The sequence below is a fragment of the Microbulbifer donghaiensis genome (genome assembly GCF_900129095.1).
Lineage (GTDB): Bacteria > Pseudomonadota > Gammaproteobacteria > Pseudomonadales > Cellvibrionaceae > Microbulbifer > Microbulbifer donghaiensis.
Window position 1 is genome coordinate 329,837 of record NZ_FQVA01000003.1, and the last position, 57,671, is coordinate 387,507.

Annotated in this window: 46 protein-coding genes (2 of these 46 running past the window's edge); 15 read left to right on the forward strand and 31 right to left on the reverse strand. The window is 60.8% G+C overall.

All coding sequences use genetic code 11. The features are described 5' to 3' along the window. From BUC36_RS13450 to BUC36_RS13460, 3 genes are all read right to left on the reverse strand, one after another. Positions 1-1,149: the 5' portion of an N-acetylmuramoyl-L-alanine amidase gene (locus BUC36_RS13450; protein ID WP_073275995.1), read on the reverse strand. 162 nt of this gene lie to the left of the window's left edge; only the first 1,149 of its 1,311 coding nucleotides appear in the window; it begins with the start codon at positions 1,147-1,149; the stop codon falls past the left edge of the window. 64 nt (positions 1,150-1,213) lie between these two features. Beyond that, a complete protein-coding gene (tsaE, locus tag BUC36_RS13455; RefSeq protein ID WP_073275997.1) occupies positions 1,214-1,699 on the reverse strand; it encodes a tRNA (adenosine(37)-N6)-threonylcarbamoyltransferase complex ATPase subunit type 1 TsaE in 486 nt (161 codons plus the stop codon). Next, positions 1,699-3,180: a bifunctional ADP-dependent NAD(P)H-hydrate dehydratase/NAD(P)H-hydrate epimerase gene (locus tag BUC36_RS13460; RefSeq protein ID WP_073275999.1), complete on the reverse strand. Its 1,482-nt coding sequence runs from the start codon at positions 3,178-3,180 to the stop codon at positions 1,699-1,701. Before BUC36_RS13460 ends, tsaE begins: the two co-directional genes overlap by 1 nt. A 148-nt stretch (positions 3,181-3,328) precedes the next feature. Here BUC36_RS13460 and queG point away from each other — a divergent pair, with 148 nt between their 5' ends. Beyond that, entirely contained in the window at positions 3,329-4,447 is a 1,119-nt protein-coding gene (gene queG / locus BUC36_RS13465; RefSeq protein WP_073276001.1) for a tRNA epoxyqueuosine(34) reductase QueG, read from the forward strand. A gap of 21 nt (positions 4,448-4,468) precedes the next feature. On the opposite strand, the gene orn is transcribed toward queG, so the two are convergent. Continuing rightward, the gene (orn, locus tag BUC36_RS13470) at positions 4,469-5,008 is read right to left on the reverse strand and encodes an oligoribonuclease (protein ID WP_073276003.1); all 540 of its coding nucleotides are present in this window, start codon (positions 5,006-5,008) and stop codon (positions 4,469-4,471) included. 187 nt (positions 5,009-5,195) lie between these two features. Here orn and rsgA point away from each other — a divergent pair, with 187 nt between their 5' ends. Genes rsgA through asd form a run of 3 tightly spaced genes read left to right on the forward strand, consistent with a single transcriptional unit; the run spans position 5,196 to position 7,933 of the window. Further along, positions 5,196-6,242 (forward strand): small ribosomal subunit biogenesis GTPase RsgA, encoded by a 1,047-nt coding sequence (rsgA, locus tag BUC36_RS13475; RefSeq protein ID WP_073276005.1) that lies wholly within the window; start codon positions 5,196-5,198, stop codon positions 6,240-6,242. Further along, positions 6,230-7,039, forward strand: a complete 810-nt coding sequence (locus tag BUC36_RS13480) for a sulfurtransferase (RefSeq protein WP_456085482.1) — start codon at positions 6,230-6,232, stop codon at positions 7,037-7,039. Before rsgA ends, BUC36_RS13480 begins: the two co-directional genes overlap by 13 nt. 30 nt (positions 7,040-7,069) lie before the next feature. Continuing rightward, complete coding sequence (gene asd, locus BUC36_RS13485; protein ID WP_073276009.1) at positions 7,070-7,933, forward strand: archaetidylserine decarboxylase; 864 nt, start codon at positions 7,070-7,072, stop codon at positions 7,931-7,933. Between the two features lie 56 nt (positions 7,934-7,989). Here asd and BUC36_RS13490 read toward each other — a convergent pair whose 3' ends face one another. From BUC36_RS13490 to BUC36_RS13540, 11 genes are all read right to left on the reverse strand, one after another. Beyond that, entirely contained in the window at positions 7,990-9,360 is a 1,371-nt protein-coding gene (locus BUC36_RS13490; RefSeq protein ID WP_073276011.1) for a cyclic di-GMP phosphodiesterase, read from the reverse strand. 190 nt (positions 9,361-9,550) lie between these two features. Continuing rightward, on the reverse strand, positions 9,551-10,630 hold the full coding sequence (gene hemE / locus BUC36_RS13495; RefSeq protein ID WP_073276014.1) for a uroporphyrinogen decarboxylase: 1,080 nt from the start codon (positions 10,628-10,630) through the stop codon (positions 9,551-9,553). Positions 10,631-11,009: 379 nt separating this feature from the next. Next, positions 11,010-12,428: an FAD-dependent oxidoreductase gene (locus BUC36_RS13500; RefSeq protein ID WP_073276016.1), complete on the reverse strand. Its 1,419-nt coding sequence runs from the start codon at positions 12,426-12,428 to the stop codon at positions 11,010-11,012. Between the two features lie 21 nt (positions 12,429-12,449). Next, positions 12,450-16,898, reverse strand: coding sequence for a glutamate synthase large subunit (gltB, locus tag BUC36_RS13505; protein ID WP_073276018.1), 4,449 nt, complete (start codon positions 16,896-16,898; stop codon positions 12,450-12,452). Between the two features lie 326 nt (positions 16,899-17,224). After that, positions 17,225-18,310, reverse strand: coding sequence for a 3-dehydroquinate synthase (aroB, locus tag BUC36_RS13510; protein ID WP_073276176.1), 1,086 nt, complete (start codon positions 18,308-18,310; stop codon positions 17,225-17,227). A 96-nt stretch (positions 18,311-18,406) separates the two neighbouring features. Next, positions 18,407-18,931, reverse strand: coding sequence for a shikimate kinase AroK (gene aroK / locus BUC36_RS13515; RefSeq protein ID WP_200797281.1), 525 nt, complete (start codon positions 18,929-18,931; stop codon positions 18,407-18,409). Next, positions 18,931-21,135: a type IV pilus secretin PilQ gene (gene pilQ, locus BUC36_RS13520; RefSeq protein ID WP_073276022.1), complete on the reverse strand. Its 2,205-nt coding sequence runs from the start codon at positions 21,133-21,135 to the stop codon at positions 18,931-18,933. The genes aroK and pilQ overlap by 1 nt, the downstream gene beginning before the upstream one ends. Then, the gene (locus BUC36_RS13525; RefSeq protein ID WP_073276024.1) at positions 21,135-21,665 is read right to left on the reverse strand and encodes a pilus assembly protein PilP; all 531 of its coding nucleotides are present in this window, start codon (positions 21,663-21,665) and stop codon (positions 21,135-21,137) included. Before BUC36_RS13525 ends, pilQ begins: the two co-directional genes overlap by 1 nt. Then, positions 21,662-22,279, reverse strand: a complete 618-nt coding sequence (locus BUC36_RS13530) for a type IV pilus inner membrane component PilO (RefSeq protein WP_073276027.1) — start codon at positions 22,277-22,279, stop codon at positions 21,662-21,664. The genes BUC36_RS13525 and BUC36_RS13530 overlap by 4 nt, the downstream gene beginning before the upstream one ends. Before the next feature lie 12 nt (positions 22,280-22,291). Beyond that, on the reverse strand, positions 22,292-22,870 hold the full coding sequence (locus BUC36_RS13535; RefSeq protein WP_073276029.1) for a PilN domain-containing protein: 579 nt from the start codon (positions 22,868-22,870) through the stop codon (positions 22,292-22,294). A gap of 1 nt (position 22,871) precedes the next feature. Further along, complete coding sequence (locus BUC36_RS13540) at positions 22,872-23,948, reverse strand: pilus assembly protein PilM (protein WP_073276031.1); 1,077 nt, start codon at positions 23,946-23,948, stop codon at positions 22,872-22,874. A gap of 146 nt (positions 23,949-24,094) precedes the next feature. Between BUC36_RS13540 and BUC36_RS13545 the strand changes: the two genes are divergently transcribed. After that, positions 24,095-26,746, forward strand: a complete 2,652-nt coding sequence (locus tag BUC36_RS13545) for a penicillin-binding protein 1A (RefSeq protein ID WP_073276033.1) — start codon at positions 24,095-24,097, stop codon at positions 26,744-26,746. 99 nt (positions 26,747-26,845) lie between these two features. Here BUC36_RS13545 and BUC36_RS13550 read toward each other — a convergent pair whose 3' ends face one another. The 6 genes from BUC36_RS13550 to pilG form a co-directional block, all read right to left on the reverse strand. Further along, the gene (locus BUC36_RS13550) at positions 26,846-27,328 is read right to left on the reverse strand and encodes a chemotaxis protein CheW (protein ID WP_073276035.1); all 483 of its coding nucleotides are present in this window, start codon (positions 27,326-27,328) and stop codon (positions 26,846-26,848) included. 58 nt (positions 27,329-27,386) lie between these two features. Further along, positions 27,387-33,509: an Hpt domain-containing protein gene (locus BUC36_RS13555; RefSeq protein ID WP_073276037.1), complete on the reverse strand. Its 6,123-nt coding sequence runs from the start codon at positions 33,507-33,509 to the stop codon at positions 27,387-27,389. A 146-nt stretch (positions 33,510-33,655) separates the two neighbouring features. After that, positions 33,656-35,800, reverse strand: a complete 2,145-nt coding sequence (locus tag BUC36_RS13560) for a methyl-accepting chemotaxis protein (RefSeq protein WP_073276039.1) — start codon at positions 35,798-35,800, stop codon at positions 33,656-33,658. 159 nt (positions 35,801-35,959) lie between these two features. Beyond that, entirely contained in the window at positions 35,960-36,499 is a 540-nt protein-coding gene (locus tag BUC36_RS13565) for a chemotaxis protein CheW (protein ID WP_073276041.1), read from the reverse strand. Between the two features lie 17 nt (positions 36,500-36,516). Then, positions 36,517-36,879, reverse strand: coding sequence for a twitching motility response regulator PilH (gene pilH / locus BUC36_RS13570; protein WP_073276043.1), 363 nt, complete (start codon positions 36,877-36,879; stop codon positions 36,517-36,519). 256 nt (positions 36,880-37,135) lie between these two features. Continuing rightward, positions 37,136-37,531, reverse strand: a complete 396-nt coding sequence (pilG, locus tag BUC36_RS13575) for a twitching motility response regulator PilG (RefSeq protein ID WP_067084389.1) — start codon at positions 37,529-37,531, stop codon at positions 37,136-37,138. A 362-nt stretch (positions 37,532-37,893) separates the two neighbouring features. Here pilG and gshB point away from each other — a divergent pair, with 362 nt between their 5' ends. From gshB to BUC36_RS13620, 9 genes are all read left to right on the forward strand, one after another. Beyond that, positions 37,894-38,850 carry a glutathione synthase gene (gshB, locus tag BUC36_RS13580; protein ID WP_073276045.1) on the forward strand — a complete coding sequence of 319 codons (957 nt, stop codon included), beginning with the start codon at positions 37,894-37,896 and terminating at the stop codon, positions 38,848-38,850. A 65-nt stretch (positions 38,851-38,915) separates the two neighbouring features. Further along, a complete protein-coding gene (locus BUC36_RS13585) occupies positions 38,916-39,824 on the forward strand; it encodes an energy transducer TonB (protein WP_073276047.1) in 909 nt (302 codons plus the stop codon). A gap of 40 nt (positions 39,825-39,864) precedes the next feature. Further along, complete coding sequence (locus tag BUC36_RS13590) at positions 39,865-40,449, forward strand: YqgE/AlgH family protein (RefSeq protein ID WP_073276049.1); 585 nt, start codon at positions 39,865-39,867, stop codon at positions 40,447-40,449. Positions 40,450-40,456: 7 nt separating this feature from the next. After that, the gene (gene ruvX, locus BUC36_RS13595; RefSeq protein WP_073276051.1) at positions 40,457-40,876 is read left to right on the forward strand and encodes a Holliday junction resolvase RuvX; all 420 of its coding nucleotides are present in this window, start codon (positions 40,457-40,459) and stop codon (positions 40,874-40,876) included. Between the two features lie 70 nt (positions 40,877-40,946). Next, entirely contained in the window at positions 40,947-41,864 is a 918-nt protein-coding gene (gene hemC, locus BUC36_RS13600; protein WP_073276053.1) for a hydroxymethylbilane synthase, read from the forward strand. A 13-nt stretch (positions 41,865-41,877) separates the two neighbouring features. After that, positions 41,878-42,648: a uroporphyrinogen-III synthase gene (locus BUC36_RS13605; RefSeq protein WP_073276055.1), complete on the forward strand. Its 771-nt coding sequence runs from the start codon at positions 41,878-41,880 to the stop codon at positions 42,646-42,648. A gap of 125 nt (positions 42,649-42,773) precedes the next feature. Beyond that, positions 42,774-44,063, forward strand: a complete 1,290-nt coding sequence (locus tag BUC36_RS13610) for a uroporphyrinogen-III C-methyltransferase (protein WP_073276057.1) — start codon at positions 42,774-42,776, stop codon at positions 44,061-44,063. After that, a complete protein-coding gene (locus tag BUC36_RS13615; RefSeq protein WP_073276059.1) occupies positions 44,060-45,310 on the forward strand; it encodes a heme biosynthesis HemY N-terminal domain-containing protein in 1,251 nt (416 codons plus the stop codon). Before BUC36_RS13610 ends, BUC36_RS13615 begins: the two co-directional genes overlap by 4 nt. A gap of 159 nt (positions 45,311-45,469) precedes the next feature. Next, complete coding sequence (locus BUC36_RS13620; RefSeq protein WP_200797276.1) at positions 45,470-46,483, forward strand: alpha/beta fold hydrolase; 1,014 nt, start codon at positions 45,470-45,472, stop codon at positions 46,481-46,483. Between the two features lie 207 nt (positions 46,484-46,690). Here BUC36_RS13620 and BUC36_RS13625 read toward each other — a convergent pair whose 3' ends face one another. Continuing rightward, the gene (locus tag BUC36_RS13625; protein WP_073276063.1) at positions 46,691-48,559 is read right to left on the reverse strand and encodes a serine hydrolase domain-containing protein; all 1,869 of its coding nucleotides are present in this window, start codon (positions 48,557-48,559) and stop codon (positions 46,691-46,693) included. Between the two features lie 140 nt (positions 48,560-48,699). Here BUC36_RS13625 and BUC36_RS13630 point away from each other — a divergent pair, with 140 nt between their 5' ends. Further along, on the forward strand, positions 48,700-50,760 hold the full coding sequence (locus tag BUC36_RS13630) for a winged helix-turn-helix domain-containing protein (RefSeq protein WP_159436023.1): 2,061 nt from the start codon (positions 48,700-48,702) through the stop codon (positions 50,758-50,760). A gap of 6 nt (positions 50,761-50,766) precedes the next feature. On the opposite strand, the gene BUC36_RS13635 is transcribed toward BUC36_RS13630, so the two are convergent. The 9 genes from BUC36_RS13635 to hemW all read right to left on the reverse strand — a co-directional run. Beyond that, positions 50,767-51,096 (reverse strand): hypothetical protein, encoded by a 330-nt coding sequence (locus BUC36_RS13635; RefSeq protein WP_073276067.1) that lies wholly within the window; start codon positions 51,094-51,096, stop codon positions 50,767-50,769. 166 nt (positions 51,097-51,262) lie between these two features. Next, positions 51,263-51,643, reverse strand: coding sequence for a VOC family protein (locus BUC36_RS13640; protein ID WP_073276069.1), 381 nt, complete (start codon positions 51,641-51,643; stop codon positions 51,263-51,265). A gap of 151 nt (positions 51,644-51,794) precedes the next feature. Continuing rightward, complete coding sequence (locus BUC36_RS13645; protein ID WP_200797277.1) at positions 51,795-52,265, reverse strand: GNAT family N-acetyltransferase; 471 nt, start codon at positions 52,263-52,265, stop codon at positions 51,795-51,797. Between the two features lie 15 nt (positions 52,266-52,280). Next, positions 52,281-52,682 carry a hypothetical protein gene (locus tag BUC36_RS13650; RefSeq protein WP_073276071.1) on the reverse strand — a complete coding sequence of 134 codons (402 nt, stop codon included), beginning with the start codon at positions 52,680-52,682 and terminating at the stop codon, positions 52,281-52,283. Between the two features lie 33 nt (positions 52,683-52,715). Next, a complete protein-coding gene (gene ubiD, locus BUC36_RS13655; RefSeq protein ID WP_073276073.1) occupies positions 52,716-54,179 on the reverse strand; it encodes a 4-hydroxy-3-polyprenylbenzoate decarboxylase in 1,464 nt (487 codons plus the stop codon). A gap of 161 nt (positions 54,180-54,340) precedes the next feature. Further along, positions 54,341-54,619: an RNA recognition motif domain-containing protein gene (locus BUC36_RS13660; protein WP_073276075.1), complete on the reverse strand. Its 279-nt coding sequence runs from the start codon at positions 54,617-54,619 to the stop codon at positions 54,341-54,343. 273 nt (positions 54,620-54,892) lie between these two features. Next, entirely contained in the window at positions 54,893-56,152 is a 1,260-nt protein-coding gene (gene rho, locus BUC36_RS13665; RefSeq protein ID WP_073276077.1) for a transcription termination factor Rho, read from the reverse strand. Positions 56,153-56,528: 376 nt separating this feature from the next. Further along, positions 56,529-56,858: a thioredoxin TrxA gene (trxA, locus tag BUC36_RS13670; RefSeq protein WP_073276079.1), complete on the reverse strand. Its 330-nt coding sequence runs from the start codon at positions 56,856-56,858 to the stop codon at positions 56,529-56,531. A 155-nt stretch (positions 56,859-57,013) separates the two neighbouring features. Next, positions 57,014-57,671 carry the 3' portion of a radical SAM family heme chaperone HemW gene (hemW, locus tag BUC36_RS13675; RefSeq protein WP_073276081.1) on the reverse strand. 611 nt of this gene lie beyond the right edge of the window, so the window shows 658 of its 1,269 coding nt (coding positions 612-1,269); its start codon lies off the right edge, out of view; its stop codon occupies positions 57,014-57,016.

Below are 57,671 nucleotides of genomic sequence, written 5' to 3' on the forward strand. Positions count from 1 at the left end.
GGCAGCCAGCCAGCTGCCCGCCGGTGGTCGGCTGGTGAAGTGCGCCACTATACCGTCGCTGATTTTTTGTGCCAGTTTGCGCTGGAACATCGGGTCGCGCAGTCGCCGCGCCTCCTGCGGATTGGTGATAAAACCGGTCTCCACCAGGATCGAGGGCACGTCCGGCGAGCGCAGTACAGAGAAGTTGGCCTGCTCCACACGCTTCTTGTGCAAATGTGTAATGGAGCCGATCTGGGACAGGACGCTGGCGCCCACATCCAGGCTGGCATTCATGGTCGCGGTCATCGACAGATCGAGAAGAACACCGGCGAGGGTATCGTCCTTGTCGTCGAGACTCAGACTGCCCGCACCGCCGATAAGGTCGGATTCATTTTCCCGTTGCGCCAGGAAGCGCGCTGTCTCACTGGTGGCACCGCGCGACGATACCGCGTAGACACCGGCACCGCGGGCGTCCTTGCGGGTGAAGGCGTCGGCATGAATCGACACGAACAGGTCGGCGCGCATCTCGCGTCCCTTGTTCACCCGCCCGCGCAGCGGGATATAGTAGTCACCGCTGCGCACCAGCTTGGCGGCAAAGCCGCGCTCGCCGTCGATGGCCTTTTGCAACTGGCGGGCGATGGCCAAGACCACATCCTTTTCGCGCACGCCGCCGGGACCAGAAGCGCCGGGATCCTCGCCGCCGTGCCCGGCATCAATGGCAATGACGATATCCCGTTCGCGACTGACCTGCTCGAGGGACTTCTCCTCGTTGGCCACGCGGTCGTAGAGATCGATTACCAGGCGATCCGGCAGTTCTTCGTGGCGGCGCAGGGCGAAACTGCGCGGGTTGATCGCCTGCTTCAGGTCGAGCACCACACGCAGATCTTTCTTGTTGTGACTGCCGTGGCGCACGCGCTCAATCGGGGTATTGTCCAGTTCCAGCCCGGCCAGTTCCGCTGCCAGTTTCGTATCGGCGACATCCACCACGACCCGGTGGGGGTCGCTAAGGGTAAACAGCTTGTGCTCCGCCGGCCCGCTGAGATCGAATACCAGGCGGGTATGGTCCGGCGCGCGCCACAAACGCACACCATCCACCTCCACCGCCTGTACCGGCAGAGTCAGCACTAACATGGCCATCGGGCCCAGTAATCGCCGCCAGACTGATTTCATTCTTGTTCTGCCCTGTCGCTTATTGTTTGTCGCCGTTCCCTGCATGCAAATCTAGACAAAATTTCTACAACAGTTTGTACAGCGCATCCAGCACCGCCGCGCCCGGGCGCGAGTGCGCCACCAGCTGCAGCTGTCTGCCGCGATCCAGCACCTCGAGCTCAAGCTCCAGGTCCGGCTCCGGCAAGACGCCAGCGCCGCGCTCCGACCACTCCACCAGGCTCAAGCTGTGGGGAGCGAAATAGTCCCGCACCCCCATAAATTCCAGCTCTTCGGCGTCGCCCAGCCGGTAGAGATCGAAATGGTAAACACGCTGCTCGCCTAAATCATACGGCTCCACCAGGGTGTAGGTCGGACTCTTGACCGCACCTCGATGACCAAATGCTCGCAGCACACCGCGACAGAAAGTCGTCTTGCCGGCCCCCAACTGTCCGTGCAGGAACAGCGTCAATCCACTGTGCATGCCGGCAGCCAGACAGGCGCGGCCGAGGGCCTCGCCTGCGGCAACGGTGGCGTCTTCGTCGACGAGATTGAGTTTCAGTTCGCCTTCCATCAATCCACCAGTCGACGGATCCACGGCAGCATATCCGTAGCCAGCAGTCCGCGCTGGCCGTCTTCCGCGGCGCGATTGCCCGCCTCACCGTGCAGCCACACGGCCAGGCGTGCGGCCTCGAGTGGTGACAGGTGCTGGCCGATCAGTGCGGCAATAATGCCGGTGAGCAGGTCGCCCATGCCACCGGAAGCCATGCCGGGGTTGCCACTGTTGATCAGGTCAACCCCCTGCTCGTGCGCAATCAAGGTGCCGGCACCTTTTAATATCACCACGCCACTGAATTTTTGCTGAACCGCGATGGCCGCTGCGCGCGGATCGGCGAGGACCTCTTCAGTATCGCAATCCAGCAGCCGCGCCGCCTCGCCGACGTGAGGTGTCAGCACCCAGTCGTTCCTTTTTATGCCGGCCAGTACGCGACCTCCGGCGAGAATATTCAGCGCGTCCGCATCCAGCACCAGTGGCGTTTCGGCGCGGCCGGCACGGGCCAATAATTGTTCACCCCAAGGCGCGCGACCGAGCCCGGGACCCACGGCGATTACGTCGGGGCCTTCCAGCAGGGGCTCCAGCTCCTGCCCTGAAATCACCGGATGCACCATGACCTCTGGGCTGCGGGTCAGTGCCGCGGCCAGATGCTCCGGGCGGGTGGCCAGCGAAATCAGGCCGGCACCGGCGCGCGCGGCGGATTGCGCCGCCATCAGGGCCGCGCCGCCATATCCGCTATCGCCGCCGACGATCAGTACATGCCCGAACTGGTTCTTGTAACTATCCGCTGCACGGGGCGGCAGGCGCTTCACACTGGCGGCGTCGTAGCGCTGCACCAGCGGCTCCACCTCGGTATAGATCTGCTCGGGGGCGCCGAGACTCTCGAATACCACGTCGCCGCAGTGTGCGACACCGCGACCGCAGAAAAGTCCCAGTTTGCGCCCGATAAAAGTCACGGTGATATCCGCTTGTACTGCGTGGCTGGCACTGCCGCTGTCGGCGCTCACGCCGGAGGGGATATCCACTGCCAGGACCGGCCCGCTGCCCTTGTTGATACGATCGACCGCGTGACCTACCGGTTCGCGCAGTTCGCCACTAAAACCGGTGCCTAGCAGCGCGTCGACCACGACGGTGTTGCCATCCGCACTGTCCAGCTCGGTCAGCGACGTGACGATATGCACGCCTTCGCGACGCGCGTATTCGCAGGCTTCCAGTGCATCGCCCTTGAGTTCCGCCGGATCGACACAGGCGTAGACGGTAACCGGAATCTGCTTCTGCGCCGCCAGCGCAGCGATCACATAGCCGTCACCCCCATTGTTGCCACCGCCGCAGAACACCTGAATACGCTTGACCTCTGGCCAGCGTTGCAGCAGCTGTGCAAATGCGGCGCGGCCGGCGCGCTTCATCAGCGTAATGGAGGGGATCTTGAGCGCGGCGATGGCGAGCCGGTCGAGTTCACGTACCGTCGCAGCGCTGTACAGGGGTTGAGGCGTGTCCATTCGACTCCCGCGAAAGGTCAAGGATTAGTGATCAAAATTTAATCTGTGGCAAAATAGGCGCTTTCGCGCTGTCGCGTACCGATGACAGCAAAGTATACCGCCCCCGGCGCCCAATTGGCTCGCGCCGGTATCCGAGCCGATAGCATCCATGACTGAAACACTGCTCGCCCAGTTGGCGGCTCAGATCAAAATCTGGGGGCGCGAACTGGGCTTCCAACAGATCGGTATCACCGACTGCCAGCTGGAGGAGCACGGCGAGCGGCTGCGCGCCTGGCTGGACGCCGGCCACAACGCCGACATGGACTGGATGGGTGCCCACGGCGAGAAGCGCTGGCGCCCGGAACTGTTGCAGCCGGGTACGCTGCGCGCAATCAGTGCGCGGCTCGACTACCTGCCGCCGGACACGCAGCCGGTGCGCGTGCTCAAGGACTCCAGCAAGGCCTATGTGTCCCGCTATGCAAATGGGCGCGATTACCACAAACTGATCCGCAAGCGGCTGGCCCAGCTGGCCCAGCGTATCGACGACTTCTGCAACGCCAATGGCCTGGAATCCAGCGGCCGCGCCTTCACCGACAGCGCGCCGGTTATGGAGCGCGCGCTGGCGGAAAAGGCCGGGCTCGGCTGGATCGGCAAAAACTGCATGGTGATCAATTCCGGCGCCGGCTCCTGGTTCTTTCTCGGCGAGATCTACACCAACCTGGCCCTGCCGGCCGATAACAGCACCGAGTCCAACCAGTGTGGCGACTGCAGCGCCTGCCTGAAGGTCTGTCCAACCGATGCCTTTATCGGCCCCTACCAGCTGGATGCGCGCCGCTGCATCTCCTACCTGACCATCGAGAACAAGGGGCCCATCCCCGAGGAGTTCCGCGAGCCGCTGGGCAATCGCGTGTTTGGCTGCGACGACTGCCAGATCATCTGCCCGTGGAACAAGTTCGCCAAACCCACCGCGGAGCGGGATTTTCACCCGCGTCACGGCCTCGACGACGGCGACCTGCTGACACTGTTTGGCTGGGGCGAGGAGGAATTCCTGCGCAAGTCGGAGGGCTCCGCCATCCGGCGCATCGGTTACGAGCGCTGGCAGCGCAATCTGGCGGTTGCACTCGGCAATGCCGAGCCCTGCGCGGAGATTGTCGCCGCGCTGGAAGGCGCCCGGCACCGCGCGACACCACTGGTTGCGGAGCATATCGAGTGGGCGCTGGCGCGCCTGAACAGCGGGCGGCGACGCAAACGCAAAATCAAGCGGCCGACGGCCGGCCCGACAACTTAAGGCCTTCGGGCCGGCGCCCCACTACAAACGGAAAAAATGCTCGCGGTAGTGTTTCAGCTCCTCGATCGAGTCGCGGATATCATCCAGCGCCAGGTGACTGCTCTGCTTTTTTACACCCTCGAGGACATCCGGGCGCCAGCGGCGCGCCAGTTCCTTGACTGAGCTGACGTCCAGGTTGCGGTAGTGGAAGTAGGCTTCCAGCTGCGGCATATATTTCACCAGGAAGCGGCGATCCTGACCGATGGAGTTGCCACACATCGGCGAGGCGCCCTCCGGCACCCAGTGACGCAGGAACTCAATGGTTTCCCGCTCGGCGTCGTGTTCGGAGATAGTGGACTCCCGCACCCGCGCCACCAGGCCCGAGCCGCCGTGCTGCTCGGTATTCCAGTCGTCCATCGCGTTTAGCAGCGCGTCGCTCTGGTGCACCACCATCGCCGGCCCCTCGGCGAGGATATTCAGCTTTGAATCGGTCACGATGGTCGCGATTTCGATGATGCGCTCTTTTTCCGGATCGAGGCCGGTCATTTCCAGATCGATCCAGATCAAATTATTCTGATCCACAAGGCCTCCTTAGTCAGTTCAAGCAAGTTACCCTATTGGACCGGTGTTGCAAGCGGCGATTCCCCGACCGGAATGGTCCGCAGCTACCGCCGGCCTGTGCTCCCGTAATGGATTTTCACCAGCGCCGGCACATGCCTGTGCGGCTTTCTGCGGCTACCATCAACAAAAGCTCTATAATCCCCGCCCCATGAGCAAACGCAAACTGAACCGGCGCCAGCAGTGGCGAATCGAGAAAATCCAGAAAGAGCGCGAGGAGCGCGCGCGCAAGCGTGCCCAATCTGCTGAAGAGAGCGCCGAGCAGGCGCTGGAAGAGGGCCATCTCGGACCGGAACAGACGGGCCTGGTGATCGCCAACTACGGCACCCAGGTACTGATTGAAGGCGAAAGCGACCCCGTACTGCGCCAGCGGTGCCACCTGCGCGCCAATATCGATACGCTGGTGACAGGCGACCGGGTGGCCTGGAATCCGGCGGTGGGTGAAAGTGGCGGCGGTTACGGCGTGGTCGGCGCGCGCCTGCAGCGTCACTCGGAACTGCAGCGCCCGGACCGCTACGGCGATCTCAAAACGGTGGCCGCCAATATCGACCGTATTGTGATCGTCATCGCCCCCTACCCGGAACCCTTCGCCAATGCCATCGACCGCTACCTGGTGGCCGCCGAGAGCACCGGTATCCACCCGGTGCTGCTGCTGAACAAGACAGACCTGATCGACGACCGCAACCGCGCTGCGCTGGAAGAGCTGCTCGCGCCCTACCCCGGGCTCGGCTATCCGATTCTGCGACTGTCCACCAAGACCAGCGAGGGCCTGCCCGAGCTGCTCGATACGCTGGCCCAGGGCACCAGTGTCTTCGTCGGCCAGTCCGGGGTCGGCAAATCATCGCTGGTCAACGCGCTGCTCCCGGGGGCCGGCGCGCGCACCGGCGCGCTGTCGGAAGCCACCCAGAAAGGCACGCACACCACCACTGCGGCGGAACTGTTCCACCTGCCGAGCGGGGGCGATCTGATAGACTCCCCCGGCATCCGCGAATTCGGCCTCTGGCATATGGACGAACAATCCCTGCTGGAGGGCTTTGTGGAATTCCGGCCGTTTATCGGCCACTGCCGCTTTCGCGACTGCCGCCACCAGGGCGAGCCCGGCTGTGCGATCAACGAAGCGCTGGCGCGCGGGGATATCAGCGAAAGGCGTATGCACAGCTTTTTGCACTTGCGCAACAGCCTCGAATCGGAGAATTGAATTTGGACCTGATCATCGAACCGGAAGAACTGGCCGCGCAACTCGAGCACGAGGAACTGCTGGTCGTCGACCTGAGCGCACCACAGAATTACCTGAGCGGGCATATCCCCGGCGCAGTGCACCTGCCGTTTCAGGCGCTGATGGCGGGAACGCCGCCGGCTCCGGGTAAATTACCCAGCGCGGAGCGGCTGACGGAAGTCTTCCGCTCGATCGGCCTGCGGCCGGGACACCATGCGGTTGCCTGCGACGACGAGGGCGGTGGCTGGGCCGGGCGTTTCCTGTGGACGCTGGAAGTCATCGGCCACAAAAACTACAGCTACCTCAACGGGGGCATGCAGGCCTGGCGCGGCGCCGGGCTGCCCCTGTCTAGCGAGCCGGTCGCGACGGCGCCCAGCGATATTGAAGTTCGTATAGACCCTTCGCCGCTAGTGGAGGCCGCGGAAATTCAGCAGCGCCTGCAAGACCCGGATTTCCGCATCTGGGACGCCCGCTCCCCGCAAGAGTACAGCGGCGAGCGGGTTTTGGCGCTGAAAGGCGGGCATATACCGGGTGCGATCAATTGCGAGTGGACCCAAATGATGGATCCGCAGCGGGATCTGCGCATCCGCACCGACGCGCGCGAGTTTCTCGCCAGACTCGGCATCGACAACAGCCAGAAGATCGTCACGCACTGCCAGAGCCACCACCGTTCCGGCTTTACGTGGCTGGTGGGCAGATCCCTGGGCTTCGATATCCGGGCCTACCCGGGCTCCTGGAGTGAGTGGGGCAATCTGCCCGACACGCCGGTCGAACAATAAATAAATCTCACATGGAATAGATGTAACTCTATGCACCCGAAACTATTCGCTGCGCTGCAGCACCTGACTCCCCAGCGGGCCCTGTCCCGCGCCGCCGGCGCCCTGGCGGAGACGCGTATCAAGTCGATCAAGGACCCGTTTACCCGCTGGTTCGTCGACAAATACGACGTGGACATGAACGAAGCGGAGCAGCCCGACTGCACAGCGTTTGCCAGCTTCAACGATTTCTTTACCCGCGCGCTGAAAGAGGGCGCCCGCCCCATCGTCGAGGGCGAAAATACCCTCGCCTGCCCCGCGGATGGTGCCGTCAGTCAGCTGGGCGAGATTCACAACGGGCGGATCTTCCAGGCCAAGGGCCACGATTTCAGCCTGCTGGAGCTGGTGGGCGGCGACCCGCAGATTGCCGCACAGTTTACCGGCGGCAAGTTCGCCACCGTGTATCTGTCGCCGAAGGATTATCACCGGGTGCACATGCCGATCACCGGGACCCTGAAAAGCATGACCTATGTGCCCGGGCAGTTGTTCTCGGTCAACACCGTCACTACTGAATCGGTGCCGCGGCTGTTTTCCCGCAACGAGCGGGTTGTCTGCATCTTCGATACCGCCGCCGGCCCGATGGCGATGATTCTGGTCGGCGCCATGATCGTTGCCAGTATCGAAACCGTCTGGGCGGGGCTGGTGACGCCGCACAAGCGCCGTGTGCGCACCACCCAATATGGCGACAGTACACCGATCCACCTGGAAAAAGGTGCGGAGATGGGGCGCTTCAAGCTCGGCTCCACGGTGATCATGCTGTTCGGTGCAGACAGGGTGCGCTGGCTGGAATCGCTGGGCGCGGAGAGCGCAGTAAAGATGGGAGAGTATTTCGGCGATACGGCACCGACCGAAAGATAGCCTCTGTTAGCGGGGCGGTCGAAAGATCGCCCCCGCAAGGCACACTACAAGAAAAATCAACGCCGCAGCAGGCGCGACAGGAGTCCGGGCATCCGCTGCTGACTGAATAGATAGCTGTCGCGCACGGCGGCCACATCCACTTCAGGATACCGACCCGGTTCAACGTCTTTAACGACTCTCACCTTGGCCTGCGGGCTCAGTTTGCCGCGTTCGATCAGCTTTTGCTTGCTCTCTTCATCTGCCGCCAGGTCGAACAGGCGCGCTTCCGCCAGCGGGCGCTTATCTCCGCCCAGCACCACCATGACTTTTGGCTTCAAGCGCCGCTCGTAGGTCTGCTCAACAACCACGGCCACCTCGCCGGTGGACAGCTCCACCTGGGTACCGGTCGGGTAGAGGCCAATGGCCTGGATAAACTCCACCACCAGTTGCTCTTGAAACGCGACATCGCGCAAATCGTAGAGCTTTGCCACAGCCCGCGACGGCGCCACCGGCTGGCTGGCACCGCGCGGGTTGGTGGCTTCGTCATAGAAGGTCACCATGCCGCAAATACGCGCCAGCACCGGAATCTTGTCGCCACGGAGTCCCATCGGGTAGCCGCTGCCGTCATGCCGCTCACAGTGGCAGCGGACGATATTGACCACCTGCGGGTCCATCTGCGGATCCGCAGCCAGTAGGCGCACGCTGTGGTCGACGAACTTGCGGTATTCCAGTTCATTGCGGGGATCGCGCACGGCCATCTGCAACACCTGGTCGTCGATCATCAGCTTGCCAACATCCTTGAGCAGCGTCGCCACACCCAGCTGCACCAGTTCGTGGCGGCGCAGACCGATGTAGCGACCGAACACAATCGCCCAAATGCTCGCGCGAATGGAATGCGAGTAGGTGTGCTCGTCTTTTTCCCGCACCCGCGCCAGCCAGGCAGAGGCATCTGGGCTGCGCAAGACGCTTTCCACCAGCTCCTCAACCAGGCGGTTGACCTGCCGTATCGGCAGCGAACGCTCGCTCTGGAGCTGCGCCATCACTTCGTCCATGCCCTGCAGCATGCGACCGTGCAGCTTGCTGGCCTTGTCGGCTTCGCGACGCACGGGAATGGGCGGCGGATAGGCTTTGTGGGATACCTGGATTGGGCGACAGGGAATGGCCACCGGCGCGGAGGATGCGCGTTTGCCCTTTGCGGATAGAGTGAGGCCGCCCTGGGAAGAGGCCCGGGATAAGCTGCGCAGCTTTACCCCGGCATCGCCGACGCTTTTGACGACATCGACATAGACATAGCGGCAGTATTTCTGCAGCTGGCGAATCTCTTCCAGATCGCGAATATAAAAGCCCTGCAGCGCAAATGGCGTACGCGTCCAGGGTCGGTCGAGCCTGGACACAAACATGCCGCGCTGTAGGTCTTCTACAAAGACTTTTGCCTGTTCGATCGCCAAAGGATGTGTTGCCGTCGATATTTTGTGTTATTCGAATCGCCCGCCGGCGCCAATACATCAGGCCACAGCAATCGCCGTGCGGGCAAGCGCCCATTTATAGCATGACAGACCGTGTATAGCACCCACTTACTTTGTGACAGGGGTCACAGCAGAGAATCATTTCTGGCACAGCCGCGCAACTTTATGCTCTTCAACGATGATATTTGGGCGATAGCTCCTGCACGGCCTCGATCATCGCACCGGCGTGTTCCGGGTCCACCTTGGGCGTGATGCCGTGGCCGAGATTGAATACGTGTCCTGATCCTGCGCCAAAAGACTCAAGTATAGTCGCCACTTCAGCGCGTATGCGCTCGGGGCTGGCGTAGAGGACTGCGGGATCGAGATTGCCCTGCAGCGCGACCCTGTCGCCGACCCTCGCGCGGGCACTGCCGATATCCGTGGTCCAGTCGAGCCCCAGCGCCGAGGCACCCGAATCCGCCATGGCTTCCAGCCATTGCCCGCCGCCCTTGGTGAACAATATCGCCGGCACCGGGCGGCCGTCCGCCTCTTTGATCAAGCCCTGCAAGATACGGGTCATGTACTGCAGGGAGAATTCCCGGTACGCCGTGTGGCTCAGCGCGCCGCCCCAGGTATCAAAGATCTGCACTGCCTGGGCCCCGGCACGGATCTGCGCGTTCAGGTAATCCGTCACCGAATCGGCGAGTACCGTCAGCAGTTGGTGCATCAGCTCCGGACTGTTGTAGAGCATCTCCTTGCAGCGGGCAAAGTCGCGGCTGGAGCCCCCCTCGACCATATAGGTGGCCAGCGTCCAGGGACTGCCGGAAAAACCGATCAGCGGCACACGCCCGTTCAGCTCGCGGCGGATGGTGCTTACCGCATTCATCACATAGTCGAGATCCCGCTCACTGTTGACGACCTGCAACGCCTCGATATCCGCGGCACTGTGCAGGGGTTTGCGAAACTTGGGACCTTCGCCCTCTTCGAAATACAGCCCCAGGCCCATCGCATCCGGGATTGTCAGAATATCCGAGAACAGAATGGCCGCATCCAACGGATAGCGCTCCAGCGGCTGCAGCGTCACCTCACAGGCCAGCTCGGTGTTGCGACACAGATCCATAAAGCTGCCCGCCTGCGCGCGGCTGGCGCGATATTCGGGCAGATAGCGGCCCGCCTGGCGCATCATCCACACCGGCGTGCGGTCCACAGGCTGGCGCAGCAGGGCGCGCAGGAAGCGGTCGTTTTTCAGTTCGGAGGGCTTGGCTTCGGACATGATCTGTACAACTGGCTGGCTAAAAACGCGGCTATTGTACAGGCGGGCGCTGCCGGAAGACAGGCATGCGCTTCGATCAGAATTCGGGGCGGCTTTGCTGCCGGGCGGACCCTTCACATTGTGCTTTCGTGACCACCGCAGGTCACGGTGGGATCGAATAGAGGAAGACGCGGCAAAACATCAGCCCCGGCGGCAAAAAAGAAGCCGGGACTTATCGCAGGCACACAAGGCGCAGCGGTGGCCGTCCGGCAAATATTTACCGATCAGGTTTTTTGCCGGGCGGCCACCGCTGCGCCTCCCCTCTTACGAAGTGCCGTTCAAGGGCGGGCCTGCGGCCCGCGAACCGAGCCGGGGCTCGACACTCCCAGCGATCCCGGGATCAGACATCGAGGTAGTCGAGGATACCCTCGGCGGCCTGACGCCCCTCCCAGATTGCGGTGACGACCAGATCCGAGCCGCGCACCATATCGCCGCCGGCGAAGACCTTGGCGTTGGAAGTCTGGAACTTGAACTGCTGCTGTTCCGGCGCCACGACGCCGCCCCAGTCCGCCACGTCAATATCGTGCTCCCCAAACCACTCCGCCGGACTGGGGCGGAAGCCGAAGGCCACCAGCACAATATCCGCCGGGATAATCTCTTCGGAACCCGGCACCACCTGCGGGCGGCGGCGGCCGTTTTCATCCGGCTCGCCGAGTTGGGTGGTCACCACCTTCACGCCGCTTACCTTGCCGTCGCCAGTGATTTCCACCGGCTGCCGGTTAAACAGGAAGCGGACACCCTCTTCCTTGGCATTGGCCACTTCGCGGCGCGAGCCCGGCATATTTTCCTCATCCCGGCGGTAGGCGCAGGTCACACTTTTGGCACCGAGACGGATGGAGCTGCGGTTGCAGTCCATCGCGGTATCGCCACCGCCGAGCACTACGACGCGCTTGCCCTCGACGGAAATAAACTCATCCGGATTTTTTTCCCAGCCCATATTGCGATTCACGTTCGCCACCAGGAACGGCAGCGCATCGTGAACACCGGGAAGATCTTCACCGGGGAAGCCGCCTTTCATGTAGTTGTAGGTACCCATGCCCATAAACACGGCGTCGTAGTCATTGAGCAACTGCTCGAAGCTGATGTCCTTGCCGACCTCGGTGTTGAGGCAGAACTCAATGCCCATATCGGTAAAGATTTCGCGACGCTTCTGCATCACCGATTTTTCCAGCTTGAATTCCGGAATACCGAAGGTAATCAGGCCGCCGATCTCCGGGTATTTATCGAAGACCACCGGTTGCACGCCGTTGCGCACCAGTACGTCGGCACAGCCGAGACCCGCGGGGCCGGCGCCGATCACCGCCACCCGTTTATCCGTCTTTTCCACATGGCTGAGATCCGGTCGCCAGCCCAGCGCGAAAGCGGTGTCGGTGATGTACTTTTCCGCATTGCCGATAGTCACGGCGCCGAAGCCGTCATTCAGGGTACAGGCGCCCTCACACAGGCGGTCCTGCGGACACACGCGGCCGCACACTTCCGGCAGTGTGTTGGTCTGGTGACAGAGCTCGGCCGCCGCCATGACGTTGCCGTCGGTGACCAGCTTCAGCCAGTTGGGGATGTAGTTGTGCACCGGACAGCCGGTCTCGCAGTAGGGATTGCCGCAGTCCAGGCAGCGATGCGCCTGGCTGGCCACCTGGCGCTCGCTGAATGGCTGGTAGATCTCCACGAACTCGTTGGTGCGGGTGATGATGTCCTTTTTCGGCGGGTCCATGCGGCCCACGTCGATAAACTGGAAGTCGTTACTCAGTCTCTCTTTCATAAACTTCTCTCCACCCTTCCCTTATTCACCGCGCTTGCGCACATCGGACAGCAGGCCGGCGAGGCTCGCCGCCTTGGGCTTGACCAGCCAGAACTTGCTCAGGTAGTCATCGAAGTTGTCCAGCAACTCCGCGCCCCACTCGCTGCCGGTTTCCGCGGCGTACTCCTCGATCACCTCGCGCAGGTGACTCTGGTAGGGTTCCAGAGACTCACTGCTGATACGGCGCAGCTCGATCAGCTCGTGGTTGCATTTGTCGAAGAAATTGCGCTTCAGGTCCAGCACATAGGCGAAGCCACCGGTCATACCAGCACCGAAGTTGTAGCCGGTACTGCCGAGTACCGCGACTAGACCACCGGTCATATATTCACAGCAGTGATCACCGGCGCCTTCCACCACCGTATAGGCGCCGGAGTTCCGCACGGCGAAGCGCTCACCGGCACGTCCCGCGGCAAACAGCTTGCCACCAGTGGCACCGTAGAGGCAGGTATTGCCAATAATGCTGGTGTCCTGGGAGGCAAAGGCGCTGTTTTGCGGCGGGCGTATCACCAGCTTGCCGCCGGCCATACCCTTGCCGACATAGTCGTTGGCATCGCCCTCCAGGTACATTTCCAGGCCGCCCGCGTTCCAGACGCCAAAGGACTGGCCGGCGACCCCTGTCAGGTGCAGTTTCACCGGCGCATCCACCATGCCCTGGTTGCCGTGGCGCTTGGCGATCTCGCCGGAAAGGCGCGCACCGATGGACCGGTCGCAGTTGGTGACCCGGTAGCTGTAGTCACCGCCGGAAAGATGCTCGATCGCCGGCAGAATCTCCGCCACCATGCGCTCAGCCAGCTCGCCCTTGTCCCAGGGCTCATTCTTCGGCAACTGGCAGGTCTGCGGTTTGCTATCCAGCAGCGCATCAGTGTGCAGCAGCGGCGACAGATCCAGCTTCCTGTGCTTGTCGGTCTCGCCTTCGAGCACACGCAACAGATCCACGCGCCCGACCAGCTCCTCGATGGTGCGCACGCCGAGACGCGCCATCCACTCGCGGGTCTCTTCGGCGACAAAGCGGAAGAAGTTCATCGCCATCTCCGCCGTGCCGATATAGTGCTCGTCACGCAGGTCCTTGTTCTGGGTCGCCACACCGGTGGCGCAGTTGTTCAGGTGGCAGATGCGCAGGTATTTACAGCCCAGCGCCACCATCGGCGCCGTACCAAAACCGAAGCTCTCGGCGCCGAGAATGGCCGCCTTGACCACATCCAGGCCGGTCTTCAGGCCGCCGTCGGTCTGCACCCGCACCTTGTCGCGCAGGTCGTTGGCGCGCAGTGTCTGGTGGGTTTCCGCCAGGCCCAGTTCCCACGGCGAACCGGCATAACGGATCGAGGTGATCGGGCTGGCCGCGGTGCCACCGTCATAACCGGAGATGGTGATCAGATCGGCATAGGCCTTGGCCACACCCGCGGCGATGGTGCCGACACCCGGGCGCGATACCAGCTTCACCGATACCAGCGCGTCCGGGTTGATCTGCTTGAGGTCATAGATCAGCTGCGCCAGGTCCTCGATCGAGTAGATATCGTGGTGCGGAGGCGGCGAGATCAGAGTCACACCGGGCACCGAGTAGCGCAGGCGCGCGATCAGGTCGTTGACCTTGCCACCCGGCAGCTGGCCGCCTTCGCCGGGCTTGGCGCCCTGGGCAATCTTGATCTGCAGCACCTCGGCGTTGACCAGGTAGTGCGGCGTCACGCCAAAGCGGCCCGATGCCACCTGTTTGATTTTGGAGACCTTGTCGGTGCCGAAGCGCGCGGGATCCTCGCCGCCCTCGCCGCTGTTGGAGCGGCCGCCGAGGCGGTTCATGGCCTGGGCCAGGGATTCGTGCGCTTCTGGCGACAGGGCACCGAGCGACATGGCGGCGGAGTCGAAGCGGCGTAGGATATTCTCCGCCGACTCAACCTCCTCCAGCGGAATCGGCTCCAGGCCCTCTTTGAAATCGAGCAGATCGCGCAGTGTCGCCACCGGGCGTCGATTCACCAGCTCGGAGTAATCGCGCCAGGCGGAGTAGTCGCCGGTGCGCGCGGCACGGCGCAGGGTATCCACCACGTCTGGATTAAAGGTGTGGTACTCCTGCCCGTAGACAAACTTGTGCATGCCACCCGGGGAGACCGGCTTGCGCGGCTTCCAGGCGAGATTGGCGCGCGCGGCCATGTCCCGCTGCAGCTCGGCGAAACCGGCGCCTTCGATGCGGCTTGGCGCACCGGGGAAACACAGGTCGACCACTGGCTGCGCCAGGCCGACCAGTTCAAACAGCAGTGCACCGCGGTAGGAGGCAACAGTGGAAATACCCATCTTGGACAGGATTTTCAACAGGCCCTTGATGATGCCGTTGCGGTAATTTTTCTGCGCCTCGGCCGCGTCGAGCAACAGCTCGCCGGTCTCGATCAGGTGGTTGATGATGCTGTAGGAGAAATAAGGGTGCACCGCAGTAGCACCGACACCGATGAGACAGGCCAGCTGGTGGGCATCGCGGGCACTGGCGGTATCTACCACGACGTTGGAGTCGCAACGCAGGCCGGCGTGTACCAGATGGTGGTGCACCGCGCCGGTGGCGAGCAGCGCGTCGATCGGCAGTCGCTCCTCGCGAATATTGCGGTCGGACAGCACCACGATTACGGTGCCGGCGCGCACGGACGCCTCGACATCGGCGCAGAGCTTTTCGATTGCGCTTTTTAGGTCCAGCTGCGCCGGGTCGAAGTTGAGGTCGAAGATCTTCGCCTCAAACCCGGGGCGATCCAGTTCCAGCAGCGCCGTGTACTTCATGTGGGACAGCACCGGCGACGACAGGATCACCCGGTCGGCGTGTTCCGGCGTCTCCTCGAAGACCGATTTCTCCCGTCCGAGACAGGTCTCCAGCGACATCACCACCGTCTCCCGCAGCGGGTCGATCGGCGGATTGGTCACCTGGGCGAACTGCTGGCGGAAGTAGTCGAACAGCGAGCGGTTGTGGCGCGACAGTACCGCCATCGGCGTGTCATCGCCCATCGAACCGACGGCTTCCTGACCGGCCTCGGCCATCGGCCGCACGACCCTGTCGCGCTCTTCGAGCGAGGAGCTGAACAACTTCTGGTAGACCTTGAACTGTTCATAGGAGAAGTTGTTGTCCACCGGTGCCGTCACCAGCGTGGAGCGAATGCGGCGCGCCTTGTCCTTCAGCCAGCGCTTATAGGGCTGGGAGCGCTTGAGCATATTGTCGATGTCGGCGGTGTGATGCAATTTGCCCTCGCGGGTATCCACCGACAGCATCTGACCCGGTCCCAGGCGCCCCTTGGCCACGACATCTTCGGGCGCGTAGTCGTACACGCCGATTTCCGAGGCGACGGTAATGACATCATCCTTGGTGATTACCCAGCGCGACGGACGCAGGCCGTTGCGGTCGAGCGTACAGACGGCATAACGGCCATCGGTCATCACCAAACCGGCGGGACCATCCCACGGCTCCATATGCATGGAAATATATTCATAGAAGGCGCGCAGATCGGCATCCATATCCTCGACGTTCTGCCAGGCCGGCGGTACCAGCATGCGCACGGCGCGGTGCAACTCCATGCCACCGGCAGTCAGCATTTCCAGCATATTGTCGAGGCTGGAGGAGTCCGAGCCCTCGCGATTTACCAGCGGCGCCAGTTCGGCCAATTCCGGAATCAGGTCGGTGGCAAATTTGCTCGTGCGCGCCACCGACCAGTTGCGGTTACCGGTGATAGTGTTGATCTCGCCGTTGTGGGCGAGCAGGCGAAACGGCTGCGCCAGTGGCCAGCGCGGCATGGTGTTGGTAGAGAAGCGCTGGTGGAACACGCAGATGGCGGTTTCCAGGCGCGGATCGGCCAGCTCCGGAAAAAATTTCGGCAGGTCGGAGGGGATCATCAGTCCTTTGTAGGACAACACGCTGGTGGAGAGACTGGCGATATAGACGTCCGCCCCCAGCTGCTGCTCAGCCCTGCGGCGGGCCACGAAAAGACGCGCATTGAACCTGGCCTCACCGAGCGGCTGCTCCGCATCGTTGACGAGGAGGTGTTCGAATCGCGGCAGCGACTCCCGCGCGATCGGGCCGAGGCACTCGGGATTGGTTGGCACCGCGCGCCAGCCGGCCACACGCAGCCCCTGGGCCTGCAGTTCGCGCTCGAGAACCTCGCGCGCAGACTGCGCTGCCGTCTCATCCAGCGGCAGCATGATGGCGCCCACGGCATAGGCATCTGTCAGATCCACGCCGAGCAAGTCGCGGGCTTCGGCGCGCAGAAAGGCGTCAGGTTTCTGCAGCAGCAGGCCGCAACCATCGCCGGTCTTACCGTCGGCGGCGATGCCGCCACGGTGCGTCATACAGGTCAGGGACTCAATGGCCGTCTGCACCAGCTTGTGGCTGGCCTCGCCTTTCAAGTGCGCGATCAGGCCAAATCCGCAGTTGTCCTTGAACTCATCCAACCGATACAGACCGCTACCCATAGAATTCCTCATCGTTATCGTTTGGGGGGGACCCGACACGAGCGCTCTTGCCGTGTTTTGGGGGAGGCCGGAGTCATCGCGATGCGCTGCACACTTCCGTACCCCAGACAAAAAAAGCCCGCATGCGGGGCTTTTTTTTGTTTTTCTTGGACTTGTTATGCCCCTCGAATTTTCCAAGGGGGCGGGCAATACTACTTGTGACGCACTGCAATTGCAAGATTTGACAGATATATCGTCTGCCTACCCGGCAAAAAACCGACTTATCTTCTTGCGGCGAACGTTTTTGTTAATTGATCCTCCGTTTGCTTAGATTGTGATGCAGCGCATCACACGGCACCGCAGTGTCTCAGTGCCTGCTCGATCAGTGCCTTTGGCGTATCGTCGACGACCTGCGCGTCTCCCAGCGCTCTCAGCAAGACCAGCCTCAGGCGGCCATCCACTATTTTCTTGTCAACGGCCATCGCGTCAAGAAACTCTCCTGTCAACATGCCCGCAGGCGCTGCCTGTGGCAATCGCGCCGCCTCCAGCAACACGCGGATACGATCTATCAGCCCGGCATCGATAGCGCCACGCAACCGCGAGAGTTCTGCCGCCATGACCATCCCGGCAGCAACCGCCTCGCCGTGCAGCCAAGCGCCGTATCCCTGTACGGCTTCGATTGCATGGCCGAAAGTGTGGCCGAAATTCAGTATGGCCCGCCGCCCGGACTCCCGTTCATCCTCTGCCACGACGGCGGCCTTGTCGCGACAGCTGCGATCGACCGCATAGGCGAGGGCCTGCGGATCGCGCGCCATGAGTCTTGAGATATTGCCCTCCAGCCAACAAAAGAATGTCTCGTCGCAAATTAGGCCGTACTTGATCACCTCTGCGACTCCCGCCGAAAACTCGCGTTCCGGCAGTGTTGTCAGCGTAGCCATATCGGCCAGGACGACACGCGGCTGGTAGAAGGCGCCAATCATATTTTTGCCAAGGGGGTGATTGACGCCGGTTTTGCCGCCGACAGAAGAATCGACCTGGGCAAGCAAAGTTGTCGGTATCTGCACAAAGTCGACACCCCGCTGGTAGCAGGCCGCGGCAAAACCGGTCATATCGCCGACCACGCCGCCGCCGAGGGCAATCAGCGTGGTGCTGCGGTTGTGGCGACGCTCGAGCAGGAGGTCAAAGATGCGATTGACGGTGTCGAGTGTCTTGAAGGCTTCGCCATCCGGAAGCTCGATGGTGTCAACCTTGTCGAAATCCGCCAACGCTGCGAGCAGCTGCGGCAGATACAGGGGCGCAACCGTTTCGTTGGTCACCACACAGACCTGGCGGCCGCGGATATAGGGAAGGAGATTCTGCGGATCGCCCAGAAGTTGCGACCCGATGACGATGGGATAGCTGCGCTCCCCCAATTCCACATTCAGGCAGTGCACGACGCCCTCCTTGCTGGCCAAACTTGAACTTCAATTGCGCGCATCGATATAACCGACACGAACCGAAGCGCACTTTAGCACACAGTCGCAGGACGGCTATTGAGTGGCGGGGTCCCGAGACAGGCGTTCGACGACCATCTGTGCAGCCTGCTTGGGGGTACAGTGGTCGGTATCGCAGATAATATCCGCGACTTCGCGATAAAGCGGATCGCGCTGCTCCAGCAGCTCGATGATGCGCGCCCCCGGGTCCGCCACATTCAGCAGCGGGCGATTGCTGTTTTTCGAGGTGCGCTCAAGCAATTGATCGGCACTCGCCTGCAGATACACCACCAGACCATATTTCCGCAAGCGCTGGCGATTCTCTTCCAGAAGCACAATGCCACCACCGGTGGCAATCACCTGGGTCGGCCCAAGGCACAGATCCCGCAAGACTTCACTTTCGCGCCGGCGGAAGCCGGCTTCGCCTTCGACGTCAAAAATCCAGGGAATGTCGGCACCGGTGCGGTCTTCGAGGACCTTGTCGGAATCGGCAAAAGGCAGCTGTAACTGCGCCGCCAGCAACTTGCCGATGGTGGACTTGCCGGCCCCCATGGGGCCGACAAGGAAGATGGAGCGACTGATCACTTACCGTAGTAGATCTCTTCATCCATGATGCGCGGGGTGATGAACATCAGCAACTCGCGCTTGTCGTCATTGCGAACGGTATTCTTGAACAGGTTGCCGATGTAGGGGATATCTCCAAGCAGCGGAATCTTGGTCTCACCCTCGATTACCTGACTCTCGAAAATGCCGCCCAACACGATGGTTTCACCGTTGCGCACCAGCACCTTGGTTTGTAGCGCATTGATATTGATCGAGGGAATCTGGCTGCCGGTGGCCAGGTCGGTAAACAGTTCACCGACGCTGTTCTGCTCGATGTTCAACGCCATAATGATGTTGTTGTCCGGCGTGATCTGCGGAACAACATTCAGCTCCAGCACGGCCTCGCGGAAGGTCACCGAGGCTGCACCGGATGAGGTCGCTTCCAGATAAGGAATCTCCACACCGGACTGGATAGTAGCCTCCTGCTTGTCGCCGGTGACCACCTTGGGCTGGGAGACGATTTCCGCCTTGCCCACATCCTCCAGCGCGGAGAGCTCGAGACCCAAGTACAGGTTATCTTTCAGGATGGCATAGGCGACGCTACCGGCCGGGTTGGCAACACCCAGGTCGACCAGCGGCGAATCGTGAAAACTGACCGGCGAAGACACGCTGGGTACAGAGCCATTGCCAATTACCGGGCCACCATCTTGGGTACCGGAGCCAATGCCGATCTTGTCGGGATCGATCTGATGGCTCTCGGTGTAATTCCAGCGAACACCCAGTTCCCGCGCAAAGTCGGTATTGGCATTGACGATACGGGCCTCGATCATCACCTGGCGAATTGGGATATCGATGGCCTCGATCAATTCGCGGAACTGGGCGATCTTCTCCTCGGTATCCGTCAGGATAATGGTATTGGTTCGCTCGTCGACAATGGCACTGCCCCGCGCAGACAGAATGCTGCGCTCGCTCTGATCTTCGCGGCCACCGGCAAAACTGCCCTGGCCGGCACCACCACCGCCCTGACGGCCGGAGAACAGGGTGAACAGCTCACGCGCATCCGCATAGCGCACATGGATATATTCGGTGCGCAGCGGCGCCAGCTCTTCCAGCTGCCTGCGCGTCTCCAGCTCCTGGCGCTCGCGCTCGGCAATTTCAGCCGCCGGCGCCACCATGATCACATTGCCCTCCTGACGCTTATCGAGACCCTTCGCTTTCAGGATCAGCTCCAGCGCCTGGTCCCAGGGCACGCCGTCCAGGCGCAGGGTGATGCGGCCCTGCACGGTATCACTGGCGACGAGGTTCAGGTCGGTGAAGTCGGCAATCAGCTGCAGCACCGAGCGCACTTCAATATCCTGGAAGTTCAGCGACAGTTTTTCACCGCTAAACTGGAACTCTTTTTGCTTTTCGCGCACTTCCGCAACCGACAGAGGTTTTACGCTCAGCACATATTCGTTGTCCGCCTGATAGGCCAGATAGTCGTAGTCCGTTCCGGCTGGGTCCACGGAAATCACGGTGTTGCGGCCATCGTAATCGACAGTAATCGCTTTCACCGGTGTGGCGAAGTCGGTGACATCCAGGCGCTGACGCAACGAGTCAGGCAGCTCGGCACCGAGGAAGGTCAGGAAGATCTTGCCCTTGGTGCGCTCGACATCGATATTTACCGCGGGATCGGTCAGGCTGACAATCACCTTGCCTTCGCCACCCTCGCCGCGACGGAAATCAACGTTGCTGACGGCGACGCTGCCGGCTGCGCGGAACTGCTTTTGCCCGCCCAGATTCAGACCCTTGTCATGGGTCGCTTTCGTCGGCGCTGCGGCTACGGAAGCGGTGGTCGCCGAATCGGCACCGATTTCCAGCACTACCTGATTGCCCTTGCGCTCACTGGTGTAGACCGGCAACTGATCCAGATTGACGATCAGGCGGGTGCGGTCCTCGCTGGACACGATAACCGCGCTGCGAGCACCGCCGATTCCCAGGGAATATTTCTTCTGGGGCAGGGCACTCTCGACGCCGGCAAAGTCCATCACGATTCGCGCCGGCTGCTCGATGGTGTAGCCAGTGGGCTCCGGAGGTACGTCACTGAAGGTCAGCCGCAGCTGTACGCGACTGCCCGGCAGCTCGGAGAACTGGATGTCATTCAGCTGATTGGCCTGTGCCAGCAATACCCCAGGCATCAATGCCAGACCCAGCAACAATACCCGCATGGGAGCCATTACTTTGGCGAGTTGCTTGTTGATCATTATCGGTTGTCCTTCTCTTCCAAAGTCAGTGCCCGCGGCCGCTCGATCCAGCCACCGGTGCCATCCGGTACGATTTCCAAAACGTCGAGTTGTGCAGAGGTGGCATTCACCACCCGCCCATGATTCTTACCGACAAAATTGCCGATGGTGATTCGGTGAATACCGCCTTCGCCGTCGTCGATCAGCGCCCACAGCTGACCGCCTCGCGACAAAGTGCCGACCATGGCCAGCGCATCAAAATTGTACCCTTCCAGCAGTTCACGCTGGCGATTCAGGTCTGGAGCCACATCCAAGCGGCGGCCGACTATACGCTGATCGGATTCCAGTATCGGGCGAGAAAACGGGCTGCGCTTTGCCGCGGCGCTGTAGACATAAGGGCTATACGGCGTAAATGTCGGGATTGGTTCAATCTGCCCTTTGGGCTTATGTTTCACCGCGGCCATTTTCTGCCGCAGATCGCTATGACTGCCATCTATGCTGCAACCGGCCATAGCCACGAGCGCCGACAGAAGAGCTATGTACCTGATCATCCCTCTTCTCCCTGATCCTTGTAGCGGTACGTCTTGGCATTAATCACCATACTTAACAGCGCGCCATTCTTGCCACTATTAATATCGAAATCGTGCAGTGTCACGATACGCGGCATACCGGCAATACCGCTGACGAAGGCGCCGAACTCGTGGTAACCGCCTTCCACTTCAATTCGAATCGGCAGCTCCACATAGAACTCGCCAACCTGCTCATTTTCCAGGGCAACCTTTTGAATCGTGAGGCCGCTGCCGCGACCAAACTCATCGATGTCTTCGAGTAGTCCGGGTACCTCGGTGTCCTTGGGCAACTGCTTCAAGAGCGCGCCGAAGGTTTCCTCCATTTCCGCCAGCTGTTCGCGGTAAGCGTCCAGGTTCGCGGCTTCAAAAGATTTTTTCTCGAAGGTTGTAAAGAGTTCCTTTTCTTTATTGGCGGCAAACTCCAACGTCTGATAGCGATCGCCGATCAGGAAGTAATAACCACCGCCGACCAATACCGCAGCGATCACAATCAATAGCGCGATTCGGCCGGCAAGCGGCCAGACACCAACGCGCGAGAAATCGATATCGTTGATATCGAGTTCATTCAATTTCTTGAGCGTATCCTCCAGAGCCATGGTCAGGATCCTTTAATTAAGCGCGTCAGCTTGTTCTTCTTCATCTTTTTTGCGCCCGCTGACGTTTACAGTCAATTGGAAGGCGCTGGCCTGTTCGCCGAACTCCGGCTTGGCGGTAACTCCAGTAAGATTTGGAGATTCGTACCATTCGGATTGGTCCAGATTGCGCATAAACGAAGACACGCGATTGTTGGACTCCGCAACACCGGCCACTTCCACGGATTTACCGCGTCGCTTCAGACTGGTTAGCCAGAGCCCCTCTGGAGCCGACTGCACCATCTCATCGAAATAGCGCACAGTCAGCGGACGGTTGCCCTGCAGCTCCTGAATGACTCGCATGCGGTCGATCAGCTCCTGTCGACGCTTCTTCAGGTCCTTGATTTCCCGCACTTGCTTGTCGAGCGCCGCTATCTCTGTCTGCAGCAGCTGGTTGCGCTCATTCTGGTTGGCGATCTGACCGTCCACTGCCTTCATCCACAGGAATGTGGATATTGCGGCCGCGATCACCACCAATACGGCAACCTGCTGGAATTCTTTTTGCTTCTGCGCACGGTACTCCTGGCGCCATGGCAAGAGGTTAATCTTGGCCATATCAGTACTCCTTCTCGCGCATAGCCAGCCCCGCGGCAATCATCAGGGACGGCGCTTCGGTGGCCAGCGCCTGGCGGTTGACCCGCGAGGCCACCGCCATATCCAGGAACGGATTGGCAATGACCGTGGGCTTGTTAAGTTTCTGGCTGACCAGATCTGCCAGGCCATCCATTGCTGCCACACCACCGCCCAGCAATATGTAATCGACATCGCTGTAGGAGGTGGAGGAATAGAAGAACTGCAGGGAACGCGTGACCTGCTGGACTACCGCGTCGCGGAAGGGCTCCAGCACCTCGGGGTAGTAATCGTCCGGCAGCCCGCTGCCACCCTGGCGCTTGGCCAGCCCGGCCTCTTCTGCCGACAGGCCATAGCGGCGCTGGATTTCGTCAGTCAGCTGGCGACCCCCGAAAAGCTGCTCGCGGGTGTACACGGTCTTGCCGTCCACCAAAACGGAGAGGGCACTCATGGTCGCGCCGATATCGATGACAGCCACCACCAGCTGCTCCTGGGGCGGAAACTGGCGTTCCAGCAGGGTATAGGCGCGCTCTATGGCGTAGGCTTCCACATCAACCACCGCTGGCTGCAGATCTGCATCGGTGATGGCGGACACGCGCTGCTCAATGTTCTCGCTGCGACATGCCGCCAGCAGAACCTCCATCTGGCCCTCGCCCTTTTCCGACGGCCCCTGAACTTCAAAGTCCAGATTCACCTCGTCCAGCGGGTAGGGGATGTACTGGTCCGCCTCGAGCGCAATCTGCGCCTCCAGGGCGTCCTCGGAGAGATCGGCCGGCATTTCCAGGGTCTTGGTAATGACCGCTGAGCCGGATACCGCGACCGCCGCCTGGCGCAGGCGCGTCTTGGAACGGCGCACCACCTTGCGAATCGCTTCCGCGGTGGCACCCACATCATTGATATTCTTATCTACCACCGCATTCGGAGGCAGGGGCTCCACGGCGTAACATTCAACCCGGTATTTGTCGCCATTGCGACTTAGCTCCAGCAACTTAACGGCTGTAGAGCTAATATCGAGTCCCAGCATGGCCTTAGGGCCTTTGTTGAGAAAAGGGAGCATCCCCATTTTTCTTATCTTTTCCGTGGGTTATGAGAGTTTGATGTTATAGCACTTTAAATTACAGCTGCAACCGGCAATTGCATAGGTATCAGCGCACAATATTCGTATAATTATTCACCTGACCTTATAAAGACGTACACAGAAGCATTTCCATGACCGAAAAAGCCCGCAATCGCCTGCTTTCATTGCTCTGGCTTGGCCTCGCCGGGGCCGCAGCTGCAGCCATGGCCTTTGCCAGCATCTATCTCTACCTGAAGCCCGGCCTGCCGTCGGTCGACAGTCTGCGCGACATACGGCTACAGACCCCGCTGCGGGTCTACTCGCGGGATATGAAGCTGATCGGGGAGTTCGGTGAGAAACGGCGGAACCCCATCACCATTGAACAGACGCCGGAGCAGTTTATCAAGGCCGTGCTGGCCGCCGAAGACGCGGGATTCTACTCCCATAACGGCGTTTCGATTAAAGGGCTAATGAGAGCTGCCTCACAATTACTGCAAAGCGGCTCTATCCAGTCCGGTGGCAGCACCCTGACCATGCAGGTGGCGCGCAACTTCTTTCTGAGCCGCGAGCAGCGTTTCGTACGCAAGTTCAACGAGATTTTGCTGTCGCTGCAGATTGAGCAAGAGCTCTCGAAAGACGACATTCTCGAACTCTATATCAACAAGATATTCCTCGGTAATCGCGCTTACGGATTTCAGGCCGCCGCGCACGTCTATTACGGCCGCGACATCAATGAGCTGAATCTGGCGCAATGGGCGATGATGGCCGGCCTGCCGAAGGCACCGTCCACGTACAACCCGCTTGCCAACCCTACCCGCGCACTGGTCCGCCGGAACTGGATCCTGAAACGCATGCTGGAGCTGGGCTATATCGACCAGGACGAGTACAAGAATTCTATTACCGCCCCGGTCACAGCCAGCTACCACGGCCGAGATCTCGACCTGGACGCTCCCTATATCGCCGAAATGGCGCGCAAAGAGGCCGTAGAGCTCTTTGGCGACAGCGCCTACACCGACGGCTACCAGATCATCACGACCGTGGACAGCAAGCTGCAGGACGCGGCACGCAAGGCTCTGCAGCACGGCCTCGAGACCTACGATGCCCGGCACGGCTATCGCGGTCCCGAGGAGCGCCTGGACCCGCAACTGCTGGAAGACAGCGACCAGCTGGTCGATCTGCTCAATGAAATCCCCATTCTCGGTGGGTTGGAGCCCGCCGTGGTGACCGCCGTCGAGGCCCAGCGGTTACAGGTGCAGCTGCGCGATCGGCGCGTCGTCGAGATCGCCTGGGAAAACGGGCTGGAGTCCATCCGCCCGTATATCTCAGAAAATGCCCGCGGGCCGCGACTGCAGTCCGCCGAGGAGATGTTTGCGCCGGGCGACATAGTGCGTTTGCGCCGGGTGGAGGTCACCGGTAATGAGACTGCCGCAGACGCGACCGAGGGCCTGGCCGAGAACGCCACACCAGGGCCCGACCCTTTTGCGGATCCGGGTGAGGCTAGCGTGGACAGTGCCGATGCCCAGGTACGCGAGGAGTGGCATATTTCCCAGGTACCGGCGGCGCAGGGCGCCCTGGTATCACTGGCCCCGGAAGACGGCGCTATCCGCGCTCTGGTGGGCGGCTATGACTTCCGCCAGAGTCACTTCAACCGCGTTACCCAGGCGGCTCGCCAGCCCGGCTCCAACTTCAAGCCGTTTATTTACGCCTCGGCGATCGAAAAGGGCTACACCGCAGCGAGCGTCATCAACGATGCTCCAATCATTTTCGAGGAAACCAACCTGCAGGACGTCTGGCGCCCTGAAAACGACGGCGGCACCTTCCTCGGCCCGACCCGGCTGCGGGAAGCCCTGTACAAGTCACGCAACATGGTCTCCATTCGCCTGCTGCAGGCCCTGGGCATCGATTATGCGCTCGGTTTTACAGAGCATTTCGGCTTCGAGCGCAGCAAGCTGGCGCGAAACCTGACAATCGCCCTCGGCAGTTCGGCGCTGACGCCACTGGAAATGGTGCGCGGATACGCCGCATTTGCCAACGGCGGCTTCCGCGTCGAGCCCTACCTGGTCGACAGGGTGCTGGACGTGTACGGCGAGCCCGTCTACCAGGCGCTGCCGCTGACGGTTTGTCACGACTGCCCGGAGCCCGGTAGTGAACCGCTCAGCCGCGAACCGCTGGATCTGGCGGATCTGCAAATGGAGGCAAGCGCGATGGAGCCGGGCGAAGAACCGGTGGAGCTGCGCACCCTGGCTGTGGGCCCCCTGGATGATACCGCCGAACAGGCGCGCCCGCGCGCGCCGCGCGCCATGTCGGCCCAGACCGCCTATATCATGGACTCCATGCTGAAGGACGTGATCAAGAAGGGCACCGGCCGCAAGGCGCTCGCCATGAAGCGTGGCGATATCGCCGGCAAGACCGGCACCACCAACGGCCCGCGGGACGCCTGGTTCTCGGGCTACAGTCCCTATTTGGCCACCAGTGCCTGGGTGGGTTTCGACAGTAACGGGGAACTCGGCAAGAACGAGTACGGCGGCTCCGCGGCACTGCCGATCTGGATCGATTTCATGACTACCGCACTGGAAGGCCTACCCGAGCGCCACCTGGCGCAGCCGGACGATATCGTGACCGTGCGCATCAACCCGCGTACCGGGCTGCGGACATCCAGCGGCGGTATGTTTGAGATTTTCCGGGCAAACCAGGTGCCAGGTCGCGGGACATACAGCTCCTATCAGCCGGCCTACTCTGACGACAGAGGCGACACGCCGCAGGACGACCAGTCAAACGAATCCCTGCCGGAAGAGTTGTTCTGACGCTCTGTCTGCACAATTTGCGACGAAAAAAACGGGGCCATTTGGCCCCGTTTTTTTCGGTCTTTATCGGCGCTCACCGCCGCCGGCAAGTACAGGTAACTAGCGCTGACTGCGGTATTCGAGACAGGCCCGCTCGAGTTCGGACAAATCGGGAATGACGGCCTCCTCTCCGGAAAGCGCCACATGCATCAACTCGCCCTGCTGACAGGCCTGGGAGCGCTCGCTGAGCTCATCCGGCGTGACACGCACCAAGCGCGGGGTGCCCTGCAATACCAGGGCGAAGAACGGCAAGTCCCCCTGGGGATTACCGCTGCTGAGGACAGCGATGCGTCCGGACTCACTGGTGACAGTCAATGGCTGGCCTCGCATGACTTCATACGACAACAGCGGCAAACGCTGTTCCCGCCAGTTCAGCTCACCCAGGTACCAGGGCGGCGCATCGTAAGCGGCCACCGGCGTCTGTATTGCAATCACCTCAGACAGGGTGTCCACCGGCACCAGCAACTGGCCATCCGCCAAAGGCAGCAGCAGGCTGCTGACTTCCCGCGGGACATCTACTGGCAGTGCTTCGAGTCCACTCATCGCCAATCTCTTTTGCATTTACAGCCCGCAACAACTTGCCCGGGCACGTTTACTATCACTAGCCGCCGACAGCCGACTCACCGGTATATTCACGGATGGCCGCCAACAGCACCTCTTCCTGGTAGGGCTTACCGAGGTAGTGGTTCACACCCAGTGACATCGCGTGATCCCGGTGTTTCTTACCGGTACGCGAGGTGATCATCACGATCGGGATATCCCGCAGGCGACTGCTGGAACGAATATGACGTGCCACCTCGAAGCCGTCCATGCGCGGCATTTCGATATCCAGCAGAATCAGGTCGGGAATCTGATCCTGTAATTGGATCACCGCATCCTGGCCGTCTTTGGCCGTAGTGACCAGATAGCCTTCCCGTTCCAGGAAGCGGGACGTCACCTTGCGCACGGTGACCGAATCGTCCACCACCATTACCGTCTGCTGGCGCTCCTGCGGCTGCGGCTCCGGGCTGGCCTCCAATTGCAGCACCGGCACTTCCGGGCGCGCCAATTGGGCGGCCTGGCGGCGCAACAGCGCGTGGGCATCGAGAATCACCACCACGGTGCCATCACCTGTCACCGTCGCGCCGGAAACACCCTGCACACTGGCAAACTGCGGCCCCAGGCTCTTCACCACGATTTCGCGGCTGCCCATGATCGCATCCACCTGCAGCGCCATCGCGTGGCCCTCGGAGCGCACCAGCAACACCGGTAGCTGCATATCCTCGACACTCAGCTTCGGCTGCGCCTGGGACTGCAACAGCGTGCCAAAGTAACTCACCTGATACGGCTCGCCGGCATATTCGAAGCGGGCGTCACTGGAGCGGTAGTAGTGCTCCAGCTCAAACGGGCTCAATCGCACGATGCCCTCGATGGTGTTCAGCGGCAGTGCGAACAGGTCCTCACCGATCTTCACCATCAGTGCGCGGTTGACCGATACCGTAAATGGCAGGCGCACGACAAACTCGGTACCGAGACCCGCCTGCGAATTGATATGTACGGAGCCGCCGATCTGCTTAATCTCGGCAGACACCACGTCCATACCGACACCGCGGCCGGAAATCTGCGTGACCTTGTCTGCGGTACTGAACCCCGCCTGCAGGATGAACTGCATAATCTCGTTGTTGGAGAGTTCGGCGTCCGGGCGCATCAGGCCATTCTCAATTGCCTTCTCGCGCACTCTCATCAGATTGATACCGGCGCCATCATCACTGATATTGAGCACTACCTCGCTGCCCTCGCGCGCCAGCACCACATTGATGCGGCCGCGCTCCGGTTTGCCGGCAGCGATACGCTCGGCGGGCATCTCGATACCGTGGTCCACCGCGTTGCGCAACATATGCTCCAGTGGCGCCACCATCCGTTCGAGCATGGATCTGTCCAGCTCGCCCTCGACATTGGAGAACACCAGATCAACCTGCTTGCCCAGCTCAGCGCTTACCTGGCGCACGATGCGGCGCAAGCGCGGTACGAGACGGGAGAAGGGCACCATGCGGCTGCGCATCAGGCCTTCCTGCAGCTCGGTATTTACCCGCGACTGCTGCAACAACAGCGTCTCGGTATCCCGAGTCTTGTTACCGAGGGTGGAGCGCAGTTCCATCAAGTCAGAAGTCGACTCCAGCAATGAGCGGGACAGCTGCTGCAGGGACGAGTAACGGTCCATCTCCAGCGGATCGAAGGAGTCCTCCTGCTCCGCGAGCTGTTCCTGGCGGAACAGGATCTGGGCCTCTGTTTCCGCATCCAACCGGCGCAGCTGCTCATTCAAACGATGTAGCGTCGCATCCATTTCATCGAGTGCGAAGCCGAACTCACTTACCTGTTCCTCGAGGCGGCCACGGGAGATCGAAGTCTCGCCGGCGAGGTTTACCAGTTCCTCGAGCAGCTCGGCCGCCACCCGCACCATTTCCTGGGGCTGGCCCCTTGCAGGGCCGGCGGAATCACGCGCACCGACGCGGTTGTCCTTGCGAATAAACGGCAGCACATTGCTGCCCGCTTCCGTGGCAGGAGTGGCCTGAACCGGTTCCGGCAGCTGGGCGGCGGACTCAAAGTCGGGTTCGCCGCTATCCTCGGCCTCATCCCGTACGGACAGCTCTTCCGTCACCAGCTCAAATTCGGCATCGGCACCGAATTCTGCAGTCGTCGGCAGGTCCCGCGACTCGATACCGTAGTCCACCGGATTGGCATCTTCGGCCAGCTGCTCGTCTGCCCAGTGCGCACTGAGGAGCTGTGTAAACGCCTCGAGCTGGTCGCCGCTCATCCAGGCCCGCACCGTCTCGACGCCACCGGCAATGCGATCGTAAATCGCGTGGGCGTCGGCAAAAAATTCTGCCGATGGCTGTGCGCTACCCTGCATTCCCTCGATCACCGTTTCGAAACGGTGCGCCACTTCACCCAGCCCCATAAGGCCGGCCATCCGGGCACCGCCCTTGAAGGTGTGCAGAACCCGCTTCAGGGCCTCCGCCTGACTGCGGTCGTCGGGAGCCTGCTCCCAGGTCTGGATCAACTCTTCCAGCTCGTCGGTCAGGTCACCGGCCTCCTCCATAAACACATCGACCACGTCCGGATCGATATCCGCCAGGAGTTTCTGCAGGTCAACATCACCGGAAGCAACCGTTGCGGCTTCGGCAAACTCGTCCGGCGAGGCCTCGGCAACCACCTCGGATATCGCCGGCACATCAATCCAGTCGGCCGCAACGTCTGCCGTGATTTCTTCCGGAGTTTCGGCGGCCGGCAGTTCGATCCCGGCGTGCTGCTCAGCCTGCACCAGCTCACCAAAGCTGAGCGCGCCGAAGTGAGATTCCTCCGCGCCACCGGGTTCCACCGCATTCTCGTCGGTAGTTGGCAGGTCGGCACTGTCTATACCGAGTTCGGACCAGTCGTAATCGTCCTCCTCGCTCGGGGCGCTCTCCCCCTGTGCCAGATAGCGCAGCGCTTCGCCGACAGCTTCACTGACCTCGGGCAGGTCCTGGGCCGCCGCGACAGCGTCGACAAGGTCGAGCAATTCGTTGTGGCCCTGCTCCAGCGCAGCCCACAGTGCGGGCTCTTCTTCGAGCGAGCCGTCAATTACCCTGCGATAGACATCGAACAGCAGTTGCGACAATTCAGCCAGCGTCGGCAGTTGCGCGCGGCTGGCCGCCTCCTGAAGCACATGCAGTTCCTCGGCCACCGGCATCAGCAACGATTTGTCACCCGGTTGCGCGCGCCACTGGCTGAGCATCTGATCCGCGTCCAGCAACACCTTCATGCCGTCCGCCATGATCACTGCCAACAGCGCTGGATCGACCGCCCTGGGTTCGTTGGCCTCGCGCTCGCGGATCAGGTGGCCGACGGCACGCTCTTGGAGTTCCGCGACGCGGGCGAGGAACTGTTCGGATTTTTCGATCGCCAGCTCGTCGCCGGCCCGGATCTGCTGCAGTACTTCGCGCACATAATCAGCCGCATCGCTGATCAGTTCGTAGATATCTGCATCAATCGGCACTTGATAAGTGCGCAGTTCCTTGGCGAAGCGCTCCAGTGGCGTCACCAGTTGCGCCACCACGGTAACTTCCGCCATATGCGCGGAGCCTTTCAGGGTGTGCAATGCGCGGTGCAATGGATCCGAGGGCACACCGTACAGCGGCGCCGCGGCGCGCATGTCGGCGAGGAACTCTTCTACCGTCGCCAGGTGGGTTTCCGCTTCCTGCGCGAAGATTTCCCACAGCTGATCGTTGTCTTCGCCCTCGAAAACCTCTTCCGGTTCTGCCGGTGCGACTGCCAGAGTATCCGTCTTGGATTCGGCCATCAGTTCCGCAGGCACCTCACCGCGGGACAGCTGCTGAGCCCAATCTTGCAGCTGCGCCGTTCTTTCCGGGTCCGGGTCGCCTGTGCGCAGACGGAAGCCTTCAATCATGGACGGCAGTTTTTGCCGCACCTGTTCGACCAGTTCAGCATGCGCGCGCTGGGGTTTGACGGTCTCGTCGAGCACCCGGTTGAGCATGTTTTCCACGGCCCAGGCAAGCTCGCCGACTTCGAGTGCCTCGACCATTCGGCCTGAACCCTTCAGGGTATGGAAGCCGCGCCGGAATTCTGTCAACGCTTCCTGATTGGCAAAGTTGGCAGCCCACTCGGGGAAGTATTGGCCGATGGTTTCAAGAACCTCTTCCGCCTCCTCGAGAAAAATCTCGATGATCTCGTCATCAATCAGGCTGTCGTCGTCTTCGACGATGGTCGGCTCGGAGAGCTCTCCGACTGCCGCCACCGGCTCACTTTCTGGCACTTCGGATTCAGTGCTCGGCGCTTCCGCCTCGGCATCGTCTGTGCGAGCAGTAGCGACCGCGCTGGACGCCGCCAATTCGGCCACGTCAAACCAGCTGTCTTCTTCGGAAGGCGCTACCGGCTGGCTGCCGGCTGGCGTAGCAGTCTCTTCCTCGTCGGCAATACCGCCATCCAGAGTAAAACCATCCAGGACTGCCGCTTCATCCGCGGCACTGTAGCCGGGGCGGTCGTCGCCCGCGGAGCCATCGGCAGCTGTGGCAGCCGCCACCAGGCTCTCGTCGGTGACCGCGAATCCCAGGGTGGCGACACTGTCCTCGGCCAGCGCCAACAACATATCGGCATCTTCGATACCGTCGGCACGGCGCTCCAGGTAATACTCGACACTGGTAATGGCATCGGCCAGGGTATCCAGCAGCTTCCATTCCGGCTGCTCGGCCGCATCGATCAACTGCTCGGAGATATAGCGCCTGCAGGCCCCGACGATTTCACTGGCGCGGCTGTAACCGACCATTTCCAAGCCACCGCAGACTTCCTGCAGCCGCTCCGGAACCCGGTTCAGGTAACTGACATCCCAGTGGCTGGCGATGTACTCCACCACCGCCTCTTTCACGGACTCCAGCCCCAGGCGCGCCTCACGTAAAACCGTATCGGTCGCATCGCCCATCAGCGGCTGGTCGCTGTCCACCGCCTTGTTGCGCGTCACGCTGGCGGCCAGTGCGGAATCCAGCTGGACCAGCTCTCCCGCCGCAACCATCAGCAGCTCGTCGACGTCGCCGCCGCGGGCCGCATCGCGCAGACATTCATAGATGCCGCGGGCGCGACCGCGCTGGCTTTCCAGACCGAGTACGCCGAGGGTATCCGCCAACCGCTTGGCAATGGCGGCGGTATCGGACAGCGGCGCCCGTTCTGCACCGGCAGTGCCCGGCTCGAGCGCATCGCGCACCAACTGCAATTCCTCGCGCAGCGCCACCACGGCCGTGCCCAGCGCTTCGGGGCCCATAGCCAGTGCATCTTCGGTATCCGGTCGTGGAGTACCCGGTACCGCCCTGTCGAGTGCAAACTGCTGATAAAGGGACTGGCAGCGGGCTCCGCTGGGGCCGGCGAGATATACATAGAAAAGCAGGTTGCGCACCAGGTTGCGATCCAGCCCGGCGTCCAGCACTTTGGCGCCGCGCCCCTGCAACAGGCGGAACTCCACATCGACGCGACGCAACAGCTGGCGCAGTGCCGGCAGGACGCTGATACGGTGCTCGCCGATAGCCTCGAAGAGGCCAAGCAGAATCTGCCACAACGGCTGACGTACGCTGCCGCTGTACAGCAGCGACATCTTTTCAGTCACCTTGACCAGGTAGGCCAGACTTTCACCGCTGTTGACATCGCGAATCAGGCCAGCGCCCGCGACGTGGTACATCTTACGCAGCTTGCCGACCAGATCCTGCAGCTTGGCATTGTCGGCGGTCAGCGGTTGGCGCTTGCCGTTGGCGATAGTCAGCGGAGAAAGATCCGGGGAAAAAAGCGCGCCCTCGGTGATCAGTCGCTCACGGCGAACCGCGCGAAGGTCGTTTAGCAGGGGCAGCAGCAGCACCGCATTGTCGCGGCGCTGGAACGAGACTTTTTCCAGATACAGCGGCAGCTCGAGCAGAGCGCGCATGAGGAATTCACGGGTTTCGTCACTGTTCTCGACTTCACCGCTGGCCAGTGCCTGCACTAGCTGCTCCATCTCCTCTGCGAGCATGGCGGCGCCCGTGAGCTCGGCCATATGCAGGCTGCCGTGTACCTGGTGGATCAATTCCAGGCAGCTCTTCAACGGTGCCGTGTCCGCGGCGGAATCTGAGGCGAAGGTTTCCAGCAGCTGACGCGCCTGCGCCAGCGTCTCGTTGATTTCGCCCGTAAGCCAGTCCAGGGCCAGGAAGTTCGGATTGTCGTGACTCACGCCAAGTCCTCAGTAATTCACTCTGTACGCGGGCACAATACTCCCGGTGCGGCTTTGTATTCCGCCAGATCCGGAAGGTACTCCGTGCGCCGTCATCAGCCCGGTATCACGCCGTTCGCACCGGGCATCGAACACGCTTGCGCGGATCAGGCCAGGGCCCGGTCGTCGCGCTTCTCGAGACCAGTCGCCTCATCGCCATCCAGCAGCGGGAAATCGTCGTCACCCACTTCCGGCAACTCGACATCGTACAGATCGCCACTCTCCTCAACGGCCTCTTGTTCCGGCAGTTTGAAGCCGGCAACGGATTCACGCAGGGCGTTGGCGGTTTTGGCGAGGTTACCAATGGATTGGGCGGTGGCCTGGGTACCCGCAGAGGTCTGCGAGGTGATCTCCTGAATCACGTTCATCGTGTTGGAGATGTGGCCCGCGGACGAAGCCTGCTGGCGTGCCGCGTTGGAGATGTTCTGAATCAAGGATGCCAGGTTGGTCGATACCGTTTCGATCTCTTCCAGGGCAACACCCGCGTCCTGGGCCAGACGGGCACCGCGCACCACCTCGGTGGTGGTCTGTTCCATCGACACAACCGCTTCGTTGGTGTCTGACTGAATCGCTTTTACCAGGCCTTCAATCTGCTTGGTCGCCGCGGCGGAGCGTTCCGCGAGGCGCTGTACCTCGTCCGCTACCACCGCGAAGCCGCGACCGGCGTCACCGGCCATACTCGCCTGAATGGCAGCGTTAAGGGCCAGGATGTTGGTCTGGTCGGCAATGTCGTTAATCAGGCTTACGATGTCACCAATCTCCTGGGAGGATTCACCCAGTCGCTTGATCCGTTTGGAGGTGTCCTGGATCTGCTCGCGGATGGTATCCATGCCCTTGATGGTGTTCTGTACCACCTTGGCACCATTGCTCGCGATCTGTACCGAGCGCTCCGCTACCTGGGCCGATTCGGCGGCGTTCGCAGAAACCTGGTCGATGGTCACCGCCATCTCGTTCACCGCCGCGGATGCGCCGGCAATTTCCTGGGCCTGGTGCTCGGAGGCCTCGGCCAGGTGCAGGGCGGTCTGCTGGGTTTCCTGGGACAGGCCCGATACTTCCTGGGCCGCGCCGTTAATCCGCGATACCAGGACCCGCAGCTGGTCGATCGTGTAGTTGATGGAGTCGGCGATCGCACCGGTAAAGGCTTCGGTTACCGTCGCGGAGGTGGTCAGGTCACCGTCCGCGAGATCGGCCAGCTCATCCAGCAGCTGCATAATGGCCTGCTGGTTGCGCTCGTTGGTGTCGGACTCTTCACGCAGGCTGCGGCGGGTACCGGAGAAAGCCGCGATCATCATGCCGAAGATCAGAAGCACGAACACACCGGCAATAATTGCGATCGTCTGGTTGTTCGGCTGACGTTCGCCGGAGAGGCTTACAATACGGTCATTCAGGGTACTGAGAGATTCCAGCAGCTGCGGTGACGACGCGATGATGCCGTCGGCAGCCTGGCGGGTGGCGAACAGCGCCGGGGTCGCCTCGAAGATCTCGCGCACTGAAGAACTTACGAACTCAAACAGCTCGGTAATTTCGTCCAGGGATTCGCGGGCCTCTTCATCGGTCACGCGGGAGATCCCCATGACCACGTCACCGCCCTTCATGCCCTCTACGACTTTACCGAACAGGCTGGCGTCGGTGTTGAACTGGTCCGCGGCAGATTCGGCGTCATCACCGCCCTGCAGCATCTTGTCGATATTTCGCCCGATGCGCTCCGCGCGCCACACCTGCAGCTGGGCCTGTTCCACCTGGTTGGCCGGCGCGTTGTTGGCCAGCAGGATTTCCACGATGTTGTTGTGCTCTGCCTGCAGTTCCGGCAGCGAGTCATTCAGGGTACTCGCCACATCGTTCAGGAAGATAATCGAGTCTTTGTTGCCTAGGATCGTATCCGCCTGTTCGCGCACCTGGCGCCAGATCTGACCGTAAGCCGCCAGTTCCGATTCGAGTGCGCGACGGGAGCTCGCATCCGCTCCCTGCAGCTGGTTCCAGGTGCTGGCCATCTGGCCGATTACCTTTTCCAGCTCGGCAAAAGCCTCTTCATCACCGGCGGTCGCTGCCGGCGCGTGTGACACCACCTGATAGGAGAGAGCGCGAAGTTCTGCGATTTGCTGCAGATACTCTTTATCGCGATCGCCCTGGGTCTGCACCAGGTAGATACTGACAATCAGCCCCGCCAGCGTGGCGAGTACCAGCAGACCCATAAACAACGCTGCAGGGTTACTGCGCAGCGCGGAAAAGGAACTCTGGGAGCCTGTTTTCATAATTTACTCCTGGCGGACCTGTGCATCAGGCCAATTCTTCTTGTCACCACTTTAATTAACGCTTTGCCCGGAACGGCCCTCACAGCCATTGTGTGAATTACCACACCGTCGCCGGGCACCCCGGATTTTCCCCTAAGGAAACCAGAATGCCGCGCCCCATCAATGAGCCGCGGCATCCATAAACTGAAAATCGCTGATCAGCGCCTGCATATCGAATACCAGCCAGCGATCCTGCTGCAATACAAACTGGCCGTTCACCATCGGCGCAAAGGGCTCCGACAGATCGCCGGGCGCCCCCTTGGCATACTCGAGCACCAGATGCTGCATGCCGTGTAGCTCATCGACGATCAATCCGGCGTAAGTCTTGTCACGCTCCACCACCAGGACCCGGCGGCGCTGGCGCGGACCATTGAGATGACCGCCAAAGAAAGCGGCCAGATCGAACAACGGCAGCAGGCGACCACGCACGTTGGCCACACCGCGAACCCAGGGCTGAACGCCCGGAATGAACGTGTGCTGAGGCACCTCAAGCAATTCCACCACATCGTCCATTGACGCGACGAAGCGGTGCCCCAACAGGGAGAAACCGACACCGGTCCAGTAGGGTTTTACTTCCTGGCGGCCGGGCAAGCCGGCGGCCTGCGCCTTGGCGCGTCTGGCGATATCAACCAGTGCGAGATAGGGAGTCTGTGACGGCACTCGTCTGCAGTTGGCCGTTAGGCCAACACCTCCTCAATGGTACCCAGCAACTTGCTCTCGTCCACCGGCTTGGTCAGGTAGGCACGAGCACCCTGGCGCATACCCCAGACACGGTCGGTATCCTGGTCCTTGGTAGTGACCATGATGATCGGAATGCCGGCGGTGTTGCCATCCTTACTCAGCTGCCTGGTGGCCTGAAAACCATTGAGACCCGGCATCACGATATCCATAAGGATCACGTCCGGGCGCTGCTCGCGCGCCACATCGACGCCACTTTCACCGTTGGTGGCGGCGATCACGGCGTGGCCGTTCTTTTCCAGAATCGTGGTCAGCTTGTGCGTTTCCGTTGGAGAGTCGTCGACGATTAATACTCTTGCCATTTGTCCCCCGCGACATTTTCTCGTCCGTTACAGCAGCGGGTATTACCCGCGCCGCGCTGGTTTGTTGTATTTATTAGCAGGCGGCATTCCAGACATGCGCCCACCTCACTTCTCAGCAGATTAACCGCTCCCACCGCACCCGTCAGGCAGCGGAAGGGGGCCCCGCCAATTCATCGCTGCACCCCACTCAAGGAGTGGTCGCGCACTTCCGGCTTGCGGGCGATTCCGACAAAGTCAAGATTCGCCCCGCCCCAGCTCAGGCCGCGTGATGCGGCTTGGCATGCGCAGAAATTGCGCCAAGCAGCTCGCTTTTGCTGAACGGCTTGGTTAAATATTGATCGCAGCCGACGACACGCCCTTTGGCCTTGTCAAACAGGCCGTCCTTGCTCGACAGCATCACCACCGGCGTCGAACGGAATTCGCTGTTGTTCTTGATCAGCGCGCAGGTCTGGTAACCATCCAAGCGCGGCATCATGATATCGACAAAAATAATATCCGGACGGGAGTCGGCAATTTTCGCCAGCGCATCGAATCCGTCGGTCGCGGTGACAACCGTGCAACCTGCCTTTTGCAGCAGAGTCTCGGCGGTGCGACGAATGGTCTTGCTGTCGTCGATCACCATCACCGTCAGGCTTTCCCAGTTAAGCTCCATAGTGATATTGAATCCCCTGAATTACTTATTTTCGGGCACACCTGAAAATGCTGTCATAAGTGCCCTTTGTTCAACCACTTGCAGGGTCTGGACGCCTCGGTTGGCCAAGGTCGCACATAGGGACGAACTTTTATCACAGAACCCTTCGCGAATCTACCGAAGCCAGCGGACTTGCGGCACCATCGTACATTTTATCGCCAGACTGTCATGCGACTCGCACCTATAACGGTTAAACAGTTGCACCGATGGCAGGCTGCTCTTACCTTATCCAGCCGTCGGACCTGCAACCGTTTCGGCAAGTCACTGCACGCCTGGCAGTCGCAGCGCATGTTCGAGAATTTCCAACCAGCACGGATACCGGTATGAGTTACTCCCTCGGCGTGGTGATGGATCCCATCGCCAATATTCATTTCAAGAAAGACACCACACTGGCGATGTTACAGGCCGCGCAGCGCAGCGGTTTTGAACTGTTCTATTTCGAGCAGGGCGACCTGTTCCTGGATTGCGGACGCGCCATGGGACGCGGTCGCCCGTTGCAGGTGTTCGACGACCCGGAGCACTGGTTTGAAGTTGGGCAAAGCGCCGAACTGGCCCTGGGCGGCCTCGACGCCATTCTTATGCGGGTAGACCCACCTTTCGACAATGAGTATGTCTACTCGACTTATATTCTGGAGGCGGCGGAGCGCGAGGGCGCCCTGGTTGTGAACAAACCGCAGGCGCTGCGCGACTGCAACGAAAAGATTTTTGCCACCAGTTTTCCACAGTGCTGTCCGCCTCTGATTGTCAGCCGCGACATGCACAAGCTGCGTGAATTTCACCACCAACACCGCGACGTCATTTTCAAACCGCTTGACGGCATGGGCGGCACAGGCGTTTTCCATTGCAAACCGGACGGGGCCAATCTGGGCGCAATCCTGGAAATGCTCACCGAGCACGGGCGCAAACAGATCATGGGCCAGCGCTATATTCCGGAAATCAAGAACGGCGACAAGCGCATCCTGGTTGTGGACGGCGAAGCAGTTCCCTATTGCCTCGCGCGCATCCCCGAGGCCGGTGAAACCCGCGGCAACCTGGCCGCCGGTGGCCGCGGCGAGGCGCGTCCGCTGACCGACCGCGACCGCTGGATTGTCGAGCAGGTGGCACCGACCTTGAAGGAAAAGGGGCTGCTTTTTGTCGGCCTGGACGTCATCGGCGAATATTTGACCGAAATCAACGTCACCAGCCCCACCTGTGTGCGCGAGATCGACGCCGCATTCGGCACGGATATCGCCGGCCAGCTGATGAGCGCCATCACAGACCGGCTGGCACAAAAAGGGTAAACTGGGTGGCCGTTGTCAGCGAGCGGGCTGAGCGGAACAAGAGCAGTAGCCACAAATAAAGAACAATGAATTCCACCGCCAACACCACGCAACTTCAGGCCGCCCAGCAAGACCGCCTTGTGTTTGCCCTGTTCCTCGCCTGCGCTTTCCATGCGCTGGTAATCTTCGGCGTCGCCTTTGCCGCCCCCGAGGGCCGGCAGGCACCGCCGACACTGGAGGTAACACTGGCGCAACACCACACCGCCGAGGCGCCCGAAGATGCCGACTACCTGGCCCAGCACAATCAGCAGGCCAGCGGCACCGCCGACACCCCCAAAGAGCTGTCCAGCAATCGCCGCGCCGAATTTGCCGATACCGCAATCCGCGATGTGAACCCACTGCCACAACAACAGACTGCGCGGCCAGCGGAGCAGCGGCGCCAACTGGTAACGACGATTGGCGAAAGCCCCCAGCAGGCCCCGGAGCTGCCGGCCGAGGATAAACCGTCGGAGGAAAAGCGTGGCGACGCCCCCAACGATCTGCCGCTGACCAACCCCGAGATCGCCAGCCTGCAGGCGCGCCTGGACAAGATTCGCCAGACCATTGCCCAGCGCCCGCGCGTGCGGCGACTGACCTCTGTCGCGACCAAGGCCTCCGTCGATGCCGCCTACCTGCACGACTGGCGCCAGAAAGTCGAGGCTGTGGGGAATGACAACTTTCCCGAAGAGGCCCTGCAGCAGCAGATCACCGGCAGCCTGCGCATGATGGTACGACTGCTGCCAACTGGGGCAGTTGAAGACGTGGTGATACTGGAATCCTCCGGTGAGCCCATTCTGGACGACGCAGCACAGCAGATAATTCGCCTGGCCGCACCCTTCGCCCCCTTCCCCACGGAAATCCGCAAGGAGGCCGATCGCCTCGAGATCATCCGCACCTGGCACTTCGAGATGACCGGTTTTTCCACTGCGGCCGGCGGCACGCCCAGGCGCGGCTAAACTTTCCATTCTGCGCCCGCAATCCAATGACTTTGATCCTATGCACAACAGCAACATTGATAGCGACCTGACTCACGGCAGCCTGCGCGGCCAGTTTCTCCTGGCCATGCCGGGCATGCAGGATTCGCGCTTCAAGCAGACCATCGCTTTTATGGTCGAGCACACCGGTGAAGGTGCCATGGGAATCGTTATCAACACCCCGAGCAAGGTGCACTGGAAGGAAGTGTTCGCCCAGCTGTCGCTGAACGACGCCAGCCTGCGCGGCGACGAAACGGTGCTGCTGGGCGGCCCCATGTCCCCCGAGCAGGGCTTCGTCCTGCACGGTGCCGGCATGAAGTTTGATTCAACGATAGAGGTCAGTGACGACATCAGCCTCACCGCCTCGAAAGATATCCTCGAGTCCCTGGCCGCCGGCCGCGGCCCGGATGACGTGCTGCTGGCGCTCGGCTACGCCGGCTGGGGACCGGGGCAATTGGAAGAGGAGCTGGTGGATAACGCCTGGCTGACCCTGCCGGCGGAGCCTGAAATCCTGTTCGCCACACCCTGGCAAAAGCGCTGGCACACGGCCGCGGCGCGCCACGGAATCGATCTGGCCGGTATCGGCTCCCAGTCCGGCCACGCCTGAAGTCGCCATGGACAAGCCCATCACCGCCCTCGCCTTCGATTTCGGCACTCGCTCGATAGGCCTGGCATTCGGCCAGAGCCTGACCGGTAGTGCGCGGGAACTGCCGCCGCTGCCGGCCCGAGACGGCAAACCGGACTGGGACCAGGTGCAACGACTGGTGGACGAGTGGCGACCACACTACCTGCTGGTAGGCCTGCCGCTAAACATGGACGGCAGCGAAAGTGAGTTTGGCGCCCGTGCACGCAAATTCGGCCAGCGCTTGCACGGTCGCACCGGATTGCCGGTGGAATATGTGGACGAGCGCCTCAGTACGCGCGCCGCCAAGGAGGAGGCCTTCGAGCGCGGCCACAAGGGCAACTACGCCCGCGACCCGGTCGACTCCATCGCGGCGCGTATCATTCTCGAAGACTGGCTGCGCTCGCGCTAGCGGACTGCGACAGTCACGAGCCCCCCTCTCTGTTAGAATGGCCCACCCATTTCCCAACCGATCTAGCTGTATGCCCATTTCACGCATCCGCATCGCCACCCGCGAGAGCGCCCTGGCCCTCTGGCAGGCCAATTACGTCAAGGACCGCCTGCAGCGGGAGCACCCACAACTGCAGATCGAACTGCTGCCGCTCACGAGCCGCGGCGACCAGCTGCTCAATATTCCGCTGGCCAAGGTCGGCGGCAAGGGCCTGTTCGTGAAGGAACTGGAAGTGGCCATGCTCGAGGAGCGAGCGGATATCGCCGTGCACTCGATGAAGGACGTGCCTATGGAGTTTCCGGACGGCCTGCACCTGTCGGTGATCTGCGAACGGGAAGACCCGCGCGACGCCTTTGTCAGCAATCACTACGCTACGCTCGACGAATTACCGCAGGGCGCCGTGGTCGGCACCTCCAGCCTGCGCCGCCAGTGCCAGATCCTCGCGCGCCGGCCGGACCTGCAAGTGAAATTCCTGCGCGGCAACGTCAACACGCGCCTGGCCAAGCTGGACGCGGGCGAATTCGACGCCATCATCCTGGCCTCCGCCGGGCTGCTGCGACTGGAGATGCGCGAGCGCATCCGCGATTTTCTGGCCCCGGAAATTCTGCTGCCCGCCGGAGGCCAGGGTGCCGTCGGTATCGAATGCCGCCGCGACACCGAACTGGAAGCCCTGCTGCAGCCGCTGCACTGCGCCGACACCGCCGCGCGGCTGACGGCAGAGCGCGCGCTGGTCAAACGCCTCAATGGCGGCTGCCAGGTGCCCATCGGCTGTTACGCCGAATTGAATGAAGGCCAGCTTTGGCTGCGCGGGCTGGTGGGCAGCCCCGACGGCCAGACAATGGTGCAGGCGGAAAGCCGCGGTGCGGCGGCCGATGGCGAGGCACTGGGCACGGCCCTGGCCGAGGAGCTGCTGTCCGCCGGCGCCGACAAGATTCTCGCCGCGATCTGAATCCGGGATTCCCATGGAAAGCACCTTGCACGGCAAGCGCATCCTGGTCACCAGGCCGGCACACCAGTGTCGGATCTGGTGCCAGCTATTGCAGGCGACGGGTGCCGACGTGGATATTGTCCCGATGCTGGCCATAGTGCCGGTCGAAAACGGCCCGCAGCTGCAGGCAATCAAAAAGCAGATCCTCGATTTTGATCAGGTCGAACACGCCATTTTCGTGTCGCAGAACGCGGTGCGCATCGGCCTTGACTGGCTGGAGAACTACTGGCCGCAGCTGCCACAGGGACCACGCTACTACGCCATCGGCGCCGCCACCGCGCGCGCGCTCCGCGAGCGCGGCGTCGATTGTGCCAGCGACGGCGACAGCATGGACTCGGAAGCCCTGCTGGCACTGCCATTGCTGCAGCAGGTGGCCGACCAGCGCATCCTGATTTTCCGCGGCAGCGGCGGGCGCACATTGATTGGGGAAACCCTGCGCCAAAGAGGCGGGCGCGTCGACTACTGCGAGCTCTATCACCGCAGCCTGCCCGCCAACGCGGCCGGCGATCTGGCGGCCTACACCGCACAACCAGACGCGATTACCGTGCACAGCGGTGAGACACTCGCCAACCTGGCCCAATGTATCCGCGCGAGCAAGCAAGACAAGCTGTTCGATGTGCCGACGGTCTGCCCCAGTCAGCGTGTCGCCGACCAGGCCCAGGCGCTCGGTTTCAGCCACTGTCACGCTGCGCGCAACGCCGGAGACACGGCGATGCTGGAAGCACTGCAGACCGCCCTGAACTGAGCTGGGCAAACACTTTATTCGCCCGGCAAGAGCAAAAAATTTTAAAAGGGCGCCATACGTCGTATAAAGCGTGCCGTCTCTCGCTATAATTTGACGACAAATTCTACCCCTTGCGCCGCCAAACCATGACTGACGATAAATCCAAAGACGCCGCGAAATCCCCTGCACCAGCCAAGGTCACCGACAAAGCGGAACCCAAGAGCAATTTCGCCAAAGCCGCGCAGGGCAAGTCCCCAACGGACAAGGACGCGGAAAAAAGCGCGCAACCGGCAAAGGGTGGCAAGGGCTGGCTGTGGCTGCTGCTGGTTGCCGCAGTGCTGGGCGGCCTCGGTAGCTGGGGCTGGTTTAACTGGCCGCAGCTGCAAGGCAAGCTGGATACGTTTACCGGCCGGCATGCGGCGAAGGAGCAGCCGGCGCCGACAGGTGGCGAACAGGCACCGGAAACGGTGGTGGTGGAAGTCGCACCCGAGCCACCGGAAACCGCGCCGCAACCCGCGCTGCCCGATTCCGAATCATCTACGACGGTCGCCACACTGCAACAGGCCAACCAGACCCTGCGCAATCAGGTACAGCAACTGGGACAGGCCGTTGCGCAGCTGCAGCAACAGCTGGCCACGCTGCAGCGCAATGTTACTGCCCAGGGCAGCCGCCTGAGTGCACTCGGCAATGTCAGCCGCGAAGACTGGCAACTGGCAGAGGCCGATTACCTGCTGCGCCTTGCCAACCAGCGCCTGATGCTGGAAAGCGACAGCCGCGCGGCCCTCGGGCTGCTGGAACAGGTCGACACCATCCTGCGCCAGGTGGATATGCCAGACCTCTACGGCGTGCGTCAGCAACTGGCGCGCGATATCACCGCACTGAAACTGGTGGAAAATATTGATCGCGAGGGCCTCTACCTGCGCCTCGGCGCACTGGAAGAGCAGTTGATCCGGGTCAGTATCCAGCCGCAGTTTGACCTGGCAACGCTCGAACCCGCCGACACGCAAACGGAAACGGCGGCTGCTGACGAACCGGCGTGGCAGCGCAGCTGGCACAACTTCACGCGCTTTCTGGGCGAATCGGTGCGCATCCGCGACGGCGATATCGATCCGGTGCTGCTGTCACCGCAGAGCGAAGCGCGCTTCCGTCAGAACCTGCGCCTGAATATGGAACAGGCGCAACTGGCTGTTTTGCGCGGCGATAGCACCGTCTACAAGGACGCTCTGAATAACGCGCGGCAACTACTGCTGGATTACGGCATTGCCAGTCACCAGCGCGACGTGTTGCTGCGGGAACTGGAGGCACTGAGCAAGGAGCCCATCAAGGTGGATCTGCCGAGCTTGGCGGCGTCGCAGAGTGCGCTACACGACTATATCGAGCAGTTACATAAAACCTCCGGACCGGGCGTCGATGCGCCGGGAGGCGACAGCCAGTGAAACGCTTTCTGTTTGCGGCGCTCGCACTGCTGTTATTCGGCGCCTTCCTGGTCGAGGCGATACGCAGCTATCCCGGGTACATCATGGTGATGATCGGCGGTGACGTCGACAAACGTATCGAACTGAACCTGTGGGTGGCGGTTATCGCACTGGTACTGGCCGTGCTCGCGCTGTTTTTCGCGGTGTACCTGCTGCGGAGTTTTCTGCGCGGCATCGGCGGCAGTGTCAGCCGTATCCGTTTTGGCCGTCAGCGGGTCGCGCGTCGACGTCTGACCAACGGGCTGGTGGAGTTTATGGAGGGCAACTGGGCCCGCGCACGCCGCCAGCTGCTGAAAAGCGCCCCGCGCTCCGAAGCGCCGCTAATCAATTACCTGGCCGCCGCCCGCAGTGCCTTCGAACTCGGCTACCGCGACGAGGCCAATGAGCTCCTCGCCAAGGCGGAAGCCTGCGGCGACGACACCCGGCTCGCCGTCGCGCTCAGCCAGGCGCGCATGCAGTTGCTGGACAAGCACTACGAGCAGTGTATCGCCAGCCTCGAGCGCGCCAAGCAGGTGGAGCCCAAACACCCGGCGCTACTGCAGCTGCTGAAGCAGGCCTACTATCGCCTGGGCGACTGGAACGGTCTGCGCGAGCTGCTGCCGGAGCTGGAGAAGCACGCCAATATGCGTGAGGAGGAGCTACAGCAGCTGGAACTCGAGGTGTACCAGCACCAGCTGGTGGATGCCACCAATCGCCGCGACAAAGAAAAACTGCGCGAGAGCTGGCAAGGGCTCAGCGGCCGCTGGCAACGCAATATGGAACTGCGCAGCCTCTACGCACAGCAACTGCACCGGATCGGCGATGACGTCGAGGCGGAAAAGCACCTGCGCTGGCTGCTCAATCGCGAGTGGCGCGCCGACGTGGGCAGACTGTATGGCTGCCTCACCGGTGCCGATGCCGTAACCCAGCTGACCGTCGCGGAGGGCTGGCTGAAGGAATACGGCGAAAATGCCGACCTCCTGACCTGCCTCGGTCGCCTGTGCATGCGCAACGAACTCTGGGGCAAGGCGCGGCAGTATTTCGAAAAGAGCCTGCTGTTGCGATCGGACCCGGCCACCTCTGCCGAGCTGGCGCGCCTGCTCTATGCGCTGGGGGAAACCGAGGAGGCGGCGAAGCTCTACAAGGAAGGCCTGATTCAGGCAGTGGCCGATTTGCCACAATTGCCGATGCCAGGACATGAGGCGCCACTGCTTGGCGCCGGTGCCTGATACCCGGCAGCGCGCCCGTGCAATGACGCGGCTTTCCGGAGGAGGTCGCGTCGATAACAGGCGAATCTGCCGTAACGCGCCGCCACGATTCGGCAGCGCGTCCCACACAACATGAAACACCATCCAAATCCGCCGACTCAACACACAACCGAGGTAACCATGCACCCAATGCTCCGGGTACTCTCGCTTTTCACGCTGCTTGTAACGCTCTCCAGCTCGACAAGTGCCGATACCGCGGTCAAACCACTGGATGCAAAATTAAGTAACTACGCCTATCCATATCCGGTGGAAGAACTTCCACTGCAGCTGCAACAGCAGCGCCTCACCCTGGCTTATATGGATATACCGGCGAGTAAGGACGTTACCCCGCGCGGGGCGGTACTGCTGCTGCACGGCAAAAATTTCTCCGGCGCCTACTGGCGCGACACCATCGCCGCGCTGACCGAACTGGGCTACCGCGTAATAGCGCCAGACCAGATCGGCTTCGGCAAATCGAGCAAGCCGCTGCGGTTTCAGTACAGTCTGCACGCGATGGCCGACCACACCCATACACTGTTGAACAAACTCGGCATCGACAAGGTGGCGGTGGTTGGCCATTCAATGGGGGGCATGCTCGCTACGCGCTACGCACTGATGTACCCACAGCAAGTAGAAAAGTTGGTACTGGTCAATCCGATCGGACTGGAGGACTGGAAACGCCACGTGCCCTATCAGCCACTGGAAAAGGCTATTGCCAACGAGTACTCGCAGACACCGGACAAGATCAAGCGCTATATGACCAATGCTTATTTCGACGGCCAATGGCAGGAAAACTACGACTCGCTGCTGGATATCCAGGCCGGCTGGACCCTGGGCCCAAACGCGCGCCGCATGGCGGTCATCGACGCGCTGACCGCCGACATGATTTTTACCCAGCCGGTGCTCTATGAATTTCCGGATTTGCAGGTACCGACCCTGCTGATCATCGGCACCCGCGACCGCACTGCCATCGGCCGCGACCGCGCACCGGACGCGATCAGAGAAACGCTCGGCCGCTATGATCAGCTGGGCCGGCAGACTGCCAAAGTCATTCCGAAGGCAAAGCTGGTGGAACTAAATGACGTAGGCCACGTACCGCAGTTCGAAGCATTCGATCTGTATATAGCCCCGTTGAGCAAATTTTTGCAGAACTAGTGGTTCAAGCGGTAATTTCGGCAACTAAAGCTCACAGCCACAGGCTCCAGGGCAAGGCGAAAAAGCGCAGGACTAGCAGGGCTAATTCAAGCTTTTTCAACGCAGCACTGGGGCGTGTGGCGAAGAGATCGGTTACGGAATTTACCGCTTGGACCACTGGCCCCACGCTGGGCGCCCTGAAAAATGAGCGCCCGCAACCTCAAGCCGCTAAGCCCACAGGCGAATACCAATCACCCCGTGGCCGAGCAGATAAAGCCCTACCAGCAAGTTCAGCGCGATCAGCAGCGTCGAGTGATATTTCACCAGGCGGTTCATCGCGCTGTTTCGATAGCGATACCAAACCCACAGGCTCCACAACGCCAACACAAAAAACATCAGCGTGCCGAGAAATACCATCAGCGAGGCCGCACTGATTCGTCCCGCCATGGCATACGGAATCAGGCCACCGGCTGCCAGCTTCGCGCCAAACACCGCCACCAGCAGCGCAATCACCGTCAGCAATGGCCAAACGCGCAGCCCCACCCCCGATCTCCGCTCGATCCTGCCGAGGAAATAGCGCGGCAGCCAGACCAGCATAAACAGCAGCGCCAGTACCGCACTAATCACCCACAACAGGGCAACGAACAGCAAACCATAGGCGCTGAGCGCGCTGGTACGCTTCAAGGTTTGCGGGCCGTAGTGCAGAACTTCCCCGTCGAGCGGGTCGTCGACCTGTACCAACGCCACCTGCCCGGTGGTGTTCTGCTTGAATGTCTCGCCATCACCGGCCAGCAGCTGACGCGGCGGCGCGCCGACTAACGGCCGGATTGTCGCGCGCTGGCCGCTGATATTCAGTTGCCAAGGTATCAGGTCGGTCATGAAGGTCGCCGCCTGTCGCACCGGACTGGCAACGCGGTAATAACCGCTGAGGGAATGATCGCCGCTGCTGAACGCGCGCTCGGACTCTACTTTCGGCGGCTCCATATCCCGGGTGACGTAATCGGCGATCAGCCGATGAATTTCTGTTACCGCCGGGCCGTTGCCGTTGGCCATGACCACGTGAGCCGTACCGAGTTCGGGCTGGTAGACAAGTATGGCGCTGGCGCCGGGCAGGCTGCCCTCGTGGCCGTGGAACACGACCCCATTGTGGTGAAACACGTTGTTGCCAAGCCCCCAGGAGAGCTGCAGTCCCGCCTGCGCGGCCAGTGTCTGCAGAGGCCGCTCGGTCTCGGCGACGGCATGGGCGGACAGAACACGATCGCCGGCGAACACGCCGCGCTGCAGCAGCAACTTCGCCAGTTTGGCCATATCCCGCAGGCTGCTGTGCAGTCCACCGGCAGCGCGGTTATTCAGGTGCCAGTAGGGCAGCGGTTGCGTGCCGCGATACAGGGTCACCGCACGGCTGCGGTAGTCATCGGAGTAGAAATAGCCACTGTCTTGCATCTGCAGCGGCTCGAGGAAATTCAGCTGTATATAGTCCTCGTACGTCATGCCGGAGATTTTTTCGACGATATAGGCCGCCACCAGCGGCCCGGTATTGTTGTAAGCGGTGCGCGTGCCCGGTGCCCAGCGCGAAACCCGCGAGTGTGGATGCAGTGCCAGCGCTTCGCCAATCGTCACTGGCTTGCCGGCCGGGGCCGCCATTTCGACGAAATGGGGCGCGTCCCAGCCGCTGCTGTGGTTCAGCAGGTGTACCAGGCGCAACGGGTAGGTTTCGGCCCAGGGGTTCTCGAAGGCGACTTCCGGAGCCAGATCGCTCAGTTTGTCGCTCAGCTTGAGCCTGCCCTCCTCCTGCAACTTCATCACGGCCAGGCTGACCAGCAGCTTGGAGATCGAACCTACGCGAAAACGGGTCTCGACGCTGACGGGCTTGTCTTCGGCAATGTCGGCCAAACCACCGGTGTGCTGCCACTCTTCACCATTCGGCAGTATCAGTGTCACGGCGACACCGGGCACACCCATCACAGCGCGCACCTCGTCGATGGCTTCGCCGAGTTGCTGCAAATTCTCGATTGGCCGCGCGGGCGGGCTTTGTACCGCGTGCGCCGCGGCCCCAGTCAGTAAAAGAAAGCACAATAGCAAACGTATCAGGCGCATCTGTCGATTCTCCCTGTTGTGGTTTAATGGCCAAGGAATATCCCGTCGATCAGATGGCGACAAAGAAAGGTTTATGATCTGTTGTGAACTGCCGCTCCGCGAGCCTGTTCACATCCGGTCACAAGACGCAACAGATTGATTTGAAAGAAAAAAATAGCGACACGAAAAATAGTGCCCGCCGCTACCAGGTAGGCGATTACCTGTTCGACTACCGCAGCGGAACCTTGAGCAGCGGCACCACGACCGCGCGACTCGAGCCCCAGGTCGCGGAATTCCTGCACCTGCTGGTGCGCCTTGCCGGTGAAACGGTCAGCCGGGAGCGCATTGCCCGGGAGATATGGCCCAACCGGATTGTCAGCGACGACGCGCTGCGTGCGATGGTGAAAAAGTTGCGCGACGCCCTCGGTGATAGCGCGCGCGATCCCCGATACATCAAGACACTGCCGCTCAAAGGCTATGAACTGATCGCCCCCACACGGCCGTTGCAACCCACTCGAGATGTCCGCCCGCGTCCGCGCGTATTGGCGGGTGGTGCACTAGCAGTCTTACTGCTCGGCCTAGGAACTTATCTGGCAATCGCCTTACCCGCCAATAACGCAACAAGTGCAAGCATCGAGCAGTTGACCAGCATGCCCGGCTCGGAAGTCAGTCCAGACTACTCCGCAGCCACAAATCGACTGCTGTTTTCTCACCGGGCCAACAAGGATGACTACCTGCAGCTCTATGTAAAGAGCCCCGCCACGCAGCGGGTGCAGCGACTGACTTGGGACCAGGCCAATTATGCCAATGCGCTCTGGTCGCCGGATGGCAGCGAGCTTGTTTACACGCGCAGCACCGAACAAGGCATGCGGCACTACCGCGCCCAATTCAATCCGGAGCAAGGCATACAGAACCCGCAGGCACTACCGGAGGCATCCACACATAACCGGTTTCTGCTTGGCTGGTCGAATGATGGCCACTCTGTTTATCTGAAAGACACTTATCAGCCCGGCCGTCCCCAGGGCATATGGCGGCTCCATTTCGACAACGCTGCCCTCGAACAGATTACCGCCCCGAGTGTGCAGGGGATTGGCGATTATTTCGCACGGGAATCCGCCGATGGCAGCATGCTGGCGCTGCTGCGCAGTGTGGAGGAGGGTAAGCGCGAGCTGCTGATTGTCGACACCGCCACCGGCAGCCTGCTGCACACCCGCGTGTTGCCACAACGGGTGGACCGGCTCACCTGGCATAACGACGGCAGCAGCCTGACCCTGTCCGCGTTCGATGGCGAGCTGCTGCGATACCGTCTTGACGACGACCGGTTTGAGACACTGAATAGCCCGAGCCGCTTTATCAATGATGCTTTCTATCAGTGCGGTGACCACTGCTATTTCATGCGTCGCCACAACGGTAATTTTCTCGACCTGCAGGAAGAGCCGGCCCCGTTTGGCGGCCACTCACTGATGTCCAGTGATCACCTCGACCTGCCCGGGGCAGAGGACTTCCCGCTCTACGGCCCCGGCGGCAATACCCTGTATTTCGTTTCTCGTCGAGATGGCGCCCTGCTCTTACAGCGGCAGAGCAGACAAACGGGCACCGCGACCCTCGCCACGCTACCGGCAGAAGCCCAGGTCAAGGCACTCTCTATTGATGCCGAAGGCAAATATCTCGCCGGCATTATCGACAAGCGGGTTTTTGTGTTTGAGCTCGCCGCAGGCAAGCTGCGTTATCTGACAAGGGATATAGACCTCGCCGGGCCCCCGACGTGGCTACCGGACGAAGCGGCGTTACTCTACGCGAAGAGCGAGCAAGGTCTACCGATCCTGTACCGTCACGATGTTGTGAGCGGACAAAATCGCGCCGTGAACACAGGCTATATGGCTGCGCGGCAGCTGGATGCGCGGCAATTGCTGGCGGTCGATGCCGACCAGTACGTCTGGCTTGTCGAGAATGACGAGGTGAAGAGAAAGATCGCACAACTACCGTCGGCAATCCCGAATCGCTGGCTGGTGAAGGATAACTGGCTCTACTATACCGAGCATGTCGACAACAATGCCTACATACAGCGCATCAATCTGGAAACTGGCGAGGCGAATCGGACTCAACTGGCAAAAAATCGATTCAGGCTGAATTTCGATTTGCACCCGGAATCTGCGCGTATGCTTACGGTCAAGTCACTGCTGGCGGAAAGCGATCTGGTCCGCTTGTCACTGACCGAGTGAAAAACGCTAGACGGCTGCGAACACGCCGGCAAACAGCATCATCGCGGCGATCATTATCAGGCCCTGGAGGAGAGCGATAACAATCGCCTTCAGAAATCCGGTGCCCAGCACCAGCATATAGGCCACCGCGGCCAGCGGGATCGTCAGCAGCACCCCAAGGTTTTCACTGACACCGGGAATCATTCCGCCAACGATTCTCTGCACGATCACCGCCAGCAACAGGGCAAACAGGCAGTGAAAAACGCCCGTGTTTCTCGCCCCCATCATCGCCGCCGCCATCTTCAGCGGCAGCACTAACACAGCAACGATTAAGATAACGAATACAATCAATTCCATTTGGGATTATTCCTATTAGCGTTTTATTCGTCCATGGCAATTAAAACGGATAAAAGCACGCGAGGCCAGCAAAAAGCTGGCGCAGTATATTGTCGAAGTCGAGCAGCTGGCCCCGCATTCACTCATCTATCGAGATGCCACCCGGCAGCCAATGTTGTGATGGAGACTATGTGCGTTTTTCGACGCGCCAAGGTGGATTTTTGCGGCTCTCACCCGCCCAATAGAGTTTGATCTTATTGCCCGATGGGTCGGACAGTACCGCTTCTCTCCACAGGTAACGCTGATCCGCCGGATCCTGATCAAACTCGATGCCGACGGCTTTCAATTCCGCGACCCACCTATCCAGTTCGCGGTATTCGAAGTAAATCACCGCACCATTCCTGAAGTCGCTGTCATTCAAGGCCAGGGAAAAAGTAGCGTCGCCCTCCGGACACTCGAACCTGGCGTAATGAGGCGTATCCACTATCTGAACAAAGCCCAACTTCCTGTAGAAAGCGGCTGCGGCATCCATATCTTTAACCGGAATCGTGACCTGATTTAGATTCACTTCCTTTCCCCAATCTTGGCTATCGCACCCGTTTATTTGAAAACACGGCTATTTGCAAACCCGGTTATCTGAACATCTGCTGCCTGGAAAATCTGGTTATGGGAAAATTGGCATGCGGGGATCGATAGACCGCCCTGCTGCTCAGTAGCATTTATAGCCGGAGTTCCATAAACAAACTGTTTGGATCCTCCGCATACGTCCCAAACGGACCGCGGTAGCGAAAGCCAAACTTCTCGTACAGGGCGTGAGCCGGTTTAAAAAAATCCATAGAACCTGTTTCGAGATACAGCCTCTGGTAGCCGCGCTGCCCGGCCTCTGCAAGGAGATGGTTGAGCAACAGGGAAGCAATCCCCTTTCCACGACTGAGGACAGTGGTACGCATTGATTTGATTTCGGCCTCCCGTGCATTCAGTTCCTTCAAGGCAATACAGCCCAGGGCCCGACCCTGCACGCGGGCGCACCAGAAAGTAATTGACGGCGCTCTTAGCGCATCAATATCCAGCGCATGCACGCTTCCCGGCGGCGAGTTTGCGTGCATGTCCGACAGATGCTCTTCCAGTAACTGAACAACACCTTCATCTTCAAACTTATCGACCGCAATCTCAATGTGTTCTTCGTTCATTGCTACTGTGTGCACTTAGCGGAATCCATGCCTCTTATCGCGTGGACTTTTTCCCCCGTTGATACGCTTAAACTCTTCGATATCCCTTTCTTCTTGGCTCACATGAGTGATTCGCAAGACGACAACCCAGAGAAAAATCAGCGGCAGTATCGCGACATAGATAACATACTCAACTTTTCCGGCTGCCATAGGTAAGAGTGTGGTTATCTCGTGAACCACCATTCGAGAAAGGTAATCCTGATGGCCCGAAGCACCCGCCACAATGAGCACGTAAAATGTACTGATAAATACGGTCAGGGTGCGAACAACTTTTCTGTATTTCTTCATATTGATCTTACTGTCCGCCAGCGGACCGACTAAAACGCAACCTAAGCCATACCCCCGGGAGTTCGGCCCGGCTGTCTCGATAACCGACATATTCACCTACCCGGGGAATACGCCCGCTTCTTCCTATAAGCCTAACTTCGACCAGATCTCATCGACCTTCTTCACCACCGCCTCATCTCGCTCGATGGGGCGGCCCCATTCCCGCGTGGTTTCCCCCTCCCATTTATTGGTGGCATCGAAGCCAATTTTGGAGCCGAGACCTGAGACAGGCGAAGCGAAGTCGAGATAGTCGATAGGGGTGTTTTCGACCATCACAGTGTCGCGCGCCGGGTCCATGCGCGTGGTCATGGCCCAGACCACGTCTTTCCAGTCGCGTGCATTGACGTCGTCGTCGGTGACGATGACGAACTTGGTGTACATGAACTGGCGCAGGAAGGACCAGACCCCCATCATTACGCGCTTGGCATGGCCTGCGTACTGCTTCTTCATGGTGACGACCGCCAGCCGGTAAGAGCAGCCTTCCGGCGGCAGATAGAAATCGACGATTTCCGGAAACTGCTTCTGCAGTATCGGTACGAACACCTCGTTCAGCGCTTCGCCGAGTACCGCCGGTTCGTCCGGCGGGCGACCCGTGTAGGTGCTGTGGTAAATGGGGTCTTTGCGGTGGGTAATCTTTTCGACGGTAAAGACGGGGAAGCGATCCACCTCATTGTAATAGCCGGTATGGTCGCCGTAGGGACCCTCGTCGGCCATATCGTCGGGATAGATGAATCCCTCCAGCACGTATTCGGCACTGGCCGGCACCTGCAGGTCGCTCAGGGTCGCCTCGGCGACTTCCGTCTTGTCACCGCGCAACAGCCCGGCGAAGGCGTACTCCGACAATGTATCGGGCACCGGCGTCACTGCACCGAGGATCGTGGCCGGATCGGCGCCCAGGGCAACTGCGACCGGATAGGGTTCACCCGGGTGCTTTTGGCACCAGTCGCGAAAATCCAGTGCCCCGCCGCGGTGCGACAACCAGCGCATGATCAGGCGGTTCTTGCCGATCAGCTGCATGCGGTAGATGCCGAGGTTCTGCCGTTTCTTTTCCGGCCCGCGGGTGATGACCAGCGGCCAGGTTACCAGCGGCGCGGCGTCGCCGGGCCAGCAGGTCTGGATCGGCAGCCGGGAGAGGTCTACTTCGTCACCGTCCAGCGCAACCTGCTGGCAGGCCGCATTGCGCACCACCTTCGGCCCCATATTGAGCACCTGCTTGAACACCGGCAGTTTCTCCCAGGCATCGCGCAGGTTTTCCGGCGGCTGAGGCTCTTTCAGGAATGCGAGCAATTCGCCGACTTCGCGCAACTCGCTGACGCTGTTGCGACCCATGCCCAGCGCGACCCGCTCCGGGGTGCCAAACAGGTTGGCCAGTACCGGGGTATCAAAACCGACGGGATTTTCGAACAGAAGCGCGGGACCGCCGGCGCGCAGCACGCGATCGGCGATTTCCGTCATTTCCAGGTTGGGATCGACGGGGTGTTGGATGCGTTTGAGCAGGCCGCGCTTTTCCAGCAGCTTGATAAAGTCACGCAGGTCTTTGTATTTCATGCTTTACCGGGCAGAGATGTCAAAATCAGTGCGCAGTGTAAAACAGCGGGGACAAAATGGGGAATGGCGCCCTTGAGAGAAGGGTGCAGAACAGAGGAGTTTTGTAGAAACGGCCCGCGGCAGGCGCCGCGAACCGTTAAAAATTTTAAGCTGGGGACAGCTTAGAAGCGGGGACGACGCGGACGATCACCACGATCTTCGCGCGGCTTGGCTTCGTTAACACGGATGTTACGGCCAGACAGCGGCTTGTCGTTCATCTCTTCGATCGCTTTACGCGCTTCGTCGTCGTTCGGCATTTCTACGAAACCAAAGCCCTTAGAACGGCCAGTCTCACGGTCAGTAATAACAGTAGCCCGAGAGATTTCTCCGAACGCAGCGAATGCTTCATTCAAGTCGTCAGAGGTAACGCCGTAGGCCAGATTTCCAATATAGATATTCACAAAAAGTTCTCACTAGAGTATGTGGGCTGTCGTGCAGTCACAAATGGATAACCAGCTCCACCAGATCATCCATTTGAGATTGGTCGTTTGTCGGGAGAACCCGGGACCAATTCGGTCGGGCGTCGATTCGTACAGTACATATGCAGCGCCGCGATGTGGCCCTTTATATGCCTTACGGCACGCCTTTTCAACTGAATTCGGCGCAATTTACCGCCTTATTCAGTTTCTAATACAAAACCGGCGCCACTCTGTGACGCCGGTTATATATGAAGATTATTTCCGCTTCATGGACAGGAAGAACTCATCGTTGGTCTTGAAGTCCTTCAGCTTGTCGATCAGGAACTCGGTCGCGGCCAGGTCTTCCATATCGTGCAGCAGTTTGCGCAGGATCCAGACGCGTTGCAGCTCACCCTCAGGCATCAACAGCTCTTCGCGGCGAGTGCCGGAACGGCGCACGTTGATGGCCGGATAGACGCGCTTCTCGGCGATCTTGCGATCCAGCTGCAGCTCCATGTTACCGGTGCCCTTGAACTCCTCAAAGATCACTTCATCCATCTTCGAGCCGGTATCGACCAGTGCGGTGGCGATAATGGACAGGCTGCCGCCCTCTTCGATATTACGCGCTGCGCCGAAGAAACGCTTCGGGCGCTCCAGTGCGTGGGCGTCCACACCGCCGGTCAGCACCTTGCCGGAGCTGGGCACGGTAGTGTTGTAGGCGCGCGCCAGGCGGGTGATGGAGTCGAGCAGAATCACCACGTCTTTCTTGTGCTCGACCAGGCGCTTGGCCTTCTCGATCACCATCTCGGCCACCTGCACGTGACGCGCCGGCGGCTCGTCGAAGGTGGAGGCCACAACCTCGCCGCGCACGGAGCGCTGCATCTCGGTCACTTCTTCCGGGCGCTCGTCGATCAGCAGCACGATCAGGTGGCACTCGGGACTGTTGCGGGTGATAGCCTGGGCCATGTTCTGCAACATGATGGTCTTACCGGCCTTCGGCGGCGCCACGATCAGGCCGCGCTGGCCCTTGCCGATCGGCGCAACCAGGTCGATGATGCGGCCGATCAGGTCCTCGGAGGAGCCATTGCCGCACTCGAGGGTCAGGCGATCGTTGGGGAAGAGCGGGGTGAGGTTTTCGAACAGAATCTTGTTGCGGGCGTTTTCCGGCTTATCGAAATTAATTTCGCTAACTTTCAGCAGTGCAAAGTAGCGCTCACCCTCTTTCGGCGGGCGAATCTTGCCGGAGATGGAATCGCCGGTGCGCAGGTTAAAGCGGCGAATCTGGCTGGGCGAAACGTAGATATCGTCCGGTCCCGCCAGGTAAGAGGAGTCGGCGGAACGCAAAAAACCGAAACCGTCCTGAAGAATTTCCAGTACGCCGTCGCCGTAAATATCTTCACCGCTTTTGGCGTGGCGCTTCAGGATATTGAAAATAATGTCCTGCTTGCGCGAGCGGGCGAGGTTTTCCAGGCCCATGCCCTTGGCTATTTCAATCAGTTCTTCAATGGGTTTGGTTTTTAATTCGGAAAGATTCATACCAATTGCTTTATTAAGGTTTCTGTATCAATTGGCGCGGACGCGCCCGGAATTTTTGAGGAGGGGTTAGGAATTTGGGAATTTGCTCGTTTCTGCCCACAAACACTGCAGTGCCATTTCCTGTCGGCCGCGCGAAAGCTCTGGGGAACTCATAATCTGCTCTTTACTGAAATTAGGTCGAGCAGCATTCGTTACGGATAAGTTCAACTCGAGGAGTTTGCGCGCCGGGGAAGGTCAGAGACCGTGCGGGGGGGCGTCTTTGCCAGCTCGTCGATTCCGACTCGCTGGAGTACATTCAAGATTACAAGCCAGTATAACGGCTGTTTTCCATCCTGCAAAGGGTATTTGCCCCTTCGCAGGATGGTTAATTCCGGCCTTACAGCTGGCTGTCGATGAATTCGGTCAGCTGGGCGCGGGACAGGGCGCCAACCTTGGTACCTTCGACGTTACCGCCCTTGAACAGCAGGAGGGTCGGGATACCGCGCACATTGTACTTGGCCGGAGTTTCCTTGTTGGCATCCACGTCAACTTTGACGATCTTCAGCTTTTCGCCATAGTGACCGGCCAGGTCGTCCAGTACCGGAGCAATCATCTTGCAGGGACCGCACCACTGCGCCCAGAAATCCACCAGCACCGGACCCTCAGCCTTGAGTACCTCTGCTTCAAATTCGGCGTCGGATACATTGACGATTGAATGCTCGCTCATATTACTTTCCTGTTCTCTTGTCTCTTCTTGGGTTAGCCGGTGCGGTGTCGACCGCATCGCGTCATGATAAGGACTGCGGGGGCGCAGCCGCAAGACGCCGGTTTCCCGGTAGATGGGGGCGCCGTCGCGGACATTCAAGGCCTGCCAGGCAGACGTCAGGGCTGCTCCAGAAAACGCTGCAGGATCTCATCAAGATAGTCGAAGCCGAAGGCACTGGCGGCAATGCGCCGCTCCAGCGGCTGCACCAGCTCCATGGCCTGCAGCGCCGGCCAATTCTTCTCCAGGGCTGCCAGCGGCAGGCCGGTATGGCGGCTGAATAATTGCACCGGCACCCCCGCCACCAGGCGCAGTGCATTCATCAGGAACTCCAGCGGCAGGTCTTCGCGCTCAATATCGTCGCAGTGCGGCGGCGCCATCTCACTGTGAATCAGCCCCACACTGCCCTGCTCCGCCGCTGCCGCGGCCAGATAGTGCCGCGGCGCCCGGGTGCGGCGGCTGCGCAATATCCGCCCCTCGTCCGGCAGGGTCACTTTGCCGTGCGCCCCGGCGCCGATCCCCAGATAGTCGCCGAAAGCCCAGTAGTTCAAGTTGTGGCGCGACTCCAGCCCGGTGCGCGCATAGGCGGAAACCTCGTAGCGCGGATAGCCCTGGCTCGCGAGGTAGTCGCGGCCAGTGCCCTGCATGCTGGCGATCAACGCCGACCCCGGGGTAACCGGCGGCGCGCTGTAAAAAGCGGTGTTGGGCTCGATCGTCAGCTGGTACCAGGAGATATGCTCCGGCTCGAGCGATACCGCGCGCCGCAGATCCGTCAGC

Bases quoted from the DNA above. Each gene is read 5' to 3' on its own strand.
- tsaE (WP_073275997.1), bottom strand. From the start codon at position 1,699: ATGGAAGGCGAACTGAAACTCAATCTCGTCGACGAAGACGCCACCGTT.
- BUC36_RS13460 (WP_073275999.1), bottom strand. From the start codon at position 3,180: ATGGACACGCCTCAACCCCTGTACAGCGCTGCGACGGTACGTGAACTC.
- queG (WP_073276001.1), top strand. From the start codon at position 3,329: ATGACTGAAACACTGCTCGCCCAGTTGGCGGCTCAGATCAAAATCTGG.
- rsgA (WP_073276005.1), top strand. From the start codon at position 5,196: ATGAGCAAACGCAAACTGAACCGGCGCCAGCAGTGGCGAATCGAGAAA.
- asd (WP_073276009.1), top strand. From the start codon at position 7,070: ATGCACCCGAAACTATTCGCTGCGCTGCAGCACCTGACTCCCCAGCGG.
- hemE (WP_073276014.1), bottom strand. From the start codon at position 10,630: ATGTCCGAAGCCAAGCCCTCCGAACTGAAAAACGACCGCTTCCTGCGC.
- BUC36_RS13500 (WP_073276016.1), bottom strand. From the start codon at position 12,428: ATGAAAGAGAGACTGAGTAACGACTTCCAGTTTATCGACGTGGGCCGC.
- gltB (WP_073276018.1), bottom strand. From the start codon at position 16,898: ATGGGTAGCGGTCTGTATCGGTTGGATGAGTTCAAGGACAACTGCGGA.
- pilQ (WP_073276022.1), bottom strand. From the start codon at position 21,135: ATGATCAACAAGCAACTCGCCAAAGTAATGGCTCCCATGCGGGTATTG.
- BUC36_RS13525 (WP_073276024.1), bottom strand. From the start codon at position 21,665: ATGATCAGGTACATAGCTCTTCTGTCGGCGCTCGTGGCTATGGCCGGT.
- BUC36_RS13530 (WP_073276027.1), bottom strand. From the start codon at position 22,279: ATGGCTCTGGAGGATACGCTCAAGAAATTGAATGAACTCGATATCAAC.
- BUC36_RS13535 (WP_073276029.1), bottom strand. From the start codon at position 22,870: ATGGCCAAGATTAACCTCTTGCCATGGCGCCAGGAGTACCGTGCGCAG.
- BUC36_RS13540 (WP_073276031.1), bottom strand. From the start codon at position 23,948: ATGGGGATGCTCCCTTTTCTCAACAAAGGCCCTAAGGCCATGCTGGGA.
- BUC36_RS13545 (WP_073276033.1), top strand. From the start codon at position 24,095: ATGACCGAAAAAGCCCGCAATCGCCTGCTTTCATTGCTCTGGCTTGGC.
- BUC36_RS13550 (WP_073276035.1), bottom strand. From the start codon at position 27,328: ATGAGTGGACTCGAAGCACTGCCAGTAGATGTCCCGCGGGAAGTCAGC.
- BUC36_RS13560 (WP_073276039.1), bottom strand. From the start codon at position 35,800: ATGAAAACAGGCTCCCAGAGTTCCTTTTCCGCGCTGCGCAGTAACCCT.
- pilH (WP_073276043.1), bottom strand. From the start codon at position 36,879: ATGGCAAGAGTATTAATCGTCGACGACTCTCCAACGGAAACGCACAAG.
- pilG (WP_067084389.1), bottom strand. From the start codon at position 37,531: ATGGAGCTTAACTGGGAAAGCCTGACGGTGATGGTGATCGACGACAGC.
- gshB (WP_073276045.1), top strand. From the start codon at position 37,894: ATGAGTTACTCCCTCGGCGTGGTGATGGATCCCATCGCCAATATTCAT.
- BUC36_RS13585 (WP_073276047.1), top strand. From the start codon at position 38,916: ATGAATTCCACCGCCAACACCACGCAACTTCAGGCCGCCCAGCAAGAC.
- BUC36_RS13590 (WP_073276049.1), top strand. From the start codon at position 39,865: ATGCACAACAGCAACATTGATAGCGACCTGACTCACGGCAGCCTGCGC.
- ruvX (WP_073276051.1), top strand. From the start codon at position 40,457: ATGGACAAGCCCATCACCGCCCTCGCCTTCGATTTCGGCACTCGCTCG.
- hemC (WP_073276053.1), top strand. From the start codon at position 40,947: ATGCCCATTTCACGCATCCGCATCGCCACCCGCGAGAGCGCCCTGGCC.
- BUC36_RS13605 (WP_073276055.1), top strand. From the start codon at position 41,878: ATGGAAAGCACCTTGCACGGCAAGCGCATCCTGGTCACCAGGCCGGCA.
- BUC36_RS13610 (WP_073276057.1), top strand. From the start codon at position 42,774: ATGACTGACGATAAATCCAAAGACGCCGCGAAATCCCCTGCACCAGCC.
- BUC36_RS13620 (WP_200797276.1), top strand. From the start codon at position 45,470: ATGCACCCAATGCTCCGGGTACTCTCGCTTTTCACGCTGCTTGTAACG.
- BUC36_RS13625 (WP_073276063.1), bottom strand. From the start codon at position 48,559: ATGCGCCTGATACGTTTGCTATTGTGCTTTCTTTTACTGACTGGGGCC.
- BUC36_RS13635 (WP_073276067.1), bottom strand. From the start codon at position 51,096: ATGGAATTGATTGTATTCGTTATCTTAATCGTTGCTGTGTTAGTGCTG.
- BUC36_RS13645 (WP_200797277.1), bottom strand. From the start codon at position 52,265: ATGAACGAAGAACACATTGAGATTGCGGTCGATAAGTTTGAAGATGAA.
- BUC36_RS13650 (WP_073276071.1), bottom strand. From the start codon at position 52,682: ATGTCGGTTATCGAGACAGCCGGGCCGAACTCCCGGGGGTATGGCTTA.
- ubiD (WP_073276073.1), bottom strand. From the start codon at position 54,179: ATGAAATACAAAGACCTGCGTGACTTTATCAAGCTGCTGGAAAAGCGC.
- rho (WP_073276077.1), bottom strand. From the start codon at position 56,152: ATGAATCTTTCCGAATTAAAAACCAAACCCATTGAAGAACTGATTGAA.
- trxA (WP_073276079.1), bottom strand. From the start codon at position 56,858: ATGAGCGAGCATTCAATCGTCAATGTATCCGACGCCGAATTTGAAGCA.